This window comes from Rhizobium sp. L43, from assembly GCF_002531725.1.
Lineage (GTDB): Bacteria > Pseudomonadota > Alphaproteobacteria > Rhizobiales > Rhizobiaceae > Rhizobium.
In genome coordinates, this window is the sequence record NZ_NWSQ01000002.1 from 110255 (window position 1) to 165842 (window position 55588).

Below are 55588 nucleotides of genomic sequence, written 5' to 3' on the forward strand. Positions count from 1 at the left end.
CCGATCGCCGAGAGCCGGAAGATCCGCGCCCGCGGCGTCACCGCCTTCCTGACGGTGCAGGAGGGCTGCGACAAGTTCTGCACCTTCTGCGTCGTGCCCTATACACGCGGCTCGGAAGTGTCGCGGCCGGTTTCCCAGATCGTCGAGGAAGCCGAAAAGCTGGTCGAGGCGGGCGTGCGCGAGATCACCCTGCTCGGGCAGAACGTCAATGCCTGGCACGGCGCCGGGCCGCAGGGCGAGGCGTGGAGCCTCGGCGACCTCATCTATCGCCTTGCCGAAATCCCGGGCCTGACGCGGCTGCGTTATACCACAAGCCACCCGCGCGACATGGACGACCGGCTGATCAACGCCCATCGCGACCTCCGGGCACTGATGCCCTATCTGCACCTGCCGGTGCAATCGGGCTCGGACCGGATCCTGAAGGCGATGAACCGGCGCCATACGGCGGCCGAATATCTGGCATTGATCGAGCGCATCCGCGCGGTGCGGCCCGACATAGCGCTGTCCGGCGATTTCATTACCGGCTTTCCGGGGGAGACAGACGAGGATTTTGAGGATACATTAGCACTTGTGAAGAAGGTACGTTATGCACAGGCCTTCTCGTTCAAATACTCGACACGGCCGGGCACGCCCGGCGCGGAACTGAAGGACCAGGTGCCGGAAGAGATCAAGGCAGAACGGCTGGAACGCCTGCAAGCGCTTCTCCTGAAGCAGCAGCAGGAATTTGCCGAATCCTGCATCGGCAAAGAGATCGACCTGTTGCTCGAAAAGCCCGGTCGCATGCCGGAACAGCTGATCGGACGTTCTCCCTGGCTTCAATCCGTGAATGTTGATGCAAAAGCATCGCAAATCGGTGACATTATCAAAGTGCGAATCACCGGAACCGGAACAAACAGCCTGTTTGCCGAACGCGCAGAGGCTGCGGTTTAACCCAAGGAGCCTGACCGCTTGAACGGACAAGAATTGGTTTCTTCTTCACCGCGCCACCCCCGCACGCCGAGCGATACCAATCACTTCGTCCTGACGTTCGAGAACAACCGCTTCGCCAGCGAGCTCTTCGGTCAGTTCGACCAGAACCTCAAGCTGCTTGAGGAACGGCTCAATATCGATGCGCGGGCACGGGGCAATTCGGTCGTCATAACAGGCGATGTCGTGACCACCAACCAGGCGCGGCGCACGCTCGACTATCTCTATGAAAAGCTTCAGAAAGGCGGCAGCGTGGAACGATCCGACGTCGAGGGCGCAATCCGCATGGCGGTCGCCGCCGACGATCAGCTCAGCCTGCCCACCATGGAGCGCAAGGCTAAGCTGACGATGGCACAGGTTTCCACCCGCAAGAAGACGATCATCGCCCGCACGCCGACCCAGGACGCCTATATCAGGGCGCTGGAGCGTGCCGAGCTGGTCTTCGGCGTCGGCCCGGCCGGCACCGGCAAGACCTATCTCGCCGTCGCCCATGCCGCCCAGCTGCTGGAGCGCGGCGCGGTCGAAAAGATCATCCTGTCACGCCCGGCGGTCGAAGCCGGCGAGCGCCTCGGCTTCCTCCCCGGCGACATGAAGGAAAAGGTCGATCCCTATCTTCGCCCGCTTTATGACGCGCTCTACGACATGATCCCCGCCGACAAGGTCGATCGGGCGATCACCGCCGGCGTCATCGAAATCGCGCCGCTCGCCTTCATGCGCGGCCGCACGCTTGCCAATGCCGCCATCATCCTCGACGAGGCGCAGAACACGACATCGATGCAGATGAAGATGTTCCTGACGCGTCTCGGCGAAAATGCCCGCATGATCGTCACCGGCGACCCGAGCCAGATCGACCTGCCGCGCGGCGTCAAATCGGGCCTCGTCGAGGCGCTGCAGCTTCTGAACGGCGTCGAAGGCATCTCGATCGTGCGCTTCAAGGATACCGACGTCGTGCGCCATCCGCTGGTCGGGCGCATCGTCAGGGCCTATGATTCGACCTATGCCGTCGAAGCCGAAGTCAGCCGGCAGGACTGATGGCCGAACTCGACATCCAGATCAGCGTCGAGGACATCGGCTGGCCGGGCGAGGAGACGCTGCTGTCCTTTTGCGAACGTGTGCTCGGCGCCGCGGTGGTCTATGTCAGAGACAGCGAGAAGCAGCCCTTCCCGACGATGCCTCCCGAGGTTTCGCTTGTCTTCACCGACGACGCCTCGATCCAGGACATCAACGCCGAATGGCGCGGCAAGGACAAGGCGACCAATGTGCTGTCCTTTCCGGCCTTTCCGGTTCAGCCCGGCAAAATGCCGGGTCCGATGCTCGGCGACATCATCATCGCCCGGGAGACGGTGGAGCGGGAGGCCCAGGAGTTCGAAAAGAGTTTCGACGACCACCTGACCCATCTTCTGGTGCACGGTTTCTTGCATCTTCTCGGCTACGACCATATGAATAATGCCGAAGCCGAAATTATGGAGGGGCTGGAGACTCGCATTTTGGCGCAGCTCGGCCTATCTGATCCCTACGAGGGTCAAGACCTTAAAATGGAACCATGAGCGACTTTACGACGAAGCCGGCGGCAGACGCCAAGGACTCCGAGCCATCCTCCTCTTCGGACGAGGCGGGCAGTAGTAGTCGGCCATCCGGCCGATCCCAATCCTTCTGGTCGCGCGCCGCGCGCATCCTTCGCCCGCAGCAGGGCTCGCGACTGCGCGAGGATCTTGCCGACGCGCTGATGACCGATGCGGCCGGCGACGACGCCTTTTCGCCCGACGAACGGGCGATGCTCAACAATATCCTGCGCTTCCGCGAGGTGCGCGTCGCCGACGTGATGGTGCCGCGCGCCGATATCGAGGCGGTCGACCAGAACATCACCATCGGCGAGCTGATGATCCTGTTTGAGGAATCCGGCCGTTCGCGCATGCCCGTCTATGCCGATACGCTCGACGATCCGCGCGGCATGGTGCATATCCGCGACCTGCTCTCCTATGTCGCCAAGCAGGCGCGCAACAAGCGCCGCGGCCCGGCAAAACCGACTGTCGCCCTGCCGGCGATCGAGGTGGCGCCCGAAAACATCCAGAAACCCACGCGGTCGGCCAAGCCGAATTTCGATCTCGCCCGCGTCGACCTGCAGAAGACGCTGGCCGAGGCCGGCATCATCCGCAAGATCCTGTTCGTGCCGCCGTCGATGCTGGCCTCCGACCTGTTGCGCCGCATGCAGGTGAACCGCACGCAGATGGCGCTTGTTATCGACGAATATGGCGGCACCGACGGGCTCGCCTCACATGAGGACATCGTCGAAATGGTGGTCGGCGATATCGACGACGAACATGACGACGAAGAGGTGATGTTCAAGCGCGTCGCCGAGGACATGTTCGTCGCCGACGCCCGCGTCGAGCTGGAAGAGATCGCCCAAGCGATCGGGCCGGATTTCGACATCAGCGAGCAGGTCGACGAGGTCGATACGCTGGGCGGCCTGATCTTCTCCGCACTCGGCCGCATCCCGGTGCGCGGCGAGGTCGTCCAGGCGCTGCCCGGCTTCGAATTCCACATTCTCGACGCCGATCCGCGCCGCATCAAGCGGCTGCGCATCACCCGCAAGCGCCATGCGATGCGCCGCCGCGCCAAGGCGGATGGCGACATCGCTCCCGGCTCCGACGCCGGCGACGACCGGCCGGCGGAATCGACCGCCAACTAAAGTTGTTTGGTTCATGCATGTCGTTCTCCCGGAACCGCTGCACACGTCCGGGCGACCTGCATTACAGCGCCGCGCGTCTTTAGACGCGCAAAGGGCGCTGTAACACTTAGAAACTACGCATCGTGCTTTCCGCAAATCGATTCCGATTTGCGGGCCGATGCGGCAACAGGACAAAGCGCCGCTTTTTTGAAAGACTGCGAATGGGTTGATTCGCGGTTTGATGGGAGTGTGCATGGAGCGGCTTGCGGACAGGGTTATCCTCGTCTGGGGTTTCAAACGGTCGCTGCTGGCCATCGCCGCCGGGGCCTTCGCCGTGCTGGCGCTGCCGCCCTTCGGCTTTTTCGCGGCAATGTTTCTTTCCTTCACGCTGCTCGTCTGGCTGATCGACGGGGCGGCGGCTTCGCCTGAAAGCGGCCTGGTCGGCAGGCTGTGGCCGGCGTTCGCCGCCGGCTGGCTGTTCGGCTTCGGCTATTTCGTCGCCGGCCTCTGGTGGCTCGGCCATGCGCTGCTCGTCGATCAGGAGGAATTCGCCTGGGCGCTGCCGCTGGCGATTCTCGGGCTGCCGGCCTGTCTGGCGATTTTCTACGGGCTGGCGACCGCTCTTGCCCGGATTTTCTGGTCCGACGGCATGGGGCGGATCGCCGCACTTGCGGCCGGCTTCGGGCTGATGGAATGGCTGCGCAGCGTCATCCTCACCGGCTTTCCCTGGAACGCCATCGGCTACGGCATGATGCCCGTTCCGCTGATGATGCAGTCGGCGCATGTGATCGGGGCGATGGGGGTGACGACACTTGCCGTCTTCATCTTTTCTGCGCCTGCCCTTGCCGGCACGCGGCAAGGCGCGCGGATGGGCATCACGCTCGCCGTGGCGCTGTTTGCCGCCCATCTCGGTTATGGCGCCTATGCCCTCTATCTCGCGCCGCGGCCGCAAGCCTTGCCCGAGGACAAGCGGCCGGTGGTGCGGCTGGTGCAGCCTGATATCGACCAGGCGGCGAAGATGGACAACGACGCCGACCGCAATGCGATCTTCGAGACGCATCTGAAGCTGTCGGCCGAGGCGCCCAGGAATGGCGGACGCAAGCCCGATATCATCGTCTGGCCGGAAACCTCGATCCCCTTCATCCTGACCGACAATCAGGATGCACTGACGCGGATCGCCGATACGCTCGACGACAACCAGATCTTGATCGCCGGGGCCGTACGAGCCGAGGAGATGGGACCCGGCACGCCGGTGCGCTACTATAATTCCATCTATGTGATCGACGGCCGCGGCCAGATCATCGCCGCCTCCGACAAGGTGCATCTGGTGCCTTTCGGCGAATACCTGCCCTTCGAGGACGTGCTCAACGAATTCGGCATCCAGAACGTCGTCGAGATGCCGGGCGGGTTTTCGGCGGCGGCAAGCCGGCACCTGCTGGCGCTGCCCGGCGGGCTCAACCTCTATCCGCTGATCTGCTACGAGATCATCTTCCCCGACGAGATGACCGGCGACATAAAAGACGCCAATGCGCTCCTCAATATCACCAATGATGCCTGGTTCGGTGCGACACCCGGACCCTATCAGCACTTCCAGCAGGCGCGGGTCCGGGCGGTTGAAACCGGGCTGCCGCTGATTCGCGACGCCAATAGCGGTATTTCGGCGCTGGTGAATGCGCATGGGGAAATTATCGCAGGCCTCGGTCTTCAGGAAACCGGCTTCATCGATGCAACTCTCGATGGGTTCGGCGGAGAGCTTGGAACGACAATCCCCCGGCAAACATACTTCTGGTTGACCGAGGCCCTGCTCATTTTGATTGCGCTAATTTCTCGTAGAGGTTTTATTTCCGGGTTGAATTGACCAAAAACCCCTAAAATTGCATAGTGATGACAATCGGCGTTCTGAGCGTATGTTGATGAGTGGGTTCCACCGCTTGCAACGTGGCGTTTGGGATGGATCAGGGGCATGCCGGTTAGAAACAGATTGAAATTCTTAGCTAGGGCACGACCATGATTGAAAACAAAAAGAAGCCTAACCCGATCGACATCCACGTTGGCAGCCGTATTCGCCTTCGCCGCACGATGCTTGGCATGAGCCAGGAAAAACTCGGCGAAAGCCTCGGCATCACCTTCCAGCAGATTCAGAAATACGAAAAGGGCACCAACCGCGTCGGCGCAAGCCGGCTGCAGAATATCTCGAACATCCTCAATGTTCCGGTTTCCTTTTTCTTCGAGGACGCGCCCGGCGAACATAGCGGCGCCGTCGGCGGCATGGCGGAAGCCTCGAGCTCGAATTACGTCGTCGATTTCCTCTCCTCCTCGGAAGGCCTGCAGCTCAACCGCGCCTTCGTCAAGATTTCCGATCCCAAGGTTCGCCGCAAGGTCGTGGAGCTGGTGAAGGCGCTGGCCGCTGAAGCCGACGCCGACTGAGCCACATCAATCGCAGAATTCGAAAGGCGGTCGAAAGGCCGCCTTTTCTGCGTTTTTAGGGCAAAATTTGTCACTTTGCCGCAGATATAAAGATATATTTATGTCCTTCTGCGCTTGTCATCAGGCCTCGAACTGAGTACCTACTAGCTAGCTTTTGTTCTTTGAGGGGAATCCCGGAATGCGCGCGAATTATCTCTTTACCAGCGAATCTGTTGCCGAAGGTCATCCGGACAAGGTCTGCGACCGCATCTCCGACGAGATCGTCGATCTGGTCTACCGCGAAGCGGCCAAGACAGGCGTCAATCCATGGGGCGTGCGCATTGCCTGCGAAACGCTGGCGACGACCAACCGCGTCGTCATCGCCGGCGAAGTCCGCCTGCCGCCGAGCCTGATGAAGAAGGACAAGGACGGCAAGGACGTCATCAATCCGTCGAAGTTCAAGGCCGCCGCGCGGCGCGCCATCAAGGATATCGGCTACGAGCAGGACGGCTTCCACTGGAAGAAGGCCAAGATCGACGTGCTGCTGCACTCGCAGTCGGCAGACATCGCCCAGGGCGTCGACAGCGCTGCCGACCAGCAGGGTGACGAGGGCGCCGGCGACCAGGGCATCATGTTCGGTTACGCCTGCCGCGAAACGCCGGACCTGATGCCGGCGCCGATCTACTACTCCCACAAGATCCTGCAGCTGCTCGCAGTCGCCCGCAAGAAGGGTGACGGCGAAGTCGCCAAGCTCGGCCCCGACGCCAAGAGCCAGGTGACCGTGCGTTACGTCGACGGCAAGCCGTCGGAAGCGACCTCGATCGTGCTGTCGACCCAGCATCTCGACGAGAGCTGGGATTCGAACAAGGTCCGCGCCGTCGTCGAGCCCTATATCCGCGAAGCGCTGGGCGAACTGAAGATTGCTGACGATTGCAAGTGGTACATCAACCCGACCGGCAAGTTCGTCATCGGCGGACCGGACGGCGATGCGGGCCTCACCGGCCGCAAGATCATCGTCGACACCTACGGCGGTGCCGCTCCGCATGGCGGCGGCGCATTCTCCGGCAAGGACACGACGAAGGTCGACCGTTCGGCCGCCTATGCCGCCCGCTACCTTGCCAAGAACGTCGTTGCCGCCGGTCTTGCCGACCGCTGCACGATCCAGATCTCCTACGCGATCGGCGTCGCCCAGCCGCTGTCGATCTATGTCGACCTGCACGGCACCGGCAAGGTCACCGAGGATCAGATCGAAGCGGCGATCCGCAAGAACATGGACCTTTCGCCGACCGGCATTCGCCGCCATCTCGATCTCAACAAGCCGATCTATGCCAAGACCTCGGCCTACGGCCATTTCGGCCGCAAGGCCGGCCGCGACGGCTCGTTCTCCTGGGAGCGCACCGACCTTGTGAAGGCGCTCAAGGAAAGCGTGAAGGCCTGAGATAAAGCATGACGGATATGGAACGCCGCGGCCGGGCGACCGAAGCCTTTTTCGGTCGCCGCAAGGGCAAGGCCCTGCGCGAACAGCAGGCCGAGACGCTGAACAGTCTGTTGCCGGCATTCCTGGTCGATCTCTCGGCGGCGCCCCCGGCACCGCTGACCTCCCTCTTCCCAGTTCCGGTCGAGCGATTGCGGCTGGAAATCGGTTTCGGCGGCGGCGAGCACCTGATCCACCGCGCGCTGGAAACGCCGTCGACCGGCTTCATCGGCGTCGAACCCTTCGTCAATTCCATGCAGAAGCTGCTATCGCGCATCGGCGAGACGGGGGCGCGCAATATCCGCGTCTATAACGACGACGCGACGCAACTGCTCGACTGGCTGCCGGACGCTTCACTCGATCAGATCGATCTGCTTTATCCCGACCCCTGGCCGAAGCGGAAACACTGGAAGCGACGCTTCGTCTCGAAAACCAATCTCGACCGCTTTCATCGCGTGCTGAAGCCCGGCGGCCTGTTCTGCTTCGCCTCCGATATCGACACCTATGTCAACTGGACGCTGCTCAAATGCCGCGACCATGGCGGCTTCGATTGGATGGCCGACAATGCAGCGGATTGGCTCACCCCCTATCAGGGCTGGCCGAGCACACGCTACGAGGCCAAGGCCCGGCGTGAGGGCCGCTCTTCGGCCTATCTGACATTCCGGAAAATCTGAGCCTCGGGCAAGTCGGTGTACATGCCACCATGTTCGCCGTCCCCCCGGATTTTATGGGCTGAGAACCTATCACGAAATGCCAGGATTTCGCGCGATCGCATCACTGAAAACAAAGGCGACGCTTCCGACTGCTAAAAAGCCAAGCATGACTGCCGCTTGGGGCCAGAACGACCTTTATCGCGAGCGACACTGAGCGCTACCAGCGATCACAGCGTCCGAAGAGTTCTGCAACGGCCTTCGACCGAGCTTTGTTCTACCTCGGCAACAGATTCTCTCGCTTCGCCAGCGAGATCAGTGCCGGCGTAATTTCGCCGTCGTCGACATCGCCAGTCAGCGCAGAAAGCCTGTCGTCCCATTCGCCCCACTCGTGGCCGAAACGAAGCGCTCTGCGTCGTCGGGCATCCTTCGGATAGGGTTTGCTGAACATATCAATGCCACGTTGGACCGCATCGGCATGCGCTTCCAGCCCGATCTCACGCAATGCAGCCGCGACCTCGGGCGCATACTGGCCGGACGGATTGAAGAAGAACTGGTGGACGCCGCCATTGAGCATCTCGGCGTTGAAATAATTGACAACGAAGATCTGCTTCAAAGGCTTTGGAAGACGTTCGATCTCAACTTCGTCCATCGAATAGAGTTTTCCCGTCAGATAATGGAGACGGTCCTCCTCATCGATCCCGGCTCGGGCACTCTCGACCCATCGCGTGAGCGTCGGCGTCCGCTCAACATAAGCGGCAATCGCCGACTGCAAATCGCTCTTCGAGCCGAATACCGTATCAAGTGCGCTGAAGTCGGCCTCCGCATCTCTGGCGGCAAGCGCCCCTGCCGCTCGGAAGGTTTCAGCCTGACGAGCGAGACGCGCCTCGGAAAGGGCCTCCGCTACAGCGTCGGCATGCCGCGAGGGATCACTATTCATGCTGCTTTCTCCGAGATCTCGCACGATCTCGTCGGTCTCCTTCTGGCCCTGCTCAATCAGCAATCTCTTCACCGCGGCCGTGTTTTTGCGCTGCTCGGCAACCGTCGTGAAGAAACGGTGCATCTCGCCAGAAGGCGTTTCCTCTTGCAGGTATGACAGCCAGAAAAGGTTGCGAACGTCGGCATCAAGTGCTTCGATCTCTCTCAATATCCCGGTTTTGTCGTCGTCGTATCGAAGCCGCATGACCTTTGGCAGGAAAGTTGTTTCGATTACAAATTCGACAGACATGGTCGTCAGAGCCTGCAATTTGCTCGCCTCCATTTGCACCTGTGCGTTGGACGTCGTCATAACCCCAGTTGAAACAACGATCAAAGCGGCTATCAATGCCGCAACATATCGCATGTCCGCCCCTTGCAATGGTGAGATACAACTGATGGCGTAACGGGTAGTTCAATCCTCGCGGGCAATCAAGGCGGCGTTCCCTTTATAGTATCCGCTTTGGCGCGTCGGACCGAGGCGGGCGGCCTGTTCTGCTTCGCCTCCGATATCGACACCTATGTGAACTGGACGCTGCTCAAATGCCGCGACCATGGCGGCTTCGACTGGATGGCCGACAATGCAGCGGATTGGCCCACCCCTTGTCAGGGCTGGCCGAGCACACGCTACGAGGCCAAAGCCCGGCGCGAGGGCCGCCGCTCTTCGGCCTATCTGACATTCCGGAAGATCTAAGCCCCTGGGCAAATCGGTGCACACGCAGTCTCCAGCGCCTTGAGAGCGAGGTCGATCAGGCAGCCCGAGCACGGGGCGTTCACGGGCGCTCCAAAAAAACCGATTGCGATATGAAATCAGTCGATCTATGCTATGACCGATTGCATAACACAATCAGACCCGCGCGGATGTGCCATTCACGAAAGGAAGCTGAGATGGCTAAGCTCGTGTTCGGAATGAACCAGTCCCTGGATGGCTACGTCGATCATATGGCGTTTGGGCCAAGCCCCACGCTCTTCCGCCACTTCATCGAGGCGGCTGAGCGGCAAGCGGGCAGCGTCTACGGCCGGCGAATGTATGAGGTCATGCGTTACTGGGACGACGATCATCCCGAATGGGATGCGGAGCGGCAGGCCTTCGCGGCAGCGTGGCGGAAGCAGCCGAAATGGGTCGTCTCGCGCTCGTTGACGTCGGTCGGTCCCAACGCCACGCTTATTGGGGAAGATCTTGAGGGCGCGATCCGCAAGCTGAAGGCGGAACGCGACGGGGAGATCGAAGTTGCCGGCCCGGATTTGGCGCGGGGCCTGACCGATCTTGGCTTGATCGACGAGTATCAAATCTACCTGCACCCCGTCGTGCTTGGTCGCGGCAAGCCATATTTCGCCGGACCTCGGCCGCCGCTCCGCCTGATGGCTCATGATCGGATCGACGAGGATGTGATCCGGTTGACCTACGCTCCTGCTTAATCTCGCGACTTGGATATCGACGCTGAAGCCTGATCGGCGACGCGCCTATGTCGCGTCACCAGCAGACTGCGGCACAATCGGATCAAGTGGCCCGCGCACCGCATAACGGTGAAACGCAAGAGCGGTCTTGACGGTCAGTGCAGGCTGACCGTCTTCAGTTCGTCCTCGGCAGCCTTGAAGAAGGTGCTGGAGCGGTTGTCCGTCAAGAGGATCGGCGTGCCGTCGGCGCCGAAAAGTGCCCAGAGATCGACGTTCGGATCGATATCCGGCGCCTCTGGAAAACACTTGGCGACCTCTTCGGTGCGCATTTTTCTGATATAGGCGACCTCGCCGCTGCCGATGTGGGCAAGCTCGGATTTGGTCAAGTGAGACGTGGCTTCTTTCATCAACATTCCTGTTCCTCCGGAAGAAGGGACCAACGGTTCGACAAACCGTTGTGCTACTGTGAGACCGAAATGTTAATTTTCTTGACCATGCGCGCGGGTTCCGGACGAATTAGATCGACGGAGAGCAGACCGTTCTTCAGACCGGCTCCGAGCACCTGCATGCCATCGGCAAGAACGAAGGTGCGCTGGAACTGGCGGGCGGCGATGCCGCGATAGAGATAGTCGCGTTCACCCTGTTCCACCTGCCTGCCGCGGATCAGAAGCTGGTTCTCCTCAATGGAGACATCGAGTTCTTCCTCGCTGAAACCGGCCACGGCAAGAGTGATGCGCAGACGTTCCGGGGCGCCGCTGTCAGCGCCGATGCGTTCGATATTATAGGGCGGATATCCGTCGCTCGCCTTGGAAATGCGCTCCAGCGTCTTTTCCATGGCATCGAAGCCCAGAAGCAGCGGACTGGCGAAAGGGGTAATGCGGCTCATCTGTTTTCAAGTCCTTGATGCAAGCGACCATCCCGGACCTCAAACGCAGCATCCGGATGCCGCTAATATGGGGAGAGCAGCCCGGCGCTGCAAGGCGCGGCGCGCCGGGCGGCCCCTTCTCAATTTTAAAGCGGTGTCGGCGGCTGCTTGCTTGACAAAGCGCCGGCTGCCTCGCATCAAAACGTGGCCGCACGGACTGTGCTGATTTGTGACGGGAAATGAAGAAATTGGTGCATGCTGAGACAGCGGGCACCCCGCGAGGATGGAACGATCGGAATGGCAAGCGCAAGAAAGATCATCATCGACACCGATCCCGGCCAGGACGACGCGGCCGCCATCATGCTGGCCTTCGGCAGCCCCGATGAGCTTGATGTGCTGGGGATCACCACGGTCGCCGGCAACGTGCCGCTTTCGCTGACCAGCCGCAATGCGCGCATCGTCTGCGAGCTCTGCGGCCGGCCGGAGACCAAGGTTTTCGCCGGCGCCGACGCGCCGATCGCCCGCAAGCTGGTGACCGCCGAACATGTGCACGGCAAGACCGGCCTCGACGGCCCTGAACTCAGCGAGCCGACGATGGTGCTGCAACCAGGCCATTCCGTCGATTTCATCATCGAGACGCTGCGGCGGGAGCCGGAAGGCACGGTGACGCTCTGCACGCTCGGGCCGCTCACCAATATCGGCCTGGCGTTGCAGAAGGCGCCCGACATCGTCCCCCGCATCCGCGAGCTGGTGATGATGGGCGGCGGCTTCTTCGAGGGCGGCAACATCACGCCCGCGGCCGAGTTCAACATCTATGTCGACCCCGAGGCAGCCGATATCGTCTTCCGCTCAGGCGTGCCGATCGTGATGATGCCGCTTGATGTGACGCACCAGTTGCTGACCCGCAAGGACCGGGTAAAACGCATGGCCGAGATCGGCACGGCGCCTGTTAAGGCGATGGTCGAGATGCTGGAATTCTTCGAACGCTTCGACATCGAGAAATACGGCTCCGACGGCGGGCCGCTGCACGACCCCACAGTTATCGCCTATCTGCTGAAGCCGGAGCTTTTCACCGGCCGGGACTGCAATGTCGAGATCGAGGTGCGGTCGGAACTGACGGTCGGCATGACGGTCGTCGACTGGTGGCATGTCACCGAGCGCAAGCGCAATGCGAAGGTCATGCGCCATGTCGATGCGGACGGCTTCTTCGATCTGCTGATCGAACGCTTCGCCCGCATCTGATTTTTGGCTTTCCCTTCTCCACGACGGAGAAGGGAGGGATTTCAGGCGTCTTTTTCGTCGAAGACGGAATTGGTTTCGGCTTCGGCCGGCTTGGGGCCGCCCTTGGCGACACCGACCATGGCCGGGCGCAGCACGCGCTCGCCGATGGTGAAACCGGCCTGCACGACCTGGACGACCGTGTTGTTCGGCACATCGGGGTTCGGCACCTCGAACATCGCCTGATGGAAATTCGGGTCGAACTTCTGGCCGACCGGCTCGAGCTTGCGAACGCCGTGGCGTTCGAGCGCCGACAGCATGGCGCGCTCGGTCATTTCGACACCCTCGATCAGCGTGCTGAGGCCGGCATCGGCCGCGGCCTTGGTCTCCGGAGAGATGGCATCGAGGGCGCGGCGCAGATTATCCGAGACGGCGAGCATGTCGCGCGCGAAACCGGCGACGGAATAGGACTTGGCATCCTTCACCTCGCGCTCGGTGCGCCGGCGCAGATTGTCCATCTCGGCAGCAAGGCGCAGATAGCGGTCGCGCAACTCGCCGTTTTCAGCCTTCAGGAGCTCGAGCGGGTCCGGCTGGGGGGCCTCTTGCTGCGCAATATCGTTCTCGACGTAGGCGGCAGCGTCGGCTGCGGCATCGGCCGCAGTTGCGTCAGGTCCGTTTTTCGTCGTGTCATCGGTCATGACGGTCTCCGGTTGGTGTCTTCAGATGCGCCCGATATCGAGGTTTGACCGAAAAAAATCAAGTCTGCGTGACAAAGAAGCGAAAATTCCGCGCACTCCACGGCGCCGCGCATCTTTTCAGACGCACAGAGGCGGCTGCGGCATCAAAGCGGATTGCGCGAAAGCCGGGAGACCAGCTGGGCGGTGTAATCCACCATCGGCACGATGCGGGAATAATTGAGCCGCGTCGGGCCGATGACGCCGACGGCGCCGACGATGCGATCGTCATCATCACGATAGGGCGCGACGATCAGCGACGAGCCGGACAGCGAGAAGAGCTTGTTTTCCGAACCGATGAAGATGCGGACGCCCGAACCGCTTTCGGCGAGATTGAGGATCTCGATCAGGCTGTCCTTCTTTTCGAGATCGTCGAACAGCAGGCGCAGCCGGTCGAGATCCTCGGCGCCGGCGAGGCCTTCGAGCAGATTGGCGCGGCCGCGGATGATGAGCTGCGTGGGCTTTCCCTCGTCCGGGCTGCCGGCCCAGACGGCGATGCCGCGCTCGACGAGATCACGCGACAGGGCATCGAGTTCGTGACGGACGTTATCCTTCAGCTGGCTCAATTGTTTGCGCAGCTCCGGCAGCGTCTGGCCAGACATATGGGCATTGAGAAAATTCGCCGCCTCCGTCAGCTGCGAGGAGGTGACGCCCGCCGGCAGCTCGATGATGCGGTTTTCCACCTGATCGTGATCGCCGACAAGCACGGCCAGCGCCTTGGTCGGTTCGAGCCGGATGAACTCGACATGTTTCAGCACCGGATCGCTTTTCGAGGTGATGACGAGACCGGCGCCGCGCGAAATGCCGGATAGCATGCGGCTTGCCTCGTTCATCATCGATTCCAGAGGATTGCCGCCGCTTTCGGCCCGCACCTGCCGATCGATATTGGCGCGATCCTCGGCCGAGAGGTCGCCGACCTGCATGAAGGCATCGACGAAAAAGCGCAGGCCGATCTGGGTCGGCAGCCGGCCGGCGCTGATATGCGGCGAATAGATCAGGCCGAGATCTTCGAGATCGCTCATGACGTTGCGCACCGAGGCCGGCGACAGCGACATCGGCAGCAGGCGGGACAGATTGCGCGAACCGAGCGGCTCGCCGCTCTCCAGATACCCTTCGACGATGCGACGAAAAATTTCCCTGGAGCGCTCGTCCAGCGCCGCAACGGCATCCGAAACCGACGTCGACCTGATGCCCATGAAGCTTACGAACCCGCGCTGATGATACTTCCCGAAAAGTAAGTCAAACTCGCACCCGTGGCAAAAGGGAATTTGCAAATAGGCGCCGCCAATCGTAGAAGCGGTCAACAAACCCCAGGAGATAAGAATGCGGCCTTCAGGCAGAAAAATCGACCAGATGCGCAAGGTCACGTTCGAGCGCAATTTTTCCAAGCATGCGGAAGGCTCCTGCCTGGTGAAATTCGGCGATACGCATGTGCTCTGCACCGCCAGCCTCGAAGAAAAGACGCCGCCATGGCTGCGCAATACCGGCAAGGGCTGGGTCACGGCCGAATACGGCATGCTGCCGCGGGCGACCGGCGAGCGCATGAAGCGCGAGGCCGCCGCCGGCAAGCAGGGCGGCCGCACCCAGGAGATCCAGCGGCTGATCGGCCGGTCGCTGCGCGCCGTCGTCGATCTGCAGGCGCTCGGCGAACGGCAGATCACGCTCGACTGCGACGTCATCCAGGCCGATGGCGGCACGCGGACAGCCTCGATCACCGGCGGCTGGATCGCGCTTTACGACTGCCTGAAATGGATGGAAAGCCGCAACATGATCAAGGTCGACCGGGTCCTGAAGGATCATGTCGCCGCCATCTCCTGCGGCGTTTTCGCCAGCCAGCCGGTGATCGACCTCGATTATCTCGAGGATTCCTCAGCCGAGACCGACGCCAACTTCGTGATGACGGGCGCCGGCGGGATCGTCGAGATCCAGGGCACGGCCGAAGGCACGCCGTTTACCGAAGAGGAATTCACCTCGCTGATGGGGCTTGCCAAGAACGGCATCGGCGAACTCGTCGCCCTGCAGAAGCAGGCCATCACGGGATGAACGCCATGCTGGAAGGCATGTTGGAAACGGCGCTCTATGCGAGCGATCTCGACCGGGCGGAGGTCTTCTACGAAGACGTTCTCGGACTTGAAAAGATCGCCCGCGGCGGCAACCGGCATGTCTTCTTCCGCTGCGGCCCCGGCGTGCTGCTGATCTTCAATCCCGAGGAAACGGTGAAGCCGCCGGCGCGTGACGCCCTGCAAGTGCCGCCGCACGGCACGACCGGTGCGGGCCATGCCTGCTTCCGGGTGTCCGGCCGCAATATCGATGCGATGGCCGAACGGCTGAAAGCGGCTGGTGTGGCGATCGAATCCGAGGTGCTTTGGCCAAACGGCGGCCGCTCGATCTATTTCCGCGATCCGGCCGGCAACAGCCTGGAATGCGCAGAGGCTAAAATCTGGGGCATCGAACAGGATATCTGAATGCGCAAGCTTGAAACGAAGACCATCGTCGTCGCCAGCCACAATGCCGGCAAGATCCGCGAGATCCAGGAATTGATCGGGCCGCTCGGCTTCACCGCCAAATCGGCCGCCGAGCTGAACTTCGTCGAACCGGATGAAACCGGCACCAGCTTCGAGGAGAATGCGACGATCAAGGCGGTCGCTTCGGCCAATGCCTCAGGCATGCCGGCGCTTTCGGATGATTCCGGGCTGGTGGTCGACGCGCTCGGCGGCGATCCCGGCGTTTACACCGCCAATTGGGCGGAGAGGTCAGACGGCACGCGCGATTTCGATATGGCGATGGCGAAGGTGGAAAAGGCGCTGCAGGATGCCGGTGCGACGGCGCCGGAACAGCGCGGGGCGCGTTTCGTCAGCGTGCTCTGCCTCGCCTGGCCGGACGGGCATACCGAGCTCTTCCGCGGTGAGGTGGAAGGCAATGTCGTCTGGCCGCCGCGCGGCACACAGGGCTTCGGCTACGATCCGGTCTTCCAGCCCGAGGGTTATGGCGTCACCTTCGGGGAAATGAGCGGCGAGGAAAAACACGGCTGGAACGTCGGCAAGCCGCAGGCGCTGTCGCACCGGGCCCGCGCCTTCAAACTCTTTGTCGAAACCTGCCTGGAGGCATAAGGTTACCACGTGGACAATTTCGACACGCCAGGCTCCTCGCGCGATGCGGCGCTGCTGCCCGATACCGGCGAGCCCGGCTTCGGCGTCTATGTCCATTGGCCCTTCTGCGCGGCGAAGTGTCCCTATTGCGACTTCAACAGCCATGTGCGCCACCAGCCGGTGGATCAGGAGCGCTTTGCATCAGCCTTCCTGAAGGAGATGGCAACGGTTCGGGCCATGAGCGGGCCGAAGACCGTCACCAGCATCTTCCTCGGCGGCGGCACACCCTCACTGATGAAACCGGAAACGGTCTCGGCCATTCTCGACGGCATTGCCCGGCACTGGCATGTGCCCGATGGCATCGAGATCACCATGGAGGCCAATCCTTCGAGCGTCGAGGCCGATCGCTTCCGCGGCTACCGGGCGTCCGGCGTCAATCGCGTCTCGCTCGGCGTGCAGGCGCTTGATGATCGGGATCTGAAATTCCTCGGCCGGCTGCATGACGTCGCCGACGCGCTGAAGGCGATCCGGCTGGCGCGCGACATTTTTCCGCGCATGTCCTTCGACCTGATCTACGCCCGGCCGGAGCAGACGGTGGAGGAATGGGAAAGCGAGCTGAAGCAGGCGATCTCCTATGCGGTCGACCACCTCTCCCTCTATCAGCTGACCATCGAGGAAGGCACGCCCTTCTACGGCCTGCACAAGGCCGGAAAGCTGATCGTGCCGGACGGCGAGCAATCGGCAGTGCTCTACGAAGCGACGCAGGAGATCACCGCGCGCGAAGGCATGCCGGCCTATGAGGTCTCCAACCATGCCCGGCCGGGTGCCGAAAGCAGGCACAACCTGACCTATTGGCGCTACGGCGATTATGCCGGCATCGGCCCCGGCGCCCATGGAAGGCTGACGCGCGGCTCGGAAAAGCTCGCGACAGCCACCGAGCGCAAGCCGGAAGCCTGGCTCGAGATGGTCGAGCGCGACGGCCACGGCATTCTCGACCAGGAGCGGCTCGGCTATGAGGAACAGTCCGACGAGCTGCTGCTGATGGGACTGCGGCTGCGGGAGGGCGTCGACCTTGCCCGCTGGCAGCAGCTTTCCGGCCGCGACCTCGACCCGAAACGCGAGGAATTCCTGCTCGAACACAAATTCATCGAGCGGATCGGCAATTCACGCCTGCGCTGCACGCCGTCGGGCATGCTGATCCTCGATTCCGTCGTCGCCGATCTCGCCTGCTGACATCAATACGACGAACGGATTTGCGACGCGGCGGCATCGATATCGCCGCCGCGCCGGACTCTGATGTCAGCGGTGGCTGGTCGCACCCGTCTTGAACAGGCTGCCGGTCGGCGTCTTCAAGAACATGTCAAGCGGAATATGCTCCTGGTGCAGGAAGCCGGTCGCCGGCAGCAGGCCGTCGCGGACCATCTCGATGACGGCAACGACCGAGGCCGACGTCGTCCAGGCGATCGCCGTGCGGCGCGCGCCGGCAATCTCGATCGGATAATAGGCGCGCACGAACTCCTTGCGGCGCAGGCTGCCGTTCTCGGTCCCTTCGGCGGCGACATGGACATAGACGACGTCGTCTTCGACAGGCGGCTTGGCATTGGTCAGGATCTCGCCGGCCAGCTTGCGCTTGTCGCGCATCAGAAGCTCGTGGAAGAAGAAATTCATCAGCTCCATATGGCCGGGATAGCGCATGGTCTTGTAGTCGAGATTGTCGATCTTGCCGAGCATCGTGTCGCACATGGTGCCGAGACCGCCCGAGGTGGTGAAGGCTTCGAGCTTGACGCCGCCGACATAGACGGTCTCGTGCCATTCCATCGGCGAGACGAGCTTGCGCACGCCGCCCTCGATGACCTCGCAATCGTTCAGATATTCGTTGACGACACCCTCGGGCGACCAGTTGAAGGCATAGCCGAGCAGTCCCGTCGGATGCTGCGGCAAGGCGCCGACACGCATGCGGATCGAACGGCAGCGCTCGAAGCCGTCGGCAAGGCTGGCGCCGACGATACCGACGAAACCCGGCGCGAGGCCGCATTGCGGCGCCATCAGGCCGCGGGCGGTCTTCGACAGTTCGATGATGAAATTGGTTGTGGAAACGTCTTCCGTCAGGTCGAAATAATGAATGCCGGCGAGATGGGCGGCGCGCGCCAATTCGATGTTCAAATGATAGGGCAGGCAGGAGAGCACCGCCTCGACACTGGAGAGCAGTTCGCCGATTACCTCGGGATCGGAGATATCGCCGGTGCGGCATTTGAACGGGACGTCGCTCAGCGGCAATTGCGCATCGACGCCGATCACCTCGAAGCCGCCTTCATGCAACAGCGTCGCCGCCAGCCGTCCGACCTTGCCCAGGCCGAGAACGGCGATCTTTTCAAAACTCATTGATTTCCTCCCACGCCCCGTTTTGGCGCTTCAGTCTTTATCTTCATGCAGGCCGCTCCCCAAAACCGCTGTGCTTTGGGCGATATGCACGGGATGCGCCGGAGGTATAGAATAAAAAGCTTATAAAGGAAAACGGCCGGAATCGCTTCCGGCCGTCCAATCCTCAAGAAAGCCGTCGACTATTCGTTGATCAGCCGCTTCAGAAGCTCGACTTCGTGTGAAAGCTTGGTGTCTCCCGAAATCAGCTCCTCGATCTTGCGCACGGCATGCAGCACGGTCGTGTGATCCCTTCCGCCGAAACGGCGGCCGATCTCCGGGAAGGAGCGCGGCGTCAGCGTCTTCGACAGATACATGGCGATCTGGCGCGGCTTGACGATGACGCGGGTGCGACGGTTCGAGACCAGTTCCTGGCGCGAGACGTTGTAGTGTCTGGCGACGATGCGCTGGATGTCCTCGATACGCACCCGGCGGGGCTCGCCGGAACCGACCAGATGGGCAAGCAGTTCGTCGACCCGCTCGATCGACAGGTTCGGCTCGAAGGAGCGACGGAAGACCAGCTGGTTGAAAGCGCCTTCGAGTTCGCGGCCGCTGGCCGTGACGTTGCGGGCGACATGCTGGAGCAGTTCGGCCGGAATTTCGAGCGACGGATCTTCGAGCCGGGCTGCAGCAAGGCGACGCTTGAGGATTTCGAGACGCATCTCGTAATCCGGCGCGTCGAATTCGATCGCGACACCGCCCTGCAGGCGCGAGCGGACGCGGGGATCAAGCGACTCCAGCTCCCAAGGGGCGCGGTCGGCGGCGACGACCACCTGCTTGGCGCTGTCGAGCAGCATGTTGAGCAGATGGCAGAATTCATGCTGGATCATCTTACCCTGCAGAAACTGCATGTCGTCGATGATCAACAGATCGATGTTGCGCAGCGAATCCTTCAGCGTCAGCGCATCATTGTCGCGGATCGCGGTGGCGAAGCGCCACATGAAATATTCGGCAGTGAGATAAACGACGCGCAGAGCCCTGGGGTTCTGCACCGCCGCATTGGCGACCGCCTGCAGCAGGTGGGTCTTGCCGAGACCAACCGTCGAATGAATGAAGAGCGGATTGAAACGCACGGCGCCGGAACCGGCTTCGGCGATCGTCTTCGCTGCCGCAAGTGCGACGCGGTTCGAGCTGCCTTCGACGAAGGTGTCGAAGGTGAAGCGGCTATCGAGCGGCGAACCGAAGAGCGGCGAACCGAAGCTTGCAGGCCTTGCCGCAGCAACAGCCGAAACCGCCTGCTGGACGGCCTGACCGGCCGGCTGGGCGCTGGCGGGACGGCGCGCCTGGGGGGCAACGACCGGCTCGGGCTGAGCCGCCTCGTCGAGCGCCTTGGTGCCGCTGCGCGTTGCCGTGCGCACCAGGACTTCGATCTTTAGAATTTCCGGATCCTCGGCCTGGAACAGACCGGTGATGAGATCGAGATAACGATTGTTGATCCACGACTTCAGGAAGGTCGTGGGAACCGAAAGGCGAACCACGCTCTTCGAGACCGAATGCAGCTTCAGCCTGGCGAACCAGCTGGCATAGACGTCAGGACCGACCTGGGCCTTCAAGCGCGCGCTGACACGCTCAAACAAGATGCCGTGCTTCATTTCCGCCTTTGCTTCTCCCACTTCGAGGCGAATGGCGCCAAACGCCTGCGGTGCCACATCCCCATTGTCGAGCCCGCCCGTCGTCATCGTATTCATCTGCATAATGCCGCCTTTCAATTCCACCGGCCGGCCTCCGCTAAAACGGCCGCCCGATATATTCCCCGCTTTGGCGGGCTGACGGATCCTCATGAGCCGCTCACCTGCCGGTTCACTCAAACACTGCCCCCGAAGGGACCGGCACGAAATTCCGTTGCAGGGACCGCATTCATGCGGCACCTTCATCGGCGTTCCGTGCCAGGCTGGCGGTCGATCCTCGTTTTCGGCCGACCAGCCCGAACGCAATATCACTTTAACCTTCTCCGGCGGCCTCGCCTTAAACGTGTGGCCGCTGAAGGCACAAAACATCCCTGCCCGTAACAGCCACGTTACGGCCCAAATCCGTCGAGTGCTTGAAAAAACGGAAGCGCACGGCTCCGTAACAAATGGCACAAACTTATCGCCCTGCCGACATGGCAGTTAAGACCGAGCCTCTGCAGGTGATGTCCGCGCCCTTTGTTGGAAGCCATTTAGGCAGGATCAAAAGGCAATATCAACGATGAATTTTACGCAAAATTAAGAAGCGGGCATTGACTCCGCCTGCCCTTTTCGGGCGTCACACCAGCGTCAAAAAAGAATCGCTTTTGAATCAAGGAGATTCCCCGTTCGGGCTATTTTGACACGCATGGAAAGAAAAAAAATAAAAATCTTCTTGACTCCCCCCTGGTCACGGAAGCGTGGGGCAGAGTCGCGCAATGCAGAAGCATCCTTGCGCAAGTCTTTGTTTTTAAACGCTTTTTCCTGTCATGGCGCTGACACGAAACAGTCGTGAGATTAACCATACAGGGGCTGATCGGCGGAATCGAAAAAGCCCGGTAAAATTACCGGGCTAATCATAACGAGGAGGTCGTTAATGGAAGATTACGCGGTCGCGGTGACCGAAAGAGCCTTTACACGAGCGGCCAGGCGCGAGACCTTGCGCGATGCCGTGTTGGCGTGCAACACGCCCTTGCTGGCGGCGCGGGCAAGCTCGGGCTGAGCAGCCAGGAAAGCTTCCTTCGCCTTGGCGGCATCACCGGATGCGATGGCCTCTTCGACCTGGCGAACGAAAGTACGAACGCGCGAGCGACGAGCCTTATTGACGTCGGTACGGCGGGCGATCTTGCGGGTCGCTTTTTTCGCCGAAGTTGTATTGGCCATGGATGCCTCTCTCAAGAATTCGAACAAACTCCGCCATTACCGCGGGCCCTGCGGCCACAAAATCCAGCAATGCGGGAGCAATCGCGGAAAACCAAACCGGCTTTCCGAACCGTGGGCGGGCATATAACTCTAAAGCCGGCCCACGTCAACGCGGATTTTCAAGCTTTGCCGCGGGAACCGCCGAAAAGCCTTCAACGGTGCGTAAAAGCCGGTTTGCGCTTCTCGACGAAGGCCGCCATGCCTTCTTTCTGGTCGTCGGTGGCAAAGAGACTGTGAAACAGCCGGCGCTCGAAACGCAAGCCCTCCTCCAGCGTCGTCTCGAATGCGCGGTTGACCACCTCCTTGGCCATCAGCACCGAGGGACGCGACAGCGAGGCGATCTTTTCGGCTGCGGCAAAAGCCTCGTCGAGCAGACGCTCGGGCGCCACCACACGCGAAACGAGTCCCGATCGTTCGGCCTCAGTCGCATCCATCATCCGGCCGGTCAGGATCAGATCCATCGCCTTCGCCTTGCCGACGGCGCGCGTCAGCCGCTGCGAGCCGCCCATGCCGGGAATGACGCCCAGGGTGATTTCCGGCTGGCCGAACTTCGCCGTTTCCGAGGCGATGATGAAATCGCACATCATGGCAAGCTCGCAGCCGCCGCCGAGCGCAAAACCGCTGACGGCAGCGATAACAGGCTTGCGTGCCTTCGCGACATCATCCCAGCCGCTGATGAAATCACTCTTATAGATATCGGCAAATTGCAGCGCCTGCATCTCCTTGATATCGGCGCCGGCGGCAAAGGCGCGCTCGGAACCGGTGAGCACGATCGCGCCGACCGTCTCGTCGGCGTGGAAGGCGGCATAGGCTTGCTTCAATTCCTTCAGCACCGTGGAATTCAGCGCGTTCAGCGCCTGCGGGCGGTTCAGCGTGACGAGGCCGACATTGCCTCGGGTTTCGACGATCAGGGTCTCATAGGCCATGCTGTTCTCCCGGTTTCTCACTCTTATTTCTGGCAGGTGGCGCAATAGAAGGTGGAGCGGCCCGCCTGGACGATACGGGCGACCGTACCGCCGCAGCCGGGCGTGCGGCAAGCCTGACCTTCGCGATCATAGACGGAGAAGGAATGCTGGAAATAGCCGAGCGATCCGTCGGTCTGGATATGGTCACGCAGCGACGATCCGCCGGCGGCAATCGCATCGGCGATAACGTCGCGGATCGCGGCGACGAGCAGGTCGAGCTGCGCCGTCGGCCGGCCGGCCGCCGTCACCAGCGTGCCGGCGGCGCGGAGCGGCGACAGATGCGAGCGCCACAGCGCCTCGCAGACGTAGATATTTCCGAGGCCGGCAATATTCTTCTGGTCGAGCAGCGCGCTCTTCAGCGGCTGCGCCTTGTCGCGGAACCGTTCGGCGAGATAGGCGGCGCCAAGCTCGTTTCCTGTCGGTTCCGGGCCGAGATCGCGGAAGAAGGGATGGGCGGCGAGATCGGCCCGCCCGACCATATCCATGAAGCCGAACCGGCGCGGATCGTTGTAGACGACGCGGCGCGGGCCGCCCGAACCTTCGAGATGAAAGACGACGTGATCGTGCTTCTCATCCTTGGCGCGGGCATGGTGGAATTCGCCCAGTGCTGTGGAGGCAACCCCCTCCTCGATGCGGAAGGAGCCGGACATGCCGAGATGGGATATCAGCGTGTTGCCGTCGTCGAGATCGACCAGCAGATATTTGGCGCGGCGGCCGAGGCTGATAATGGTGCGGCCGGAAACCCTGTCGGCGAACGCATCGGGAAAGGGAAAGCGCAGATCGCCGCGGCGCAGCTCCAGCCGGGTGACGCGAGCCCCCTCCATCGCCGGCGCCAGGCCGCGTTTCACCGTTTCGACTTCTGGCAATTCCGGCATCTTAACCCATCTATATCTAACGTGTTTCAACCGACGACGATGTGCGCTATAGCGCCAGAGTGCCGCCGACAGCGCGGCCCAGTGATAACGTCGCGCGCAGTCTTTCGCTATGGCCGCCGCGCCCGAATCTTAAGGAATGGAGCAGTCTGATGTCAGAAAGCCGCACCTCCGCCGAAGGCGGCATGGAGACCTCCTACGGCTTTCGTGAGGTGTCTGACGGCGAGAAGCAGGGCCTTGTCAACCAGGTGTTCCACAAGGTCGCCAAGCGCTACGACATCATGAACGACGTCATGTCGATGGGCATGCACCGCGCCTGGAAAGACGCGATGATTTCGGCGCTCAACCCGCGCAAGGAGCGGGGTTACAAGGTGCTCGACGTTGCCGGCGGCACGGGCGATATCGCCTTCCGCATCGTCGAGGCCTCGGGCCGGCAGGCGCATGCAACCGTGCTCGACATCAACGGCTCGATGCTCGGCGTCGGCGCCGAGCGGGCTGAGAAGAAGAAGCTGTCCGACAATCTTACTTTCGTCGAGGCAAATGCCGAGGAACTGCCCTTCGAGGCCGGCAGCTTCGACGCCTATACGATCGCCTTCGGCATCCGCAACGTACCGCGGATCGATGTCGCGCTGTCGGAAGCCTATCGCGTGTTGAAGCGCGGCGGACGGCTGCTGGTGCTGGAATTTTCCGAAGTCGACATGCCGCTTCTCGACAAAATCTACGACGCCTGGTCGTTCAATGCCATTCCGCAATTCGGCAAGGCGATCACCGGCGATGCCGAACCCTACCAATATCTGGTGGAATCGATCCGCAAGTTCCCGAACCAGGAGAATTTCGCGGCGATGATCCGCCAGGCCGGCTTTTCGCGCGTCACCTACACCAATTACACCGGCGGCATTGCCGCCCTCCATTCCGGCTGGAAGCTCTGAGGGATGAGGGTGGAGAGATTGGCCGCGCCTTCGCAAGCAGGCAAACCTGCATGAGCACTTTCGGAGCCTATTTCCGCCTCTGGCGCGTCGGCTGGGTGCTCGTGCGTGAGGGCGTCGTGTCGGCGCTTCCGTCCGAAGGCCTGCCGCCGCCGATCGCGCTTGCCAAATCCTTCGTCACGATTTTCGAGCGAAGCAAGGCGCGGCATCAGAAGCGCAGCGACCGATTGGCGCAGGCCGTCGAGCGGCTCGGTCCGTCCTATGTGAAGATCGGGCAGTTCCTGGCGACGCGGCCTGACGTCGTCGGCGTCGAATTCGCCAACGACCTGTCGCAGCTTCAGGACCGGATGGCCTTCTTTCCCGCGGCGGCCGCCAAGGCCAATATCGAAGGCTCGCTCGGACGGCCGATCGGCGAGCTCTATGCGAGCTTCGGCGATCCGATCGCCGCCGCCTCGATCGCCCAGGTGCATCCGGCTGAAGTCGAGACATCGGCAGGCCGCAAGAAGGTCGCCGTCAAGATCGTGCGGCCCGGCGTGCGCCAGCGTTTTGCCCACGATATCGAGGCGATGTATCTCGTCGCCCATATGCAGGAGCGTTTCTTAGCCTCGAGCCGGCGGCTGCGGCCGGTCGAGGTGACGAAGACGCTGGAGCAGACGACCAAGGTGGAGATGGATCTTCGCCTGGAGGCGGCAGCGCTTTCCGAGATCGCCGAAAATACCGAGAGAGATCCCGGTTTCCGCGTGCCGAAAGTCGACTGGGAACGCACCGGCCGCGACGTCATCACCATGGAGTGGATCGACGGCACGAGAATGTCCGATGTCGAAGGCCTGCGGGCTGCCGGCCACGATCTCAACCTGCTTGCCGATACGCTGATCCAGTCGTTCCTGCGCCACACGCTGCGCGACGGCTTCTTCCATGCCGACATGCATCCGGGCAACCTCTTCGTCGATGCCGGCGGCATGATCGTCGCCGTCGACATGGGCATCGTCGGGCGGCTCGGCAAGAAGGAGCGGCGGTTCCTTGCCGAGATCCTCTACGGCTTCATCACCCGCGACTATATCCGCGTCGCCGAGGTGCATTTCGAGGCCGGTTATGTGCCCGGCCACCACAATGTCGAGAGCTTCGCCCAGGCGATCCGGGCGATCGGCGAGCCGATCCATGGACAGCCGGCCGAGACGATTTCGATGGGCAAGCTGCTGACGCTGCTGTTCGAAGTGACCGAACTCTTCGACATGGCGACGCGGCCGGAACTGGTGATGCTGCAGAAGACCATGGTCGTGGTCGAGGGCGTGTCGCGCATGCTCAACCCGCGCTTCAACATGTGGAAGGCCTCCGAGCCTGTCGTCGGCGACTGGATCCGCACCAATCTCGGGCCGAAGCGGATCGCCACCGATCTCAAGGACGGGCTGAAGGCGGCGGTCAAGCTCGCCGAAGCCGTGCCGGAAATCGCCGCAAAGACCGAAAAATTCCATCACCAGCTTCTGCATATGAGCGAACACGGGCTGCGCTTCGACGCTGAGACGGCGGATGCGATCGGCAAGTCCGAGGCACGGCACAATCGCTCGGGCAGGATCGCGCTGTGGGTCATCGCCGTGACGCTTCTCTATATTGCCTGGATGCTGAGCTGAGCGCCGGCCAAAAACATGCTGTGTTCGGCATTTGGGATATCCCATGTGACGGAGGGCTCGCTTAGTCTCGCATTCAGAACAAGGATTCAGATTTTGGCCGATCCGGTTTAAAATCATCCTGTTCCAGGAGATAGGCACATGAAGCAGGACCGCCCTGGCATCGAACTTTCCGGACGACCGCTCGGTTTTGCCGAGATGGCAGCGATCGGTGCGGGCACGGTGACGATTTCGGCTTCGGCGACCGGCATGGCCCGCATCGCAATCGCCCGCGAGGTCGTCGAGGATGCGATTGCCTCCGGCATGCCGGTCTACGGCTCGACGACAGGCGTCGGCGCCATGAAGGACGTGGAGTGGTCGGCCGACGAACTCGACACTTTCAACCTCGGCCTGGTGCGCGCCCATCACTTCGGCACCGGCACGCCGTTTTCCTGCAATGTCGTGCGCAATGCCATGGCGATCCGCGTCAATACGGCGCTGACCGGCCAGGTCGGCTGCACGCCGGAGCTGATCCAGGCCTATATCACCATGCTCGAGGCCGACCTGATCCCGGTCGTGCGCCGCACCGGCTCGATCGGCTGTGCGGATATCGGGCTGATGGGACAGATCGGCGCGGTGCTGACCGGCGTCGGCGAAGCGGTCTATCGCGGCAACCGGATGCAGGCGGCAGAGGCTTTCCGGGCCGCCGGTCTGCACCCGGTGCGGATGGCGCCGCGCGACAGCCTCGCCTCGCTCAGCATCAATGCGGTGAGTTTTGCGGCGGCGGCGGAAACGACGCGCAATGCCGCGGCCTCGATCCGCATCCTCTTGGCGACGGCGATGATGGCATCAGGCGCGCTCGGCGCTTCCCGCGATCCCTGGAAGGCGGTCCGCCATGTCGGCACGGCGCGCGAGGCGCTGATCGGCGCCTGGCTCTGCAATGCCTCCGACGAGTGGAACTGGCCGGTGGCCACGCATGTGCAGGATCCGCTCAGCCTGCGCATGATCGCCCAGGTGTTCGGCGCTGTCATCGAAAACCTGCTTTCAACAGGCCACAAGATCCTTGCCGCCACCGGGCGTTCGGACGACAATCCGGTCGTCGTCGAAGGCCGGGTGATGACATCGGGCGGCTCGCTGCCGCTCGACGTGACGATCCTGCTCGAATCGGCAGCGCTCTGCATGGCGCATGCGGCGCGCAATGCCTTCAACCGCTGCGTCATTCTCGGCAACGGCCAGCGGCGCGACCTGCCGGTCAATCTCGTGCCGCCGGGGCGGATCGCCACCGGTTTCGGACCGATCATCAAGCTGGCCGGCGAGATCTTCTCGCGCGTGCTGTCGATGTCCAATCCCGTCTCGGCCCAGTCGCTGGTCGTTGCGGCGGGCCTTGAGGACGAGGCGGCCTTCCTGCCGCTCGTCATCGAACGCTTCGACCGACAGATGCGGGCGCTGAAACGCCTCGCAGCGCTCGAGGCGCTGCTGTCGGCCCAGGCGATCGACATTCTCGGCGACGAGCCGAAGGGTGTTGCCGCCATGCTCTACGAGGTCGTGCGCAAACATGCCGATTTCTATACTGTCGACCGGCCGCTTTCGGCCGAAGTTGAGGCGATCGAGGAAGAACTCGGCTCGGACGACTTCCTCTCGAAGCTGACCGAACAGGTGCCGATCGCCTCCTTCGACGATTTCTTCGCCCTCGGCTCGCTGCAGCGTATCGAGGAGCGGCTGTCCAGCCAGGAGCCGGCAACAGTCTGATTGAGCTTAGGGAGAAGCGGCATGGATTTCGATCTCGTTCTGCAGGGCACAGTGGTGCTGCCGGACCGCATTCTCGAACAGGGTTATGTCGCCGTGCGCGACGGCAAAATCGCCGAAGTCGGCCTCGGCGTGCCGCCGGCGGCGCGCGAACGGCATCTGCTCGGCAAAGCGCTGATCCTGCCCGGCGCGATCGACGCGCAGGTGCATTCGCTCTCGCAGAAGGACCAGGAGGATTTCATCTGGTCGACGCGCTCGGCGGCGGCCGGCGGCGTCACAACAATCGTCGACATGCCCTACGACGAGGGCAATCTCGTCTGCTCGGCAGTGGCGGTGCAGCGGAAGATCGATCATGCGGAGCGACAGGCGCGCGTCGATTTCGCCCTCTACGGCACCATCGATCCGGATGAAGGCCCGGCGCGGATCCGCGAGATGGTCGAGGCCGGTGTGGCGGCCTTCAAATTCTCGACCTTCGGCACCGACCCCAAACGCTTTCCCCGCATTCCGCCGGCCCTGCTCGACGCCTGCTTTGCGGCGATCGCGCCGACGGGGCTGACGGCGGGCGTGCACAATGAAGACGACGAGGCGGTGCGCACCTATATGGAGCAGGTGAAGGCGAGCGGCATCACCGACTGGCGGGCGCATGGCCTGTCGCGGCCTGCGATTACCGAGCTCCTGGCGATGCATACGATCTTCGAGACGGGCGCCAACACAGGCTGCCCGGCGCATGTGGTGCACTGCTCGCTCGGACGCGGTTACGATATCGCCCGCGCCTATCGCCGCGACGGCTTTGCGGCAACTGTGGAATGCTGCATCCATTACCTGACCCTCGACGAGGAAAACGACGTGAAGCGCCTGGGCGGCAAGGCGAAGATCAATCCGCCCATCCGGCCGCGCGCCGAGGTGGAGAGGCTCTGGCGGAAGGTGGCCGAGGGCGATGTCTGGCTGGTCTCGACCGATCACGTCAGCTGGTCGGAAAACCGCAAGACCAATCCCGACATGCTCGCCAACGCCTCCGGCGTTCCCGGCCTCGAGGTGATGGTGCCGCTTTTCGTGAAGGGAGCCATCGAACGCGGCATCCCCTTGACATGGGCGGCCCGGCTGATGGCGGAGAATCCGGCGAAGCATTTCCGGCTCGACCATATCAAAGGCGCGCTGACCCCCGGCAAAGACGCCGATATCACCGTGCTGGAGCCGCGCGACAGCGTCTATGATGCCGCGGCGAGCGGCAACAATGTCGTCGGCTGGAGCCCTTATAACGGTATTCGCCTGCCCTGGACCGTCTCGGCCACCTATCTCCGCGGCGAAAAGATCGCCGAGGGCGGCAAGGTGCTGGCCGTGCCCGGCACCGGCCGTTTCGTGCGGCCGCTGCCGCGCCAGGTCATCGCAGGGGCCGCCGCATGAGCCGCAATCTTCCCGTCAATGCCGGCCGGATCGCCGGGGATATCGAGGCGCTGGCCGCAATCACCGAGCCGGGGCGTCCCTGGACGCGGCGCGCCTTCTCGCCGCTCTTCCTCGAGGGCCGGGCCTATCTCGAAGCGCGGATGAAGGCGGCGGGGCTGGAAACGCGGATCGATGCCGCCGGCAATCTGATCGGCCGACGCACGGGGCGGAAGCCGTGGCTCGGCACGATCATGGTCGGCTCGCATTCCGACACGGTGCCGGACGGCGGCCGCTTCGACGGCATTGCCGGGGTGATCTCGGCGCTGGAGGTGGCGCGCGCGCTTGGTCATCAGAACATCGAGCTCGACCACGATCTCGAGATCGTCGATTTCCTGGCCGAGGAAGTGAGCATCTTCGGTGTGTCCTGCATCGGCAGCCGCGGCATGACCGGCCAGTTGCCCGAGGCCTGGCTTTCGCGCGCCAGCGACGGCCGCGACCTGGCCGAGGGCATCGCCGAGGTCGGCGGCAGACCGGATGTGCTGATGCAGCAGAACAGGCCCGATATAGCAGGCTTTCTCGAGCTCCATATCGAACAAGGCCCGGTGCTCGAAGCCGAAAAGCAGGATATCGGCATCGTCACCGCGATATCAGGCATCACCCGGATCGAGATCACCGTCGAAGGGCGGGCCGACCACGCCGGCACGACGCCGATGGACCGGCGGGCGGATGCGCTGGTGGCGGCGTCACAGCTGGTGCTCGACATTCGCAATGCCGCCGCCGAGCTTGCCAAAACGCCGGGGCATTTTGCAGCGACGGTCGGCGAATTCCGCATCGAGCCGAATGCCGCCAATGTCGTGCCGTCGAAGGTGGTGCTGCTGATCGACGGGCGCGCTGAGATCCGCGCCGACATGGAGGCTTTCTGCCGCTGGCTCGACGGCCATGTCGAAAAGCTGGCGACGGCCAACAGCGTGACGATCAAGGCGCCGAACCGGGTTTCCGACAATCTGCCGACACCCGGCGATGCCGGGCTGCTGTCGACCTTGGAGGCGGCCTGCGACCGTGTCGGCGCGAGACATCGGCGCATGGCCTCCGGCGCGGGACACGATACGGCCTGGATCGCCAAGGTGGCGCCGGCGGCGATGATCTTCGTGGCCTGCCGCGATGGCCGCAGCCATTCGACCGACGAATGGGCCGAGAATGACGATATCGCGCTCGGCGCCGCCGTGCTGTTCGAAGCGGTGCGCGAGATGGACAAGAGCTTGAATCAGGAGAGGGCGGATGGGACGCATACTGGTTGAGAAGGATGTCGAAGCCGCAGTCAAGGGCGGCTCCGTCTACGCCGCCGGCGGCGGCGGCTGGGCCGATCACGGACGGATGCTTGGTTACGCGGCCGTCAATATAGGCAAGCCGGAGCTGGTCTCGATCGACGAGCTGAAGGATGAGGATTGGATCGCGACGGCAGCCGCGATCGGCGCGCCGGCCTCCACCACCCCCTGGGAAATGCAGGGCATCGACTACGTGAAGGCGGTGCAGTTGCTGCAGGAGGCGCTGGGCGAGAAACTGTCCGGGCTGATCATCGGCCAGAACGGAAAGTCCTCGACGCTGAACGGCTGGCTGCCATCGGCAATCCTCGGCACCAAGGTGGTCGATGCGGTCGGCGATATCCGCGCGCATCCGACGGGCGACATGGGCTCGATCGGCATGGCCGGTTCGCCCGAGCCGATGATCCAGACCGCCGTCGGCGGCAACCGGGCGGAGAATCGTTATATCGAACTGGTGGTGAAGGGCGCGACGGCGAAGATCTCGCCGGTGCTGCGCGCCGCCGCCGATCAATCCGGCGGCTTCATCGCCAGCTGCCGCAATCCGCTCCGGGCCTCCTATGTCCGCACCCATGCCGCACTCGGCGGCATCTCGATGGCGCTTGCACTCGGCGAGGCAATCATCGCGGCGGAGAAGAAAGGCGGATCAGCCGTCATCGATGCGATCTGCAAGACAACGGGCGGACATATCCTTGCCGAAGGAATCATCACCCGCAAGGACGTCGTCTACACCAAGGAAGCCTTCGACATCGGCACGATCAGCGTCGGCGCCGGCGAGAAATCGGTGACGCTGCATGTGATGAACGAATATATGGCGGTGGACGATGCCGATGGCAGGCGGCTTGCCACCTTCCCCGCCGTCATCACCACGCTGTCACCCGAGGGCGAGCCGCTCAGCGTCGGCCAGCTTCAGGGCGGCATGCATGTCTTCATCCTGCATGTGCCGATGGACATCATTCCGCTCTCGGCAAGCGTGCTCGACCCAAGCGTCTATCCCGTCGTCGAAAAGGCGATGGGGATCGAGATCGCACGTTATGCACTGGCGACGAGGGCTTGAGCCATGACGCGCGATTCCGGTCTCGAAGAACTGATGCGTGAGGAACTCGGCGATCGGCCGGGCCTTGCCGAAAAATCCATGTTCGGCGGCTGGGCCTTCCTGCTGAACGGCAATCTTCTCTGCTGCGCACGCCATGACGGCATGCTGATCCGTCTCGGCAAGGGTAATGACGGCTGGGCGCTGGCGCTGCCTGATGTGATCCAGATGCTGTCGGGCGAGCGGGTGATGCATGGCTGGGTGCGAGGCGGTGCCGAGGTTTACGGCGACGATGTGCTGAGACGGCGTTTGCTCGATGCGGCGCTCGCCTATGTGGGATCGCTGCCGAGCAAGTGACCAACTAGCTATTCCCCCTTCTCCCCAGCGGGGAGAAGATGTCCGAAGGACAGATGAGGGGGTGAGCGGCAAGGCCGCGAATGCGCTGAGCGCAAGCGAAGGGCAATGAATGGTGTGCCGTGCGGCCCCCTCATCCGACCCTTCGGGCCACCTTCTCCCCGCTGGGGAGAAGGGGAAAACGAAAAAACAGAGAGCAAAACGAGGAACCCACGATGCCGAAGGCCAATCCACGTCATCCGAAATTTCCGATTCCCGGCGGGCCGGAACTGCGGGCCAAAGGCTGGCGGCAGGAGGCACTGCTGCGGCTGCTCGAAAACGTGCTCTCCGTCGGCGAGGATCCCGACAATCTGATCGTCTATGCCGCGCTTGGCAAGGCGGCCCGCAACTGGGCGGCGCACAAAGGCATCGTCAAGGCGCTGACCGAGATGGAAGAGGACCAGACGCTGCTCATCCAGTCCGGTAAGCCGATCGGTCTGGTGCGCACCCATGCCAAGGCGCCGCTCGTCATCATGGCGAACTGCAATATCGTCGGGCAATGGGCAAAGGCCGAAGTGTTCTACGAGTTGCAGCGCAAGGGACTGATCTGCTGGGGCGGGCTGACGGCCGGCGCCTGGCAATATATCGGCAGCCAGGGCGTCATCCAGGGTACCTACGAGATCTTCATGCGCATCGCCGAGCGGCGCTTCGGCGGCGATCTCCTCCGCCGGTTCGTGCTGACGGCCGGCCTCGGCGGCATGGGCGGAGCGCAGCCGCTCGCCGGCCGCATGGCAGGCGCTGCGATCCTCTGCGTCGACATCGATCCGGAGCGTGCCCGCAAGCGCCAGCAGATCGGTTATCTCCAGGAAATCGCCCCCGATCTCGACACCGCCCTTCAGATGATCGATGCAGCGGTGAAGGACAAGCGGGCGCTGTCCGTCGGCCTCGTCGGCAATGCGGCGGAGGTCTATCCCGAGATCGCCCGGCGCGGCATCGTGCCTGATATCGTCACCGACCAGACCTCGGCGCATGACCTCGTCTATGGTTACGTGCCGAAGGGCATGAACCTCGACCAGGTCAAGGGCCTGCGCGACGACGGCCAGGGGCAGTTGATGGCGGCAAGCCGCGCCTCGATCGTCGACCATGTGACGGCGATGCTGGAGTTTCAGAAGCGTGGCTCGGAAGTCTTCGACAACGGCAACCTGATCCGCACGCAGGCCAAAGAGGGCGGCGTCGCCAATGCCTTCGACATTCCGATTTTCACCGAAGCCTATCTCAGGCCGCTGTTTGCCCGGGCGATCGGCCCGTTCCGCTGGATGGCGCTGTCGGGCGAGGAAAGCGACATCGCCCGCATTGACGACCTGCTGCTGGAAATGTTTCCCGACAACAAGATCATCACCAACTGGATCCGGCTGGCGCGCGAACACGTGCCCTTCGAGGGGCTTCCGGCCCGCATCGCCTGGCTCGGCCATGGCGAACGCACCGCACTGGCACGACGTGTCAACGCGCTGGTCGCAGACGGCACACTCAAAGGCCCGGTCGCCTTCTCCCGCGACCATCTCGATGCCGGCGCCATGGCGCATCCGAATATCATGACCGAGCGGATGAAGGACGGCTCCGACGCGATTGCCGACTGGCCGCTGATCGATGCGATGATGCTCTGTTCGTCGATGGCCGATCTCGTCGTCGTCCATTCCGGCGGCGGCGGCTATGCCGGCTACATGACGAGCTGCGGCGTCACCGTCGTCGCCGACGGCACGGATGCCGCCGATGAACGGCTCGACCATGCGCTGACCAACGATACCGCACTCGGGGTCATGCGTTATGCCGATGCCGGTTACGAGGAGGCGCTGGATGAGGTGGCGAAGAAGGACGTGCCCTATATCCGGCTTGGTTGAAATGGACCACGATCTGCTATATATCATTGTCATATCCTGCCGAGGACGATGACATGGAAACAGCAAAGATCTTCTGGTCGGGGCGTTCCCAGGCCGTCCGACTGCCCAAGGAATTCCGCTTTGATGGCGATAGCGTCACCATTCGACGGCAGGGCCGTGCGATCATTCTCGAGCCGATTTCCGATGATTGGGACTGGCTTGCCGACGTGGCCGGTCCGGTTGATCAGGACTTTGCGACAGCGGCGGAAGAGAAACCTGCCGGGCAGGAGAGACCCGAACTCGACTTCTTCAAATGAAATACCTGCTCGATGCGAATGCCGTCATTGCCTTGATGAAGGGTAATGAGCGCCTCGTCGCCGAACTGCGCAAACACAGACCGCAAGATTTCGCCATACCGGCAATCGTTGCGCATGAACTCTTCTACGGTGCTTACAAAAGCCTCCGTACCGATGAGAATCTGGTGCGGATCGATGCGTTGCAATTCAATATCCTGGAATTCGACCGGAACGACGCGCGCAAGGCGGGGGAAATCCGCGCGGTGCTGCAGGCATTGGGAACGCCGATCGGACCCTATGACGTCCTGATTGCCGGACAGGCCGCCGCACGCGGCCTCATCCTGATCACCCGCAATCTGCGTGAGTTCGAGCGCGTGGGTGATTTACAAACCGAGAATTGGGAAGATTAGCTTCGATCAAGTCGTCCGGGTAGCGTGTCAGGCAATCAGATTGGAGACTTCGAGGAGGTTGCCGTCGGGGTCTCTGAAATAGACCGAGCGCAGACGTCCGGTCGCGCCGGTGCGCTCGACCGGGCCTTCTTCGATCGCGATGCCTGAGGCCTGCAGATGGGCAATGACATAGGCAAGCGGTGTCTCGGCGATGAAGCAGAGGTCGCCGGAGCCGGGGGTGGGATGGCCCGCCTTGGGATCGAATTCGCGGCCGGCCTGGTGCAGGTTGATCTTCTGGCGGCCGAATTTCAGCGCCTTGCGGCCTTCGGCAAAGGTTTCGACCGACATGCCGAGGATGCGGGAATAGAAATCGCAGGTGGTCCCGATATCGGCGACGGTCAGCACGAGATGGTCGAGACGGTCGATGCGGATCATGCTTTTCTCCTCGCGAGGTGCTGCGCAAGACAGGCGGAAACAAAGGCCAGCCCCAGCATAGCAAGCGTGAAGATAACCACGGCGGCCCAGCCTTCAACCGCGAAGAACCAGCCGCCCACCGAACCCATCAGGCTGGAGCCGACATAATAGGCGAGCATATAGAGCGAAGAAGCGTGGCCCTTGGTGCCATGCGCCAGCCTGCCGACAAGGCCGCTGGCGATGGAATGGCTCATGAAGAAGCCGGTCGTGAGCACTGTTATACCGAGAATGATGACCGGGAGCGAGGCCGCGAGCGTCAGCGCGCTGCCGGCGGCGGTGAGTGCCAGACCGAAGAGAAGCACGGAAAAATGGCCGATCCTGTCTCCGAGCAGGCCGCCGATCGAGGAAGCGCCGATGCCGAAGAGATAGACGGTGAAGATCAGGCCGAGTTCGGTCTGGTTGAGGCCGTAGGGCGGCGCGACGAGGCGGAAGCCGGCATAATTATAGATCGTCACGAAGGAGCCCATCGCCAGGAAGGCGATGGCGAAGATGAAGGGCAACGCCGGATTGCTGAGATGGCCGAGCCAGGCTTTTGCATGAAAGCTCGGATCGAAGCCCGGCCGGCGGACGAAATTGCGTGACGGCGGCAAGAGGGCGATGAAGCCGATCGCGGCGGCAAGGCCGATGGCGCCGATGAGAAAAAGCGCCGGACGCCAAGTGAAATATTCGGCGAAGATGCCCGTCAGCACCCGGCCGGACATGCCGCCGAAGGCCGTGCCGCCGACATAGAGGCCCATGGTAGCGCCAAGGCCGCGCGGATCGATTTCCTCGGCGAGATAGGCCATGGCGACGGCCGGCACGCCGCCGAGAACGAGGCCCTGCAGGGCGCGGATGACGAGCAGCAGATGCCAGTTCGGGGCAAAGGCCGTGGCAATGGTCAGCAATGCCGCCCCGACCAGCGATATCGACATCAGGCTGCGGCGGCCAAGACCTTCCGAAACCGCGGCGGCACAGACGATGGCAACCGCCAGGAAACCGGTGGAGAACGACAGCGATAGCGAGCTTTCGGCCGGACTGACGGAGAATTGCTGCGAGAAGATCGGCAGCAGCGGCTGGACGCAATAGAGCAGCGAGAAGGTGGAGAAGCCGGAAAGGAAGAGCGCCAGGCTGGCGCGGCGATAGGCGCCGGTGCCACGGATCAGGTAGTGTTTTTGCCCTGGGATCGCGGTTGTCTCGGCGGTCTTCGCGGCATGCGCTGACGTCGGCATATGTTCATCCTTCCGACCTCCGATCTAGTCAACGCCGCTCCATTTGTCCAATATATGACACTGGCGATTTCGATAGGTTTTGGAGATGGCGGTGGAGTTGCGGCACCTGAGATATTTCCTGGCGGTGGCGGAAGAAGGCAATTTCACCCGTGCCGCCGCCAAGCTCGGCATCGGGCAGCCGCCGCTCAGCCAGCAGATCCGCGACCTGGAAAGGGAAGTGGGCGCGGCGCTGTTTCACCGCGTGCCGCATGGGGCCGAATTGACGGCGGCGGGCGCGGCCTTCCTCGGCGAGGCAAAAGCCGCGGTGGCGGCTGCGGAAAAAGCGAAGCTTGCGGCGCAAAGCGCCAATCGTGGCGAGACCGGCCGTCTGTCGCTCGGCTTCACCGCATCCTCCGCCTTCAACCCCGTGGTCAGCACGACGATCCGCCGGTTTCGTGCGCGCTGGCCAGAGGTGCAGCTGTCGTTGACGGAAATGAACACGCTGGCGCTGATGCAGAAGCTGGAACGTGGTGAGCTGGACGCCACCTTCATGCGTCCCAGCCTGGACGATCCCGCCGGCATCCGGCTGCGGCGGTTGCCGGACGAGCCGATGGTGATTGCCCTGCCCGCCAGCCATCCCTTGGCACGGCACAGCAAGCTGCCGCTTGCCGCACTGGCGGACGAACCCTTCATCCTCTTTCCCCGGCTCGTGGGCTTGAGCCTCTACGACGACGTCGTGCTCGCCTGCCGCAAGGCAGGATTCGAGCTGACCGTGGCACAGGAGGCGCCGCAAATTTCCTCGGTCGTCAATCTGGTGGCGGCCGATCTCGGCGTCTCGATCGTGCCGGCCTCGATTTCGCAGATCAAGCTCGAAGGTGTGGCCTACCGGCCGATCGAAGGGCCGCCGGCTGTGGCGCGCCTGGCGCTGGCAATGTTGAAAACACACCGCTCGCCGGTCACCGAGAACCTGATGAGCCTGCTCGGTTCGTGAATTAACCTGCCGGATCCCAATAAGGCGGATCGCCGAAACTCTTCTTCAGGTGATCGGCGATAGCGCGCAGCTTGGCGGAGGGGTTTCGACCCTCGGGATGGGCCATATAGATGAATTCGGCCTCCGGCCTGTGGCCGACATCGATTTCGGCAAGCCGGCCCTCGCGAATGGCCGGGCCGGCGATGAAGGCGGGCAACAGCGCGATGCCGAGACCGGCAATGGCGGCGTCGCGGAGCATGTCGCCATTGTTGATGCCAAGCGCCAGTTTCGCGCGGACGACGACCGCGCCCTCCGGCGTCTGGAAGCGCCAGTCGGCAACGCCGCGATTGGTATAGAAGATGCCACGATGACTGTTGAGATCATCAAGCGACGACGGCATCCCCTCGCGGGCGAGATAATCCGGCGAGGCGCAGAGAAGACGGCGGCTATGCGCGAGCTTCCAGGCGACCAGCCTGTTATCGGCGATCGGACCGTTGCGGATGATGGCATCATAGCCGTCCGAGGCGGCATCGACGCGCCGGTCATCGATATCGAGGGTCAGTTCGATCTCGGGATGTTCGGCAAGGAAGGGATAGAGCGCCGGGCCAAGATGCATGCGGCCGAAGGTGACCGGCGCGGCGATGCGGATCGGGCCGGACAATGTTCCGCGCCGCTCGGCCATATCGGCGGCGGCTTCCTCGATCTCGCACACGATGCGCGCGGCGCGCTCCAGGAAGACCGCACCGTCCTCCGTCAAAGTAAGCTTGCGCGTCGTTCGGTGCAGCAGCAGGCCGCCCAGCGATTTCTCCAGCTCCGCCAGCCTTTCGCTGACCACGGATTTGGATAGGCGCAGGCGTCTGGCGGCCTCGCTGACCGAGCCCGCCTCGACCACGGCGACGAAAGCAGCAATACCTTCGATCCTGATCATCGTTCGGCTTTTCCGAATTCGAATTCCACGATCTGGAGACTAATCCGAACGAAAGGAAAATGCCATCTTCCCTTCATCAGAAGGGACGGCAAGGGCCGCCTCACCTCAAACGCAGGAGATGGAACCATGAACCGCTTGAACAACAAGGTCGCAATCGTTACCGGCGCAAGCTCCGGCATCGGCCGCGCCACGGCAAAGCTCTTCGCTGCAGAAGGCGCCAAGGTCGTCGTCGGCGCCCGCCGCGGGCGCGAACTCGACAGCCTGGTCGCGGAGATCAAGGCAGAGGGCGGTGACGCCATCGCCATTGCCGGCGACGTCCGCTCGGAAGATTATCACAAGGCGCTGGTCGCCGCCGCCGTGGCGAACTACAGCAAACTCGACATCGCCTTCAACAATGCCGGCACGCTTGGCGAAGCCGGTCCAAGCACCGCTGTCTCGGAAGCAGGCTTCAGCGAGGCGCTGGCGATCAATCTCACCGCCTCCTTCCTCGCCGCCAAGCACCAGATCGGCGCAATGGTGAAGAATGGCAGCGGCTCGGTGATCTTCACCTCGACTTTCGTGGGCTACAGCTTCGCCTTTCCCGGCGTCGCCGCCTATGCCGCCAGCAAGGCCGGCTTGATCGGCCTGACGCAGGCGCTCGCCGCCGAGTTCGGGCAGCAAGGCGTGCGCGTCAATGCCGTCCTGCCGGGTGCCGTCGATACCGATATGTATCGGGACATGAACGATACGCCGGATAAGCAGGCCTTCGTCACCACCCTGCATGCGCTGAAACGTGTCGCAACCCCCGAAGAGCTTGCCCGCTCGGTTCTCTACCTCGCCTCCGACGATGCGAGCTTCGTCACCGGCACGGCCTCCCTGGTCGATGGCGGCGCCTCAATCACCCGCACCTGACGAAAGCCAGGCGCGATTCCTCCCATTGACCAACAACGGGGTTGCGGCCCAATATCCATCGAAGGAGCTTCATCATGTCACGTCTTCAGAACAAGACTGCCCTCATCACCGGCGGCACCAGCGGCATCGGCATCGAAACCGCCCGCCAATTCATCGCCGAGGGCGCCCGTGTCGTCGTTACCGGCAGCAGTGCCACAAGCGTCGAAGCCGCTCGCGGCGAACTCGGCGACAAAGCGATCGTCATCCAGGCCGATGCCGGCAATACGGCCGGCCAGAAGGCCGTCGCCGACACGGTGAAAGAAGCTTTCGGCACGCTCGATATCCTCTTCGTCAATGCCGGTGTTGCCGAATTCGGGCCGCTGGAACAGTGGAGTGAAACCGCCTTCGACAAGTCGGTTGATATCAACGTCAAGGGGCCGTTTTTTCTGATCCAGTCGCTACTGCCTGTCTTTTCGAAACAGGCAGCGATCGTGCTCAATACCTCCATCAACGCCCATATCGGCATGCCGAACTCCAGCGTCTATTCACTGACGAAGGGTGCATTGCTGACGCTTGCCAAGACCCTGTCGGGCGAACTCATCGGCCGCGGCATCCGCGTCAACGCCGTCAGCCCGGGGCCGATCGCCACGCCGCTCTACAGCAAGCTCGGCGCATCGGAAGCGGATTCCAAGGCGATGACCGCGCAGATCCAAGCCCAGATCCCGGTCGGCCGCTTCGGAAACCCCGGCGAAGTCGCCAAGACGATCGTCTTTCTCGCCTCCGATGAGGCCGCCTATATCGTCGGCAGCGAACTGATCATCGACGGCGGGATGAGCAATCTCTGAACCCACGAAAATGGCGCCGACGCCATGCACGGGACGGCACCCGCCAACGGCGGGCGATGCGTGCCGTTCCCGCGATTGCATGTTCTGCGCCAAAGGCTTAGGGTCAGGGCCGGTCAATAAGGCGACGGGTAGAAAAGCCATGGCTCTCAGCGGCAAACGCATCCTCCTCATCATCTCGGGCGGCATCGCCTGTTATAAGAGCCTGGAACTGATCCGCCGGCTGCGCGAGCGGGGCGCGAGCGTGCGCCCTGTGATGACCAAGGGCGCGCAGGAATTCGTCACGCCGCTGGCCGTCGGTGCGCTGGCGGCGGACCACGTCTTCCTCGATCTGTTTTCGCGGCAGGACGAGCAGGATGTCGGCCATATCAGGCTGGCGCGCGACTGCGACCTCGTGCTGATCGCGCCTGCTACGGCCGATCTGATGGCGAAGATGGCGAACGGGCTTGCCGACGATCTCGCCTCGACCGTGCTGCTGGCGACGAACAGGCCGGTGCTTGCCGCACCGGCGATGAACCCCGCCATGTGGGCGCATCCGGCGACCCGGCGCAATGCCGCGATGCTGAGAGCCGACGGCATCCGCTTCGTCGGGCCGATGGCCGGCGAGATGGCGGAAAGCCGGGAGGCCGGGCTCGGCCGGATGGCGGAACCGCTGGAGATCGTCGCGGCGGCCGAAACCCTGCTCGACGACGGAGAAAAGCCGCTCAAGGGACGCAAGGCGATCGTCACATCGGGACCGACCCATGAGCCGATCGATCCGGTGCGCTACATCGCCAACCGCTCCTCCGGCCGGCAGGGCCATGCGATTGCCGCAGCCCTTGCCAAGCTCGGAGCCGAGGTGACACTGGTGTCAGGGCCGGTGACGATCGCCGATCCGGTCGGCGTCAATGTCGTGCATGTCGAGCGGGCGGAGGAAATGCGCGATGCCGTGCTGGCGGAGCTGCCGGCCGACATCGCAGTGATGGTCGCAGCGGTGGCGGACTGGCGCGTCGCCTCGGCCGCCGACCAGAAGCTGAAGAAACATCCGGGCGAATCCATTCCGACGCTGGCGCTGACCGAGAATCCGGACATCCTGAAAACCGTCGGCCACCATACGATGCGGCCGAAGCTGGTGATCGGCTTTGCCGCCGAGACGCAGGACGTGGAAAGCAATGCCAAGGCGAAACTCGAGCGGAAAGGCGCCGACCTGATCGTCGCCAATGACGTCTCTCCTGCGACCGGGATCATGGGCGGCAGCCGCAACAGGGTCAAACTCATTCGCCGCGACGGCGTCGAGCAATGGCCTGACCTGACGAAGGAAGAGGTTGCCGAAAGGCTCGCGGCGCTGATCGCCAAGCAGCTCCGCTGATCGCGAGCGGCTCAGCTGATCGCGAGCGGCTCAGCTGACGCCGAGCGTTTTAGGCAGGGATAGCGACGCGCTGCGGCTTGGCGGCACTCCGCTTCTCCGGCCGGAAGTCGGCGACGTCGATGCCGTCTTTGCCGACGGTGACGGCGCTACCATCCGGAATTTCCGCCCAGGCATCGCCATCGTCGTTCAGCGGCTCGGACACAAGGCAATAGCCCGCACCGACAGGCGAGGCATAGAGCGTCGGCGCCTTGCGATCTGTGGCATAACGGATCGCATAGAGCGTGTTGCCGTCTGAGAAGGCGGCGGTAAAGCGCAGCAGGATCGAGCCGATGACGCTTTCGGCCAGATCCTCGACGACACCGACCATGTGAGCCATCGCGGCGAGCGGCGCCTCGCGCAGGCCGAACTGCAGCGCCAGCAGGAACATCAGCTCGGAATCGGTCGTGCCGCCGCGGGCGTTGAACAGCTCGTCGTCGAGCATCGCCTCCATCGGCCGGCGAAGGCGCTCGAAGCCTGCGATCTGGCCGTTATGCATGAAGGACCAGGTGCCGTGGGTGAAGGGGTGGCAGTTGTCGCGGCGCGTGCCGCCGCCTGTGGCAGCACGGACATGGGCGAGAAAGAGCGGCGAGCGGATCTGCCGCGCGAGGCTCTTCAGATTGCAATCCGACCAGGCGGGCAGGATGTCACGGTAGCGGCCAGGCTCGGGCCTGTCGCCATACCAGGCGATGCCGAAGCCATCGCCATTCGTCGCGGTCTTGGCGCGGGTGGCGCAATGGGACTGCTCGATCAGCGAATGAGCGGGCGAGGATACCAGCTCCTCGAGATAGAGAGGGTCTCCGCGATAGGCTGCCCAGCGACACATGGCTTTCTTGCTCCGGAACCCGCCGCCGCACCGGCGGGCGTGCTCTAAATTGTCGAACGACGCAGCTAATAACAGCTTAACGCGCCGCCGGTTTGCAAGGGCAAGATGACGATTTCCTAGCGCAAAACATCTTCAAATTCGGCGAACAGCTGTGTTCTCTCGTGAACACCTGCGTTCCGCAAAGACAGCGCATACGTGCATTTCTGCTTGCATCTCAGAAGAATCAGCCTAACTTTAAGCCATCAGCAACAGAACGAAAGGAAGGTGATCCAATGTCTAATGAGATTTCGGACCTCGTAACGGGCATGGGAGAGGTGATGAAAGCGAGGCAGCCCTCGCACTAATCCCCGCCTTCCTGGGGCTGCATAGACAGTCCAGGCCAGTTTGAGGCCAAACTCATGGAAAGGGTCGCCGAGGCGGCCCTTTTTTATTGTCTTGATGTCAGGCGTTGACGAAAGATCGAAATCTCACTACTCATAAAGTCATCAGATGACTTTATGAGTAGTGAGATGCGAGCGCTGAGCAAAACCAATCTCGCGGATGAGGCGATCGAAGCGATCCGCGGCGACATTCTCGGCAAACGCTGGGCGGTCGGCGAGAAATTGCCGAACGAAGCCTCGCTGTCGGCCATGCTTTCCGTCAGCCGCGGCACGGTGCGTGAGGCGGTGCGGGTTCTCGTCTCCCAGGGGTATCTCGAGACACGGCAGGGGTCTGGAACCTATGTGCGCTCGACCAGCGATGCCGGCCGGCCGCTGACCATGGCGCGGCGCGCCAGCCTGCGCGACCAGTTCGAAGCGCGCCTGGCGCTCGACGTCGAAGCGGCCCGGCTGACGGCAGTGCGCAAGACGCCGGCGACCATTGCCGGGCTTCGCAAGCTGCTTGCCGAACGCGGCAGTTACGATGGCGGCGATCAGGCGGCCTTCATCGCGCGCGACCTCGCCTTCCACAAAGCCGTCATCGCCGCTTCCGGCAACCGGGCGATGATCGAGATCTACGATTTCTTCTCGGCCTCGATCGCCGACACCATCGCCGCGACGCTCGGCAAGGATATTCCGGAACCGGATATGCAGGCGCATGCCGCCATCGTCGACGCTATCGAAACCGGCGATCCCGACCGGGCGGATGCGGCGGTGCGCCGCTTCATGGCGCCGGTGCTTGCCGCCCTCGACCGAATGATCCTGTCATGACCATGTCCGCCACCGATATCAACGCACTCGACGCCGCCGACGAACTGCTTGTCGACGCCGAGGCCAGCAGCCTTCCGCCGCCGCAGGCAACAGCGGTGCGGGGTGGCGCAGATCGTTTTCTGCTCGGCGCGAGCCTGGTGCTGATCGCCTTCAACCTGCGACCGGTGTTCTCAAGCGCCTCGGCGCTGCTGCCGGAAATCCGCATTGAACTGGGGCTGAGCGCGCTGGGCGCCAGCCTGCTCACCACCCTTCCCGTCGTCTGCCTCGGCGCCTTTTCGCCGCTTGCGCCGCGTCTTGCCCAGCGCCTCGGCACGGAGCGCACGCTGCTCGGCGTTATCCTGCTTCTGGCGCTCGGCACGGCTTTACGCGGGCTTTCCTCCGTGCCGCTGCTCTTCATCGGCACCGCGCTCGCCGGCGCCTGCATCGCCGTCGGCAACGTGTTGCTGCCGGGGCTGGTGAAGCGGGACTTCGCCGGCCGTGCCGCGCTGATGACCGGCTTCTACACCATGGCGCTCTGCGCCGGCGCGGCAAGTGCCGCCGGGCTGACGCTGCCGATCGAGCATGCACTCGGCGGCTCCCTTGCAGGCGCCCTCGCCATCTGGGCGTTGCCGGCGCTTGCCGTCGGCCTCATCTGGCTGCCCCAGGTTCTTCGGACCGGCGGCCAGGGAAGACGAAACGGCTTCCACGTCAAAGGCCTCTGGCGCGACCGGCTCGCCTGGCAGGTGACGCTGTTCATGGGGCTGCAATCGGCCCTTGCCTATTGCGTCTTCGGCTGGCTGGTTCCGATCCTGCGCGAACGCGGGCTCGACGGCGTTACATCAGGGGCGATCGTGTCGCTGTCGGTGATGGTGCAGGCGGCATCCTGCCTTGTTGTGCCGCATATCGCCGTGCGCGGCCGCGACCAACGGCTGATCAATGCCAGCCTCTGCGGCGTCGCCGTCACCGCCCTGCTCGGCCTGCTGTTTGCGCCGCTGTCGACGGTCTGGTTATGGGCGGTGCTGCAGGGCGTCGGCCAGGGTGGGCTGATCGCCGCGGCGATGACGACGATCGTGCTGCGCTCGCGCGATCCCGATGTCGCCGCCCATCTTTCCGGCATGGCGCAATGCGTCGGTTACCTCCTGGCCGCCATCGGCCCGCTCATCGTCGGCCTCATCCGCGGCTGGACGGGGAGTTTTTCCGGGTGCGCGGCCCTCTTCGTCGCGCTCGGGCTCGGAGCGGCGATCAACGGCTGGAAGGCTGGGCGGGCGATCGAGATCAATGTTCACGCTGTGGAGAAGGCCGGCTGAGCCACTCGCTCACTGGACCTCCCGCTGCCGCGCTCACCGGCCCATCACCATCTCTTGATGCCCGTCGCCGATCGCGGATGCTACGCTATCTCAAGCTCATCCCGCACCGCCGGAGGAGACATGTTGCGTTTACATCTACTGTTTCTGCTTGCCGCACTTGCCGGGTCGCTGGCCCCTGCCCTTTCCCCGGCGCAGGAAAGCGGTCACCAGAGGGCCAATGTCGAGAGCGGTGCGCGCGAGGGCGTGCTGAAGCTGCTGCCGGCCGATTCCGTCACCGAGCACGAGTTGACGATAGGCGGCCGGAAGGTCGCCTATACCGCCACCGCCGGCACGCTTGACCTCTTCGGCCAGGACGGCGCGCAGACCGGCGCGATCTTCTATACCGCCTATGTCGCGAAGGACGGAGGCGCGGATCGGCCGCTGACCTTTGCCTTCAACGGCGGGCCGGGGGCAGCTTCCGCCTTTCTGCATCTCGGGCTGGTCGGGCCCGAGGTGCTCGACTTCGGACCGCAGGGACGCGACGGCGCCAATGCGAAGCTCGTCGACAACAAGCAAAGCTGGCTCGATTTCACCGATCTGGTGCTGATCGATCCGATCGGCACCGGCTGGAGCCGGACGGTGAAGGCGGACGACGCCTCCAATTATTACAACGTCAATGCCGATGCTGAGAGCATCGCCAAGGCGATCGCGCTCTATATCGCTCACAACAACCGCTCCAACTCGCCGAAATATCTTCTCGGCGAAAGCTATGGCGGCTTCCGCGCCGCCAAGGTCGCCTCGGCGCTGCAGGAAAGCCAGGGCATCATCGTCGCCGGCGCGGTGATGCTTTCGCCCCTGCTCGAAGGCCAGCTGATGTTCAATGCCGATCAGTTCGCGCTCGGCGCCGCCCTGGAGCTGCCGTCGCTGGCGGCGGCCGAACTCGACCGGCGCAACGCTTTCGACGAAGAGAAGCAGAAGGAGGCCGAGGCCTTTGCGCTCGGCGACTATCTGACGACACTCGCCGGGCCGCCGCCGACGGGCGCCGATGCCGCGGCCTTCTATGGCAGGATTGCCAGGCTGACCGGCATTCCCGAGGATATCGTCACCCGCAACCGCGGCTTCCCCGGCAATTCCTTCGTCAAACATTCCGACGCCGGCAGTGGCGCGGTGACGAGCCCCTACGACGCCGCCTTTGCCACCCCAGATCCCTATCCGGAATCGGACTACGACCGCGGCGACGACGCCATCCTCGACGGCTTCACCCGCGCCTATGGCGGCGCCTTTGCCGGTTACGCCCGCAACCAGCTCGGGTTCAAAACCGAAATGACCTATTCGCTGCTCGACAGCGATATCAGCCGGCGCTGGGAATGGGGCGGCGGGCGCGGCGGCGGCTCGCGCATGCAGGCGAGCGCCACCGACGACATCCGGCAGCTGCTCGCCTCCAACCCGGCCTTCCACCTGTTGATTGCGCATGGCTACAGCGATCTGGTGACGCCTTACGGCGTCAGCCGTTACGTGGTCGACCATCTGCCGCCTTCGCTCGCCGGCGGCCGCGTCGGGCTGAAACTTTATCGCGGCGGCCATATGTTCTATACGAGGGCCGATCAGCGGGCCGCCTTCACGGCCGATGCCAAGGCCTTCTACGCCACACGGCCGGCCGCTCCGCCGGCGGATTGAGGAATCGCCGATGCATATTACCGGGGGATGCCACTGCGGCGCGATCCGCTACCAAGCGGAGATCGATCCCGAACGGATCTCGATCTGCCACTGCACCGATTGCCAGCGGCTGACCGGCTCGGCCTATCGCGTCACCGCACCGGCGCGGCCGGACAGTTTCACGCTCACTTCAGGCGCGCCGAAAGCCTACACAAAATATGGCGACAGCGGCGGTCTCAGCCGGCAACTCTTCTGCCCCAATTGCGGATCGCCGCTCTACCGCACCGACGGCGAAGGCGGCGCGATCGGTATCCGTGTCGGCAGCATCGACCAGCGGCGGGAACTCACGCCCAGGAAACAGATATGGTGCCGGTCGGCTTTAACAGGGGTGGAGAATATCGAGCACCTGCCGCGCTTTGACGGCGAGGACTAAGGAGACGATTGCGTCTGGACTCGGCAACGTTCGCCCCCAGCCTATTCCGGCAAAGGCGTATCCGGCCAGCTATTGGTGACGCCGGCCTGCACGGGACGCTCCAGATAGGTGGAAAGCGCGATATAGCTGCGGGTGCCGGTAACACCGGAAACGGCATGGATCTGTGCCAGAAAAGCCTCCAAGGCCTGCGGGCTGGCGGTGCGGACCTTGAAGAGCACACTGGCATCGCCCGCGACCGAATGCATCTCCTCGACCTCGGGAAACTGCAGGAGCTGCATCAGCCGCTCGCTCTTGCCCCAGCCGGCCGCCTCCACATGCACGAAAGCAAGCAACGGTTTGCCGAGCGCTGCTCCATCCAGCGCAGCATGCACGCCTTTGATCGCGCCGGATTGCCTGAGACGGCGCACACGCTCATGCACGGCCGGCGCCGACAGGCCGACCACTTCGCCGAGCCTGGCATAACTCTGGCTGCTGTCGGCGGCGAGCGCGGCTAATATTTTTCGGTCGAAGGCATCGATGACCGGCTGCTGCGGGCGTCGCTGCCGAAGATCCTCTGTATTTCTAGTCATTCGGTAAACTCCTCTTCCTGCCGAAAAATGATCGCCGATACTGGCATTCTTCAACAGAATATTCTGAGAGGCAAGAAATCGCATGGAGATGATCGAGCGCAAGCCGGCAAGCGGGATCTATTCGACAAGCCCCGACTACATCCATGCGCTGGAGGTCCGACATCCCTCGCGGCTGCTCTTCGTCAGTGGCACGATGGGTCTCGATGCAGAGGGAACGGCGGCGGCCGATCTCGAAGGACAGCTGGAACTCATCTGGTCCAATCTGCGCAGGATCCTCGCCTCGGCTGATATGACCGTCGACAATATCGTCCGGCTGACGAGTTATCTCCGCGACGGCGCCTTTGTGGAGGCGAACCAGAATGCCCGTCTTCGGGCACTTGGCGGCCGCGCCGTGCCGACCACGGCCATCATCGTCGAAACGCTCAGCGACGACTGGCTCGTCGAAATCGAGATCATCGCTGCCGGATGACGGCAGATTGGCCATCGCACCCAAAGGCGCGATGGCCATAATTTTCAAGCCGCCTGTTTCAACAGGCCGAGCGCCTCGGCCAGATCAACCTCACCGAGGAACCCGCCGCTGCTTTTCGCCTCCTGCCGGTGCTCGATCGCATGGGCGAAACGCACGGCCGACTGCTGCTGCATGCGCTCATAGAGACGGTGCAGGCCGGGAAACTGCCGGCGGTCGACGACCTTGTGAAAATCGTTCCAGCGGGCGATGCCGACGAAATAGGCATCGGCCAGACTCGGCCCGTTGCCGAGAAGCCATTCGCGGCCGGCAAGCAGACGCTCCAGCGTATGATGCGCCTTTTCGACCCCGGCGATGCCATAGGCTGTGAGGGCCTGTTTCTGCTGCGGCTCCAGCGGATGTTCGAACGCATACCAGAGCGGGCCGAAGGCCTTGAAGAAACTGGTATTGAGGTAAGCAAGCATCTGGTTCAGCCGATCAAAGTCCTCCGACCCCTGCGCAAAGCCCAGGCCGGTGCCGATCGCACGGGCGCCGATATGGTGGAGGATCGCCATGCTTTCGCTGATCGTCCTGCCATCTTCGAGCAGCAGCGACGGGGTTTCGCCGACTGTATTGATCCTGATGTAGTCGTCGGAGGAGACCACTTCCGGCATCTCGACGCGGCAGAGCCGATAAGGCAGACCGGACCATTCCAGCGCGACGATCGAGCCGAAGGAGCAGCCTTCCGGCACGCCGTAAAACAATATGGGTGACATCAATCGTTCCTTTCAGAATTGAACCCTTTTGGACATGATCAATGTGCTGGTGTAGACGATCCTGCGGTAGAGGCTATAAATGCATCGCAACGTCTACATTGGTGGAAGATGGTCATGGCGCTTTTCAACCTCAACGATCTTCATCTCTTCGTGCAGGCCGTCGACAGCGGCAGTTTTACCGCCGCCGCCAGGCATCTCGGCATTCCGAAATCGACGGTGAGCAAACGGGTTGCCGAGCTGGAGGGACGGCTCGGCGTGCGGCTGATCCAACGCACGTCGCGCAGCTTCGCGCTGACCGAGCTCGGCCGGGAATTTTTTCAGCATGCCCAGGCCTCGATCATCGAGGCGGAGATGGCCGAGGGCATCGTGCGGCGGCATCTGGCTGAACCGGCCGGCAGCGTTCGCCTCACCGCCTCGGTGCCGACGGCGCAGTTTACCCTGACGGAACATCTGCCGGCGCTGGCTGCACGCCATCCGAAGCTCCGGCTCTCCGTGCATGTGACGGACCGCTTCGTCGACATCGTGCAGGAAGGCTTCGATATCGCGCTGCGCAGCCACCGCGGGCCGCTGCCGGATTCGGCGCTGGTGCAGCGCAAGCTCGCCAGCCACCCTTTCTTCATCCTCGCGTCGCCGGATTATGTCAGCACGCACGGGCAACCGCGCCGGCCGGAGGAACTGGCACAGCATGCGACGATCCTGACCAGCCTGACGGAGGATCAGTGGCGGCTTTATTCGGACAGCGATGAGGCTCTCGTCACGCTGCATTCCGTTATGGCGGCGGATGAGCCTTATGTCTTGATGGAAATGACCATGTCGGGGCTTGGCATTACCTGCCTGCCGACATCCGTCTGCCGGAAGGCGCTGGCAGACCGGCGGCTGGTGCGGGTGCTGCCGGACTGGACGGCCGGCAGCATCGAGACGACGATCCTGATGCCGCACCGGCGCGGCCAGTTGCCGGCAGTGCGCGCCGTCGTCGACTTCCTGGCGGAACGGCTGGGCGGTTAGAGCGGTTCAGCTTTTAACGGAAGCGAAGAACCGCTCTATCCTTTTGTTTTTACGCAATCCCGGACGGAAAACCGTTTCACACTTTTCCTGGGATTGCTTTGGTGATCACGCCGCCTTGGCGGCATGATATTCCTTGATGGCGACCATCTTGATCGCCGGATGGCGCTCGGATTCATAACGCAGCGAGAAGCCGTCCTGAGCGAGGAAGACCGGATCGCCGTCGAGATCGCGGGCGATATCGCCGCGCTTGACGGTGAGGAATTTTTCGAGATCAGCCGGCTGATCGGCTGAGATCCAGCGGCAGACGGAGAAACGCGACATTTCGAAGGAGACCGGCAGGCCGTATTCGGCCATCAGCCGCTCCTTCAAGACATCGAGCTGCAGGGCGCCGACGACGCCGACGATTGCCGGCGAGCCGTCTTCCGGCGAAAACAGCTGGACGACGCCCTCTTCGGCCATCTGCTGCAGCGCTTCCTTCAGCTTCTTCGCCTTCATCGCGTCTTCCAGGCGCACGCGTCGCAGGATCTCAGGCGAGAAGTTCGGCACACCCTGGAAGACCAGCGATTCACCCTCGGTCAGCGTATCGCCGATCCGGAGCGTCCCGTGGTTGGGAATGCCGACGACGTCACCGGCATAGGCGGTGTCGGCGAGCTGGCGCTGCGAGGCGAAGAAGAATTGCGGCGCCGTCAGGCCGAGCTGCTTGCCGGTGCGGGCAAGCCTTGCCTTCATGCCGCGCTCGAGCTTGCCGGAGCAGATGCGGGCAAAGGCGATGCGGTCGCGGTGGTTGGGATCCATATTGGCCTGGATCTTGAAGACGAAGGCCGTCATCTTGTCGTCGGTCGCGTGCACGGTCCTGGTATCGGCGACCTGATCACGCGGCGGCGGCGCGAAATCGCCGAGCGCATTGATGAGGTCGCGAACGCCGTAATTGCGCAGTGCCGAGCCGAAAAAGACAGGCGTCATATGGCCTTCCAGGAAGGCCTGGCGGTCGAACGGACGGCAGGCCTCGATCGCCAGCTCGGTCTCCTCGACGAAAGCCTGGCGTTCGTTTTCCGGCAGCTTGCCGGCCACGCTCTGCGGGCCGTTGACCGGCGTTCCCTCGACCTCGGTATCCGATCCGCGCACCGTGTTGGCGGCAATATTGTAGGAACCGCAAAAAGTCTTCGAACGGCCGATCGGCCAGGTGATCGGCGCCGTATCCAGCGCCAGCTTCTCTTCCACCTCGTCGAGGATCTCGAAGGGATCGCGGCTTTCCCTATCCATCTTGTTGATGAAGGTGATGATCGGGATATCGCGCATGCGGCAGACTTCGAAAAGCTTCAGCGTGCGCGGCTCGATACCCTTGGCGGCATCGATGACCATGACGGCGGCATCGACGGCGGTCAGCGTGCGATAGGTGTCGTCGGCGAAATCCTCGTGGCCCGGCGTGTCGAGGATGTTGAAGACATTGTCGTTATACTCGAAGGTCATCACCGAGGTGACGACCGAGATGCCGCGTTCCCGCTCGATCTTCATCCAGTCGGAGCGCGTCTGCATGCGATCCTTCTTCGCCTTGACTTCGCCGGCAAGCTGAATGGCGCCGCCGAACAGCAGCAGCTTTTCGGTGAGCGTCGTCTTGCCCGCGTCCGGGTGGGCGATAATAGCGAATGTGCGGCGGCGGGAGACCGCCTCGGCGAGACTTTCGGCCATAATGTGAATCCTGTGGAATTGCCGCTTAACTAGCGACTAAAGGCCGGCTTTGCAATTGACCTTGCCCTTCCACGCGCAAAGTAATGGGCCATGACCATTCATCACGATATCAGACCGACGCTGAACCTCATCCGCTTGGCCAACGGCGAAGGCCTCGACCTGCCCGCCTATGAAAGCAAGGGGGCGGCCGGCATGGACCTGCGCGCCGCCGTCGACGAGGCGGCCGCGCTGACACTGCTGCCCGGCAAACGGGCGCTGGTGCCGACCGGCTTCATCTTCGAAATCCCCGAAGGTTTCGAAGGACAGGTGCGGCCGCGCTCCGGCCTGGCCTTCAAGAACGGCATCACCTGCCTGAATTCGCCGGGCACCGTCGACAGCGACTATCGCGGCGAGGTGAAGGTGCTGCTTATCAATCTCGGCGAGGAACCCTTCGTCATCGAGCGCGGCATGCGCATCGCCCAGATGGTGATCGCACCGGTGACGCAGGCGCGGGTGGCCGAGATTACCGAGGCCAGCGAAACGGTGCGCGGCGCAGGCGGCTTCGGCTCCACCGGCGTCTGATGGCCGGGCGCCTCGACAGCGCTGGCCTGACCTTCCGGCAGGATTATTTCGGCGATCCCGCCGGGTGGGCGGCGCTGGTCCGCCTGCTCCAGGATATTTTCGGCATCGATATCGGGCCGTTGCAACAGCTTGGCGGCCCCGATCCCAGCAGCATACCGTTCGGCTGGTTCGACGCCGAGGGCGAGCTGGCGGCCAATCTCACGGCCTTTGCGCTGCCCTTCGTCATCAATGGCAGGATCGTCCATGCCGCCGGGCTGCAATCCGGCGCCGTGCGGCCGCCATGGCGTGGCCGCGGGCTCTATCGCGATTTGACGGTGAAGGCGCTCGACTGGTGCGAGCGGCAGGGTTTTGAAGCCGTCATCCTCTATACCGACAAGCCGTCGCTCTACGAACCCTACGGTTTCCGCGCGATAGCGCTGCACCGATACGCGGGAGCGGCGCCCGCCCCTTCAACACCAGTTGCACCCGCCCGGCTGCTTGCGCCTGCGAAGGCAGATGATCTTGTCCTGCTGCAATCGCTGCTGAAAGGACGCAGCCCGGTTTCGACCTCGCTTGCGGTCACCGTCAATGCGGCGATGTTTCTGATCAACACCCAGCTCGATCCGGATATCCGCGTCAGCTTCCTGGAAGACCGGCAGGCGGCGATCGCCTGGAAGATCGACGAGGCGGGCCGCTTCAGCCTTCTCGACGTCGTGGCGGCGGAGATGCCGCCGCTTGCGGCGATCCTCGGCGGGCTGGCGATCGCGCCTGCCGCCGTCGAGGTGCTTTTCCGTCCCGACAAGCTCGGTTGGGCGGGTGTCCCACAGCCGTTTGAAAGCGGCACGAGGCTGATGCTGCGCGGGCTCGGCGATGCCATCCCGGATTTCCCGGCGATGCTGTCGCCGATGGCGGATTTCTAGCCCCGTTTCGCCGACCTTATTTCCGACGGGAAAGCGGCGGCAGGCGGCGTTTGACGGGCGAGGCCTTGATCATCGACGTGTTGGTTTCCGCCCTTTCGGCAACCCGGTCGAGGAGGCCGTCGAGTTCGGCCATCGAGCGGATGACCAGGCGGGCGATGAAGCAATCCTCGCCCGTCACCTTGTCGCATTCGACGATTTCAGGAATGTCCTGGATGATGCGCTCGACGATGTGCAGCTGTCCCGGCAGCGGGCGCACACGCACGATCGCCTGCAGGGGATAACCGACGGCGGCGGGATCGAGATCGATGGTGAAGGCCTTGATGACGCCGCGTTCCTCCAGCCGGCGCAGCCGCTCGGCCGCACTCGGCGAAGACAGACCGACCTGCTGTGCCAGCTCCTTCAGCGAGATCCGCGCATTGCCGGCCAGCGCCTCCAGAATGGCCTGGTCGATTTCGTCGAGCGCCTGCACATCATTAGCCATGGCGATCCATTGTCCTCGTATGATTAGGCGATATCGACCATTTTCCTTTTTATCATTATATAAAATTGCTTCCCGCAGCAATATTCTCATATCATCGAAGGCGGAGGTTATCATGGGCAGCGACATCAGACGGGGCACAGTGGAAATGACGGCAGCGATGCTGATCTCGGGGACGATCGGCTGGTTCGTCGTTATGTCGGGCCAGCCCGTCAGCGGCGTGGTCTTCTGGCGCTGCCTGTTCGGCGCGCTCACCCTGCTGATCATCTGCGGTGCTCTCGGGCTGCTGCGGCCGGGCATCATCACGCTGCGCGCCTTCGGCATCGCCATTTTTGGCGGCGTCGCCATCGTCCTGAACTGGCTCTTGCTGTTTGCCTCCTATTCGCATGCGACGATCTCGATCGCGACCACGGTCTATAACACCCAGCCTTTCATGCTGCTGGTGCTCGGCGCGCTCTTTCTCGGCGAGAAGATCACCGCCACCAAGCTGTTCTGGCTGACGCTCGCCTTCGCCGGCATGGTGGCCATCGTCGAGGCAAAACCGGCGACAGGCGGGGCGATATCTGACGGTTACGGCCTCGGCATCCTGATGGCGCTCGGCGCCGCCTTCTTCTACGCGCTTGCAGCCCTTGCCGCGAAATGGCTGAAAGGTACGCCGCCGCATCTGATCGCGCTCATCCAGGTCGCAACCGGCATGCTGATGCTGGCGCCGATGACGGACTTTTCAAATCCGCCGCAAGATGCAGGAGGCTGGGCGCTCCTTATCACCGTCGGCGTCGTCCATACCGGGCTGATGTATGTGCTGCTCTACGGCGCGATCCAGAGGCTGCCGACACATCTGACCGGCGCTCTCTCCTTCATCTATCCGATCGCGGCGATCCTGGTCGACCGGCTGGCCTTCGGCCACGCGCTGCAGCCGATGCAGATCGCCGGTGCCGCGATCATCCTGCTTGCCGCCGCCGGCATGAATCTCGGCTGGACACCGCGCTGGCTGCGGCCGCGGGCGCTCCAGGGCTGAGAACCGGGCGTTCCGATAGGGATGGCTGAGACGCCCGGTTGCCGACATTACCTCTGCGGGCGCGTCGTTTCGAACAGGAACCAGGTGCGGCGTTCGCCCTCGTCGATCCAGTTTTCGATCAGGCTGGCGGTCGCGACATCATTATGCTCGTCGCAGAGGCCATGCACCTCGCGCAGCAGCGAAACGAGCTGAGCATTGTCCTCGCGCAGTTCCGACAACATGTCCTCCGGCGTGACGAAATCCGCGTCATTGTCGGCAAGGCGCTGCTGGCGGGCGATCTGGCCGATGGAGCGCAGCGTCGTGCCGCCGATCTTGCGGGCACGCTCGGCAATGTCGTCGGTCATGGCGAAGATCTGCCCGGCCTGTTCGTCGAGCAGCAGATGATAGTCGCGAAAATGCGGGCCGGACATGTGCCAGTGGAAATTCTTGGTCTTCACGTAAAGCGTAAAGACATCGGCGAGCAGCGCGGTCAACGCCGCCGAAATATCGGTGATGGCGTTGGTCGACAGGCTGGACGGCGTCTTGAGGGGCGAAAGCCTGCGGGTTTCGGCTGAGGTCGGGGACATCCATTCTCTCCTTGGTGATGAAAATCGCTACAGCGCCGCGCGTCTTCGAGAAGCGCAGCGGACGCCGAGGGCGCGCGTGCAGAGAGAAAACTAGCAAGGCCGGATCGCTTTCCAAGTGGACCATGGTTCAGCAGATCTATTCCTTATGCTTATGGACAGATCAGCGCCGATGCATTGATGAAGCCGCAACGCCTGATATAGAGAGGTCAGCCAATCCAATGGATATGACAGATGAGCCTCACCGCCCTGATCGCCTATGCCGGAGCGCTGTTCATCGCCGCGGCCATTCCCGGACCCGGGATCACCGCGATCGTCGCCCGTGCGCTCGGCTCGAATTTCCGCGAGACCTTCTTCATGGGTCTCGGCCTGGTGCTCGGCGACATGACCTATCTCACCGCCGTCATTCTCGGTCTTGCCTTCGTGGCGCAGACTTTTACCGAGGTGTTCATCGCCATCAAGATCGCCGGCGCCCTCTATCTCGGCTATATCGCCTGGAAACTCTGGACGGCGGGACTGCTGCCGCAGGATATCGCCGCGCGGAAATCCAGCAATATCGGCCTCTCCTTCCTCTCCGGCCTGCTGGTGACGCTCGGCAATCCGAAGACGATGCTGTTTTATGTCGCCCTGGCGCCGACGCTGATCGATATCGGCAATATCGGGCTGCGTGACTACGCGCTGCTGCTCGCTGTAACCTTCGTGGTGCTGATCATCGTGCTGGTGCCCTATATGCTGCTTGCCTCGCGGGCCAGGACGATGCTGAAAAAGCCGCGCGCCCTGCAGGTGCTGAACCGGGTTGCATCAGGCATCCTCGCCGGCACGGCGGCCTTCATCGCCACGCGGGCTGCCTGAAATAAACATTCGGCAAGAAACGGTTTCCAAAGGTTTTTTTCTCCCCTGATCGCCCCTGCAGGGCGAACGCGCTCTGGCCTAGAGCGGCCTTTGACCCTATTCTCCCCCGATTCCAGGGTCAGGATTTCAAAGGGAGAACACCCATGTCGCACAAGCCCGGCCGCGGCCGCATCTATTCCTCGATCACCGAGACCATCGGCGACACGCCGCTCGTGCGCTTCGACAAGCTGGCGCGGGAAA

The 55588-nt window shown here is 62.9% G+C and carries 58 protein-coding genes and 1 pseudogene (2 of these 59 cut by a window edge); 40 read left to right on the forward strand and 19 right to left on the reverse strand.

Annotation, left to right across the window (positions count from 1 at the left end; translation table 11 throughout):
• The 8 genes from miaB to CO667_RS03075 form a co-directional block, all read left to right on the forward strand.
• Positions 1-930, forward strand: partial view of a tRNA (N6-isopentenyl adenosine(37)-C2)-methylthiotransferase MiaB gene (gene miaB, locus CO667_RS03040; protein ID WP_097617006.1) — the 3' portion only. The gene continues 492 nt to the left of window position 1, outside the view; the window shows 930 of its 1422 coding nt (coding positions 493-1422); the start codon falls outside the window, past its left edge; it ends in the stop codon at positions 928-930.
• A gap of 18 nt (positions 931-948) precedes the next feature.
• Positions 949-1998, forward strand: a complete 1050-nt coding sequence (locus CO667_RS03045) for a PhoH family protein (protein ID WP_097617007.1) — start codon at positions 949-951, stop codon at positions 1996-1998.
• Complete coding sequence (gene ybeY / locus CO667_RS03050) at positions 1998-2513, forward strand: rRNA maturation RNase YbeY (protein WP_097617008.1); 516 nt, start codon at positions 1998-2000, stop codon at positions 2511-2513. The genes CO667_RS03045 and ybeY overlap by 1 nt, the downstream gene beginning before the upstream one ends.
• Complete coding sequence (locus tag CO667_RS03055) at positions 2510-3655, forward strand: hemolysin family protein (protein WP_097617009.1); 1146 nt, start codon at positions 2510-2512, stop codon at positions 3653-3655. Before ybeY ends, CO667_RS03055 begins: the two co-directional genes overlap by 4 nt.
• A gap of 232 nt (positions 3656-3887) precedes the next feature.
• The gene (gene lnt, locus CO667_RS03060; protein WP_097617010.1) at positions 3888-5492 is read left to right on the forward strand and encodes an apolipoprotein N-acyltransferase; all 1605 of its coding nucleotides are present in this window, start codon (positions 3888-3890) and stop codon (positions 5490-5492) included.
• A gap of 149 nt (positions 5493-5641) precedes the next feature.
• Entirely contained in the window at positions 5642-6061 is a 420-nt protein-coding gene (locus tag CO667_RS03065; protein WP_097615058.1) for a helix-turn-helix domain-containing protein, read from the forward strand.
• Positions 6062-6239: 178 nt separating this feature from the next.
• Complete coding sequence (metK, locus tag CO667_RS03070; RefSeq protein ID WP_018485328.1) at positions 6240-7478, forward strand: methionine adenosyltransferase; 1239 nt, start codon at positions 6240-6242, stop codon at positions 7476-7478.
• A gap of 8 nt (positions 7479-7486) precedes the next feature.
• Entirely contained in the window at positions 7487-8188 is a 702-nt protein-coding gene (locus CO667_RS03075) for a tRNA (guanosine(46)-N(7))-methyltransferase TrmB (RefSeq protein ID WP_097617011.1), read from the forward strand.
• A gap of 253 nt (positions 8189-8441) precedes the next feature.
• On the opposite strand, the gene CO667_RS03080 is transcribed toward CO667_RS03075, so the two are convergent.
• Positions 8442-9506, reverse strand: a complete 1065-nt coding sequence (locus CO667_RS03080; protein ID WP_097617012.1) for a DUF4375 domain-containing protein — start codon at positions 9504-9506, stop codon at positions 8442-8444.
• Between the two features lie 117 nt (positions 9507-9623).
• Between CO667_RS03080 and CO667_RS03085 the strand changes: the two are divergent.
• Both CO667_RS03085 and CO667_RS03090 read left to right on the forward strand, forming a co-directional pair.
• Positions 9624-9833, forward strand: a pseudogene (locus CO667_RS03085) (tRNA (guanosine(46)-N7)-methyltransferase TrmB); the annotation flags it as partial.
• A 194-nt stretch (positions 9834-10027) separates the two neighbouring features.
• Positions 10028-10558 carry a dihydrofolate reductase family protein gene (locus CO667_RS03090; RefSeq protein WP_097617013.1) on the forward strand — a complete coding sequence of 177 codons (531 nt, stop codon included), beginning with the start codon at positions 10028-10030 and terminating at the stop codon, positions 10556-10558.
• Positions 10559-10692: 134 nt separating this feature from the next.
• Here the strand turns inward: CO667_RS03090 and CO667_RS03095 are convergent, their stop codons facing one another.
• Together CO667_RS03095 and CO667_RS03100 are read right to left on the reverse strand one after the other, a co-directional pair.
• Complete coding sequence (locus CO667_RS03095) at positions 10693-10950, reverse strand: DUF1150 family protein (protein ID WP_003570822.1); 258 nt, start codon at positions 10948-10950, stop codon at positions 10693-10695.
• Between the two features lie 47 nt (positions 10951-10997).
• Complete coding sequence (locus tag CO667_RS03100) at positions 10998-11423, reverse strand: Hsp20 family protein (RefSeq protein ID WP_003583826.1); 426 nt, start codon at positions 11421-11423, stop codon at positions 10998-11000.
• A 276-nt stretch (positions 11424-11699) separates the two neighbouring features.
• Here CO667_RS03100 and CO667_RS03105 point away from each other — a divergent pair, with 276 nt between their 5' ends.
• Complete coding sequence (locus CO667_RS03105; protein WP_097617014.1) at positions 11700-12644, forward strand: nucleoside hydrolase; 945 nt, start codon at positions 11700-11702, stop codon at positions 12642-12644.
• A gap of 41 nt (positions 12645-12685) precedes the next feature.
• Here CO667_RS03105 and grpE read toward each other — a convergent pair whose 3' ends face one another.
• Positions 12686-13318, reverse strand: a complete 633-nt coding sequence (grpE, locus tag CO667_RS03110) for a nucleotide exchange factor GrpE (RefSeq protein ID WP_097617015.1) — start codon at positions 13316-13318, stop codon at positions 12686-12688.
• Between the two features lie 143 nt (positions 13319-13461).
• Positions 13462-14550, reverse strand: coding sequence for a heat-inducible transcriptional repressor HrcA (hrcA, locus tag CO667_RS03115; protein ID WP_097617016.1), 1089 nt, complete (start codon positions 14548-14550; stop codon positions 13462-13464).
• A gap of 127 nt (positions 14551-14677) precedes the next feature.
• Here hrcA and rph point away from each other — a divergent pair, with 127 nt between their 5' ends.
• From rph to hemW, 4 genes are read left to right on the forward strand one after another with little or no spacing between them, the layout of a single operon-like run.
• A complete protein-coding gene (rph, locus tag CO667_RS03120) occupies positions 14678-15397 on the forward strand; it encodes a ribonuclease PH (RefSeq protein ID WP_097617017.1) in 720 nt (239 codons plus the stop codon).
• A complete protein-coding gene (locus tag CO667_RS03125) occupies positions 15394-15819 on the forward strand; it encodes a VOC family protein (protein WP_097617018.1) in 426 nt (141 codons plus the stop codon). Before rph ends, CO667_RS03125 begins: the two co-directional genes overlap by 4 nt.
• Positions 15820-16464, forward strand: a complete 645-nt coding sequence (gene rdgB, locus CO667_RS03130) for an RdgB/HAM1 family non-canonical purine NTP pyrophosphatase (RefSeq protein ID WP_097617019.1) — start codon at positions 15820-15822, stop codon at positions 16462-16464.
• A gap of 9 nt (positions 16465-16473) precedes the next feature.
• A complete protein-coding gene (gene hemW / locus CO667_RS03135) occupies positions 16474-17676 on the forward strand; it encodes a radical SAM family heme chaperone HemW (RefSeq protein ID WP_097617020.1) in 1203 nt (400 codons plus the stop codon).
• Positions 17677-17742: 66 nt separating this feature from the next.
• Here hemW and CO667_RS03140 read toward each other — a convergent pair whose 3' ends face one another.
• The 5 genes from CO667_RS03140 to mutM all read right to left on the reverse strand — a co-directional run bounded on the left by CO667_RS03140 (position 17743) and on the right by mutM (position 23568).
• Positions 17743-18825 (reverse strand): saccharopine dehydrogenase C-terminal domain-containing protein, encoded by a 1083-nt coding sequence (locus tag CO667_RS03140; protein ID WP_097617021.1) that lies wholly within the window; start codon positions 18823-18825, stop codon positions 17743-17745.
• 179 nt (positions 18826-19004) lie between these two features.
• A complete protein-coding gene (dnaA, locus tag CO667_RS03145; RefSeq protein ID WP_097617296.1) occupies positions 19005-20555 on the reverse strand; it encodes a chromosomal replication initiator protein DnaA in 1551 nt (516 codons plus the stop codon).
• 855 nt (positions 20556-21410) lie between these two features.
• A complete protein-coding gene (rpsT, locus tag CO667_RS03150; protein WP_003570835.1) occupies positions 21411-21689 on the reverse strand; it encodes a 30S ribosomal protein S20 in 279 nt (92 codons plus the stop codon).
• A gap of 191 nt (positions 21690-21880) precedes the next feature.
• The gene (locus tag CO667_RS03155; protein ID WP_097617022.1) at positions 21881-22654 is read right to left on the reverse strand and encodes an enoyl-CoA hydratase; all 774 of its coding nucleotides are present in this window, start codon (positions 22652-22654) and stop codon (positions 21881-21883) included.
• A gap of 23 nt (positions 22655-22677) precedes the next feature.
• The gene (gene mutM / locus CO667_RS03160; protein ID WP_097617023.1) at positions 22678-23568 is read right to left on the reverse strand and encodes a bifunctional DNA-formamidopyrimidine glycosylase/DNA-(apurinic or apyrimidinic site) lyase; all 891 of its coding nucleotides are present in this window, start codon (positions 23566-23568) and stop codon (positions 22678-22680) included.
• Positions 23569-23717: 149 nt separating this feature from the next.
• Between mutM and ubiE the strand changes: the two genes are divergently transcribed.
• The 10 genes from ubiE to CO667_RS03210 all read left to right on the forward strand — a co-directional run bounded on the left by ubiE (position 23718) and on the right by CO667_RS03210 (position 34492).
• Positions 23718-24494, forward strand: a complete 777-nt coding sequence (ubiE, locus tag CO667_RS03165) for a bifunctional demethylmenaquinone methyltransferase/2-methoxy-6-polyprenyl-1,4-benzoquinol methylase UbiE (RefSeq protein WP_097617024.1) — start codon at positions 23718-23720, stop codon at positions 24492-24494.
• A 50-nt stretch (positions 24495-24544) separates the two neighbouring features.
• Positions 24545-26119: a 2-polyprenylphenol 6-hydroxylase gene (gene ubiB, locus CO667_RS03170; RefSeq protein ID WP_097617025.1), complete on the forward strand. Its 1575-nt coding sequence runs from the start codon at positions 24545-24547 to the stop codon at positions 26117-26119.
• Positions 26120-26257: 138 nt separating this feature from the next.
• A complete protein-coding gene (locus CO667_RS03175; RefSeq protein WP_097617026.1) occupies positions 26258-27844 on the forward strand; it encodes an aromatic amino acid lyase in 1587 nt (528 codons plus the stop codon).
• 21 nt (positions 27845-27865) lie between these two features.
• A complete protein-coding gene (locus CO667_RS03180) occupies positions 27866-29245 on the forward strand; it encodes an amidohydrolase family protein (protein WP_097617027.1) in 1380 nt (459 codons plus the stop codon).
• Entirely contained in the window at positions 29242-30522 is a 1281-nt protein-coding gene (locus CO667_RS03185; RefSeq protein ID WP_097617028.1) for a Zn-dependent hydrolase, read from the forward strand. The genes CO667_RS03180 and CO667_RS03185 overlap by 4 nt, the downstream gene beginning before the upstream one ends.
• Positions 30503-31600, forward strand: a complete 1098-nt coding sequence (locus tag CO667_RS03190; protein WP_097617029.1) for a DUF917 domain-containing protein — start codon at positions 30503-30505, stop codon at positions 31598-31600. Before CO667_RS03185 ends, CO667_RS03190 begins: the two co-directional genes overlap by 20 nt.
• A 3-nt stretch (positions 31601-31603) precedes the next feature.
• Positions 31604-31933: a cold-shock protein gene (locus tag CO667_RS03195; RefSeq protein ID WP_097617030.1), complete on the forward strand. Its 330-nt coding sequence runs from the start codon at positions 31604-31606 to the stop codon at positions 31931-31933.
• 212 nt (positions 31934-32145) lie between these two features.
• Positions 32146-33807, forward strand: a complete 1662-nt coding sequence (locus CO667_RS03200) for a urocanate hydratase (RefSeq protein WP_097617031.1) — start codon at positions 32146-32148, stop codon at positions 33805-33807.
• Positions 33808-33860: 53 nt separating this feature from the next.
• On the forward strand, positions 33861-34103 hold the full coding sequence (locus CO667_RS03205; RefSeq protein WP_018495663.1) for an AbrB/MazE/SpoVT family DNA-binding domain-containing protein: 243 nt from the start codon (positions 33861-33863) through the stop codon (positions 34101-34103).
• Complete coding sequence (locus tag CO667_RS03210; protein ID WP_097617032.1) at positions 34100-34492, forward strand: type II toxin-antitoxin system VapC family toxin; 393 nt, start codon at positions 34100-34102, stop codon at positions 34490-34492. The genes CO667_RS03205 and CO667_RS03210 overlap by 4 nt, the downstream gene beginning before the upstream one ends.
• A 27-nt stretch (positions 34493-34519) precedes the next feature.
• Here CO667_RS03210 and CO667_RS03215 read toward each other — a convergent pair whose 3' ends face one another.
• Together CO667_RS03215 and CO667_RS03220 are read right to left on the reverse strand one after the other, a co-directional pair.
• Positions 34520-34906 carry a VOC family protein gene (locus CO667_RS03215; protein ID WP_097617033.1) on the reverse strand — a complete coding sequence of 129 codons (387 nt, stop codon included), beginning with the start codon at positions 34904-34906 and terminating at the stop codon, positions 34520-34522.
• On the reverse strand, positions 34903-36153 hold the full coding sequence (locus CO667_RS03220; protein ID WP_097617034.1) for an MFS transporter: 1251 nt from the start codon (positions 36151-36153) through the stop codon (positions 34903-34905). Before CO667_RS03220 ends, CO667_RS03215 begins: the two co-directional genes overlap by 4 nt.
• A gap of 91 nt (positions 36154-36244) precedes the next feature.
• Here CO667_RS03220 and CO667_RS03225 point away from each other — a divergent pair, with 91 nt between their 5' ends.
• Positions 36245-37123, forward strand: coding sequence for a LysR family transcriptional regulator (locus tag CO667_RS03225; RefSeq protein WP_097617035.1), 879 nt, complete (start codon positions 36245-36247; stop codon positions 37121-37123).
• A 1-nt stretch (position 37124) separates the two neighbouring features.
• Here CO667_RS03225 and CO667_RS03230 read toward each other — a convergent pair whose 3' ends face one another.
• Positions 37125-38030, reverse strand: coding sequence for a LysR family transcriptional regulator (locus CO667_RS03230; protein ID WP_097617036.1), 906 nt, complete (start codon positions 38028-38030; stop codon positions 37125-37127).
• 126 nt (positions 38031-38156) lie between these two features.
• Here CO667_RS03230 and CO667_RS03235 point away from each other — a divergent pair, with 126 nt between their 5' ends.
• From CO667_RS03235 to coaBC, 3 genes are all read left to right on the forward strand, one after another.
• Complete coding sequence (locus tag CO667_RS03235; protein WP_097617037.1) at positions 38157-38921, forward strand: SDR family oxidoreductase; 765 nt, start codon at positions 38157-38159, stop codon at positions 38919-38921.
• A 74-nt stretch (positions 38922-38995) separates the two neighbouring features.
• Positions 38996-39745: an SDR family oxidoreductase gene (locus CO667_RS03240; RefSeq protein WP_097617038.1), complete on the forward strand. Its 750-nt coding sequence runs from the start codon at positions 38996-38998 to the stop codon at positions 39743-39745.
• A 139-nt stretch (positions 39746-39884) separates the two neighbouring features.
• Positions 39885-41090, forward strand: coding sequence for a bifunctional phosphopantothenoylcysteine decarboxylase/phosphopantothenate--cysteine ligase CoaBC (gene coaBC, locus CO667_RS03245; RefSeq protein WP_097617039.1), 1206 nt, complete (start codon positions 39885-39887; stop codon positions 41088-41090).
• A gap of 49 nt (positions 41091-41139) precedes the next feature.
• Here coaBC and CO667_RS03250 read toward each other — a convergent pair whose 3' ends face one another.
• Positions 41140-41952, reverse strand: coding sequence for a class II glutamine amidotransferase (locus CO667_RS03250; RefSeq protein WP_097617040.1), 813 nt, complete (start codon positions 41950-41952; stop codon positions 41140-41142).
• 509 nt (positions 41953-42461) lie between these two features.
• Here CO667_RS03250 and CO667_RS03255 point away from each other — a divergent pair.
• The 4 genes from CO667_RS03255 to CO667_RS03270 all read left to right on the forward strand — a co-directional run bounded on the left by CO667_RS03255 (position 42462) and on the right by CO667_RS03270 (position 46493).
• Positions 42462-43139 carry a FadR/GntR family transcriptional regulator gene (locus tag CO667_RS03255; protein WP_097617041.1) on the forward strand — a complete coding sequence of 226 codons (678 nt, stop codon included), beginning with the start codon at positions 42462-42464 and terminating at the stop codon, positions 43137-43139.
• Positions 43136-44425, forward strand: coding sequence for an MFS transporter (locus tag CO667_RS03260; RefSeq protein WP_097617042.1), 1290 nt, complete (start codon positions 43136-43138; stop codon positions 44423-44425). The genes CO667_RS03255 and CO667_RS03260 overlap by 4 nt, the downstream gene beginning before the upstream one ends.
• A 123-nt stretch (positions 44426-44548) precedes the next feature.
• Positions 44549-46081, forward strand: a complete 1533-nt coding sequence (locus CO667_RS03265; RefSeq protein ID WP_097617297.1) for a carboxypeptidase — start codon at positions 44549-44551, stop codon at positions 46079-46081.
• 10 nt (positions 46082-46091) lie between these two features.
• Positions 46092-46493, forward strand: a complete 402-nt coding sequence (locus CO667_RS03270) for a GFA family protein (RefSeq protein WP_097617043.1) — start codon at positions 46092-46094, stop codon at positions 46491-46493.
• Between the two features lie 41 nt (positions 46494-46534).
• On the opposite strand, the gene CO667_RS03275 is transcribed toward CO667_RS03270, so the two are convergent.
• Positions 46535-47116 carry an Lrp/AsnC family transcriptional regulator gene (locus CO667_RS03275; protein WP_097617298.1) on the reverse strand — a complete coding sequence of 194 codons (582 nt, stop codon included), beginning with the start codon at positions 47114-47116 and terminating at the stop codon, positions 46535-46537.
• A 28-nt stretch (positions 47117-47144) separates the two neighbouring features.
• Between CO667_RS03275 and CO667_RS03280 the strand changes: the two genes are divergently transcribed.
• On the forward strand, positions 47145-47531 hold the full coding sequence (locus CO667_RS03280) for a RidA family protein (protein WP_097617044.1): 387 nt from the start codon (positions 47145-47147) through the stop codon (positions 47529-47531).
• Positions 47532-47575: 44 nt separating this feature from the next.
• Here CO667_RS03280 and CO667_RS03285 read toward each other — a convergent pair whose 3' ends face one another.
• Positions 47576-48283: a glutathione S-transferase family protein gene (locus CO667_RS03285; RefSeq protein ID WP_097617045.1), complete on the reverse strand. Its 708-nt coding sequence runs from the start codon at positions 48281-48283 to the stop codon at positions 47576-47578.
• 114 nt (positions 48284-48397) lie between these two features.
• On the opposite strand from CO667_RS03285, the gene CO667_RS03290 reads away from it, so the two are divergent.
• On the forward strand, positions 48398-49288 hold the full coding sequence (locus CO667_RS03290) for a LysR family transcriptional regulator (RefSeq protein ID WP_097617046.1): 891 nt from the start codon (positions 48398-48400) through the stop codon (positions 49286-49288).
• 105 nt (positions 49289-49393) lie between these two features.
• On the opposite strand, the gene CO667_RS03295 is transcribed toward CO667_RS03290, so the two are convergent.
• The gene (locus CO667_RS03295; RefSeq protein WP_097617047.1) at positions 49394-50977 is read right to left on the reverse strand and encodes a peptide chain release factor 3; all 1584 of its coding nucleotides are present in this window, start codon (positions 50975-50977) and stop codon (positions 49394-49396) included.
• 90 nt (positions 50978-51067) lie between these two features.
• Between CO667_RS03295 and dut the strand changes: the two genes are divergently transcribed.
• The gene (dut, locus tag CO667_RS03300; RefSeq protein ID WP_097617048.1) at positions 51068-51538 is read left to right on the forward strand and encodes a dUTP diphosphatase; all 471 of its coding nucleotides are present in this window, start codon (positions 51068-51070) and stop codon (positions 51536-51538) included.
• Positions 51538-52437 (forward strand): GNAT family N-acetyltransferase, encoded by a 900-nt coding sequence (locus CO667_RS03305; RefSeq protein WP_097617049.1) that lies wholly within the window; start codon positions 51538-51540, stop codon positions 52435-52437. The genes dut and CO667_RS03305 overlap by 1 nt, the downstream gene beginning before the upstream one ends.
• A 16-nt stretch (positions 52438-52453) precedes the next feature.
• On the opposite strand, the gene CO667_RS03310 is transcribed toward CO667_RS03305, so the two are convergent.
• Positions 52454-52918 (reverse strand): Lrp/AsnC family transcriptional regulator, encoded by a 465-nt coding sequence (locus CO667_RS03310; protein WP_097617050.1) that lies wholly within the window; start codon positions 52916-52918, stop codon positions 52454-52456.
• A gap of 112 nt (positions 52919-53030) precedes the next feature.
• On the opposite strand from CO667_RS03310, the gene CO667_RS03315 reads away from it, so the two are divergent.
• Positions 53031-53933: a DMT family transporter gene (locus tag CO667_RS03315; RefSeq protein ID WP_097617051.1), complete on the forward strand. Its 903-nt coding sequence runs from the start codon at positions 53031-53033 to the stop codon at positions 53931-53933.
• 47 nt (positions 53934-53980) lie between these two features.
• Here CO667_RS03315 and CO667_RS03320 read toward each other — a convergent pair whose 3' ends face one another.
• The gene (locus CO667_RS03320; protein WP_097617052.1) at positions 53981-54499 is read right to left on the reverse strand and encodes a DNA starvation/stationary phase protection protein; all 519 of its coding nucleotides are present in this window, start codon (positions 54497-54499) and stop codon (positions 53981-53983) included.
• A gap of 231 nt (positions 54500-54730) precedes the next feature.
• Here CO667_RS03320 and CO667_RS03325 point away from each other — a divergent pair, with 231 nt between their 5' ends.
• Positions 54731-55348 (forward strand): LysE family translocator, encoded by a 618-nt coding sequence (locus tag CO667_RS03325; RefSeq protein WP_097617053.1) that lies wholly within the window; start codon positions 54731-54733, stop codon positions 55346-55348.
• Positions 55349-55491: 143 nt separating this feature from the next.
• Positions 55492-55588, forward strand: partial view of a cysteine synthase A gene (gene cysK / locus CO667_RS03330; protein WP_097617054.1) — the 5' end (the start) only. Its footprint extends 866 nt past the window's final position; 97 of the gene's 963 nt are visible here — the first part of the coding sequence; its start codon is at positions 55492-55494; the stop codon falls past the right edge of the window.

What these genes read in the sequence shown, in the direction of transcription:
- CO667_RS03055 (WP_097617009.1), top strand. Translation starts at nt 2,510, where the DNA reads ATGAGCGACTTTACGACGAAGCCGGCGGCAGACGCCAAGGACTCCGAG.
- dut (WP_097617048.1), top strand. Translation starts at nt 51,068, where the DNA reads ATGACCATTCATCACGATATCAGACCGACGCTGAACCTCATCCGCTTG.
- CO667_RS03250 (WP_097617040.1), bottom strand. Translation starts at nt 41,952, where the DNA reads ATGTGTCGCTGGGCAGCCTATCGCGGAGACCCTCTCTATCTCGAGGAG.
- ubiB (WP_097617025.1), top strand. Translation starts at nt 24,545, where the DNA reads ATGAGCACTTTCGGAGCCTATTTCCGCCTCTGGCGCGTCGGCTGGGTG.
- CO667_RS03295 (WP_097617047.1), bottom strand. Translation starts at nt 50,977, where the DNA reads ATGGCCGAAAGTCTCGCCGAGGCGGTCTCCCGCCGCCGCACATTCGCT.
- CO667_RS03230 (WP_097617036.1), bottom strand. Translation starts at nt 38,030, where the DNA reads ATGATCAGGATCGAAGGTATTGCTGCTTTCGTCGCCGTGGTCGAGGCG.
- CO667_RS03180 (WP_097617027.1), top strand. Translation starts at nt 27,866, where the DNA reads ATGGATTTCGATCTCGTTCTGCAGGGCACAGTGGTGCTGCCGGACCGC.
- dnaA (WP_097617296.1), bottom strand. Translation starts at nt 20,555, where the DNA reads ATGCAGATGAATACGATGACGACGGGCGGGCTCGACAATGGGGATGTG.
- rdgB (WP_097617019.1), top strand. Translation starts at nt 15,820, where the DNA reads ATGCGCAAGCTTGAAACGAAGACCATCGTCGTCGCCAGCCACAATGCC.
- ybeY (WP_097617008.1), top strand. Translation starts at nt 1,998, where the DNA reads ATGGCCGAACTCGACATCCAGATCAGCGTCGAGGACATCGGCTGGCCG.
- CO667_RS03125 (WP_097617018.1), top strand. Translation starts at nt 15,394, where the DNA reads ATGAACGCCATGCTGGAAGGCATGTTGGAAACGGCGCTCTATGCGAGC.
- CO667_RS03205 (WP_018495663.1), top strand. Translation starts at nt 33,861, where the DNA reads ATGGAAACAGCAAAGATCTTCTGGTCGGGGCGTTCCCAGGCCGTCCGA.
- rpsT (WP_003570835.1), bottom strand. Translation starts at nt 21,689, where the DNA reads ATGGCCAATACAACTTCGGCGAAAAAAGCGACCCGCAAGATCGCCCGC.
- rph (WP_097617017.1), top strand. Translation starts at nt 14,678, where the DNA reads ATGCGGCCTTCAGGCAGAAAAATCGACCAGATGCGCAAGGTCACGTTC.
- CO667_RS03185 (WP_097617028.1), top strand. Translation starts at nt 29,242, where the DNA reads ATGAGCCGCAATCTTCCCGTCAATGCCGGCCGGATCGCCGGGGATATC.
- CO667_RS03105 (WP_097617014.1), top strand. Translation starts at nt 11,700, where the DNA reads ATGGCAAGCGCAAGAAAGATCATCATCGACACCGATCCCGGCCAGGAC.
- CO667_RS03100 (WP_003583826.1), bottom strand. Translation starts at nt 11,423, where the DNA reads ATGAGCCGCATTACCCCTTTCGCCAGTCCGCTGCTTCTGGGCTTCGAT.
- CO667_RS03065 (WP_097615058.1), top strand. Translation starts at nt 5,642, where the DNA reads ATGATTGAAAACAAAAAGAAGCCTAACCCGATCGACATCCACGTTGGC.
- CO667_RS03280 (WP_097617044.1), top strand. Translation starts at nt 47,145, where the DNA reads ATGGAGATGATCGAGCGCAAGCCGGCAAGCGGGATCTATTCGACAAGC.
- CO667_RS03075 (WP_097617011.1), top strand. Translation starts at nt 7,487, where the DNA reads ATGACGGATATGGAACGCCGCGGCCGGGCGACCGAAGCCTTTTTCGGT.
- CO667_RS03215 (WP_097617033.1), bottom strand. Translation starts at nt 34,906, where the DNA reads ATGATCCGCATCGACCGTCTCGACCATCTCGTGCTGACCGTCGCCGAT.
- CO667_RS03200 (WP_097617031.1), top strand. Translation starts at nt 32,146, where the DNA reads ATGCCGAAGGCCAATCCACGTCATCCGAAATTTCCGATTCCCGGCGGG.
- grpE (WP_097617015.1), bottom strand. Translation starts at nt 13,318, where the DNA reads ATGACCGATGACACGACGAAAAACGGACCTGACGCAACTGCGGCCGAT.
- CO667_RS03235 (WP_097617037.1), top strand. Translation starts at nt 38,157, where the DNA reads ATGAACCGCTTGAACAACAAGGTCGCAATCGTTACCGGCGCAAGCTCC.
- CO667_RS03195 (WP_097617030.1), top strand. Translation starts at nt 31,604, where the DNA reads ATGACGCGCGATTCCGGTCTCGAAGAACTGATGCGTGAGGAACTCGGC.
- CO667_RS03220 (WP_097617034.1), bottom strand. Translation starts at nt 36,153, where the DNA reads ATGCCGACGTCAGCGCATGCCGCGAAGACCGCCGAGACAACCGCGATC.
- CO667_RS03210 (WP_097617032.1), top strand. Translation starts at nt 34,100, where the DNA reads ATGAAATACCTGCTCGATGCGAATGCCGTCATTGCCTTGATGAAGGGT.
- hrcA (WP_097617016.1), bottom strand. Translation starts at nt 14,550, where the DNA reads ATGGGCATCAGGTCGACGTCGGTTTCGGATGCCGTTGCGGCGCTGGAC.
- CO667_RS03175 (WP_097617026.1), top strand. Translation starts at nt 26,258, where the DNA reads ATGAAGCAGGACCGCCCTGGCATCGAACTTTCCGGACGACCGCTCGGT.
- CO667_RS03095 (WP_003570822.1), bottom strand. Translation starts at nt 10,950, where the DNA reads ATGTTGATGAAAGAAGCCACGTCTCACTTGACCAAATCCGAGCTTGCC.
- CO667_RS03285 (WP_097617045.1), bottom strand. Translation starts at nt 48,283, where the DNA reads ATGTCACCCATATTGTTTTACGGCGTGCCGGAAGGCTGCTCCTTCGGC.
- CO667_RS03320 (WP_097617052.1), bottom strand. Translation starts at nt 54,499, where the DNA reads ATGTCCCCGACCTCAGCCGAAACCCGCAGGCTTTCGCCCCTCAAGACG.
- CO667_RS03190 (WP_097617029.1), top strand. Translation starts at nt 30,503, where the DNA reads ATGGGACGCATACTGGTTGAGAAGGATGTCGAAGCCGCAGTCAAGGGC.
- CO667_RS03305 (WP_097617049.1), top strand. Translation starts at nt 51,538, where the DNA reads ATGGCCGGGCGCCTCGACAGCGCTGGCCTGACCTTCCGGCAGGATTAT.
- CO667_RS03310 (WP_097617050.1), bottom strand. Translation starts at nt 52,918, where the DNA reads ATGGCTAATGATGTGCAGGCGCTCGACGAAATCGACCAGGCCATTCTG.
- CO667_RS03315 (WP_097617051.1), top strand. Translation starts at nt 53,031, where the DNA reads ATGGGCAGCGACATCAGACGGGGCACAGTGGAAATGACGGCAGCGATG.
- CO667_RS03140 (WP_097617021.1), bottom strand. Translation starts at nt 18,825, where the DNA reads ATGAGTTTTGAAAAGATCGCCGTTCTCGGCCTGGGCAAGGTCGGACGG.
- metK (WP_018485328.1), top strand. Translation starts at nt 6,240, where the DNA reads ATGCGCGCGAATTATCTCTTTACCAGCGAATCTGTTGCCGAAGGTCAT.
- mutM (WP_097617023.1), bottom strand. Translation starts at nt 23,568, where the DNA reads ATGCCGGAATTGCCAGAAGTCGAAACGGTGAAACGCGGCCTGGCGCCG.
- CO667_RS03290 (WP_097617046.1), top strand. Translation starts at nt 48,398, where the DNA reads ATGGCGCTTTTCAACCTCAACGATCTTCATCTCTTCGTGCAGGCCGTC.
- CO667_RS03325 (WP_097617053.1), top strand. Translation starts at nt 54,731, where the DNA reads ATGAGCCTCACCGCCCTGATCGCCTATGCCGGAGCGCTGTTCATCGCC.
- CO667_RS03260 (WP_097617042.1), top strand. Translation starts at nt 43,136, where the DNA reads ATGACCATGTCCGCCACCGATATCAACGCACTCGACGCCGCCGACGAA.
- CO667_RS03240 (WP_097617038.1), top strand. Translation starts at nt 38,996, where the DNA reads ATGTCACGTCTTCAGAACAAGACTGCCCTCATCACCGGCGGCACCAGC.
- coaBC (WP_097617039.1), top strand. Translation starts at nt 39,885, where the DNA reads ATGGCTCTCAGCGGCAAACGCATCCTCCTCATCATCTCGGGCGGCATC.
- ubiE (WP_097617024.1), top strand. Translation starts at nt 23,718, where the DNA reads ATGTCAGAAAGCCGCACCTCCGCCGAAGGCGGCATGGAGACCTCCTAC.
- CO667_RS03255 (WP_097617041.1), top strand. Translation starts at nt 42,462, where the DNA reads ATGCGAGCGCTGAGCAAAACCAATCTCGCGGATGAGGCGATCGAAGCG.
- CO667_RS03080 (WP_097617012.1), bottom strand. Translation starts at nt 9,506, where the DNA reads ATGCGATATGTTGCGGCATTGATAGCCGCTTTGATCGTTGTTTCAACT.
- CO667_RS03090 (WP_097617013.1), top strand. Translation starts at nt 10,028, where the DNA reads ATGGCTAAGCTCGTGTTCGGAATGAACCAGTCCCTGGATGGCTACGTC.
- CO667_RS03155 (WP_097617022.1), bottom strand. Translation starts at nt 22,654, where the DNA reads ATGGCCTATGAGACCCTGATCGTCGAAACCCGAGGCAATGTCGGCCTC.
- CO667_RS03270 (WP_097617043.1), top strand. Translation starts at nt 46,092, where the DNA reads ATGCATATTACCGGGGGATGCCACTGCGGCGCGATCCGCTACCAAGCG.
- lnt (WP_097617010.1), top strand. Translation starts at nt 3,888, where the DNA reads ATGGAGCGGCTTGCGGACAGGGTTATCCTCGTCTGGGGTTTCAAACGG.